This window comes from Avibacterium gallinarum, from assembly GCF_002921135.1.
Lineage (GTDB): Bacteria > Pseudomonadota > Gammaproteobacteria > Enterobacterales > Pasteurellaceae > Avibacterium > Avibacterium gallinarum.
On record NZ_PQVJ01000006.1, the window covers coordinates 57,672 to 115,342 of the forward strand.

51 protein-coding genes and 1 pseudogene (2 of these 52 cut by a window edge) are annotated in these 57,671 nt (G+C 41.4%); 25 read left to right on the forward strand and 27 right to left on the reverse strand.

What is annotated here, in order from left to right:
• The 5 genes from htpX to C3007_RS01930 form a co-directional block, all read left to right on the forward strand.
• On the forward strand, nt 1-9 hold the end of the coding sequence (gene htpX, locus C3007_RS01910) for a protease HtpX (RefSeq protein ID WP_103852826.1). 858 nt of this gene lie to the left of the window's left edge; only the last 9 of its 867 coding nucleotides appear in the window; the start codon falls outside the window, past its left edge; it ends in the stop codon at nt 7-9.
• Nucleotides 10-213: 204 nt separating this feature from the next.
• Complete coding sequence (locus C3007_RS01915; protein ID WP_103852827.1) at nt 214-750, forward strand: elongation factor P hydroxylase; 537 nt, start codon at nt 214-216, stop codon at nt 748-750.
• Nucleotides 751-841: 91 nt separating this feature from the next.
• Entirely contained in the window at nt 842-1,759 is a 918-nt protein-coding gene (locus C3007_RS01920; protein WP_103852828.1) for an ABC transporter ATP-binding protein, read from the forward strand.
• Nucleotides 1,759-2,526: an ABC transporter permease gene (locus tag C3007_RS01925; RefSeq protein ID WP_172459839.1), complete on the forward strand. Its 768-nt coding sequence runs from the start codon at nt 1,759-1,761 to the stop codon at nt 2,524-2,526. Before C3007_RS01920 ends, C3007_RS01925 begins: the two co-directional genes overlap by 1 nt.
• An 11-nt stretch (nt 2,527-2,537) precedes the next feature.
• Nucleotides 2,538-3,386 (forward strand): glycosyltransferase family 2 protein, encoded by an 849-nt coding sequence (locus tag C3007_RS01930; RefSeq protein ID WP_103852830.1) that lies wholly within the window; start codon nt 2,538-2,540, stop codon nt 3,384-3,386.
• Between the two features lie 20 nt (nt 3,387-3,406).
• Here the strand turns inward: C3007_RS01930 and ppnN are convergent, their stop codons facing one another.
• The 3 genes from ppnN to C3007_RS01945 are packed head-to-tail and all read right to left on the reverse strand — an operon-like array spanning nt 3,407 to nt 6,411.
• A complete protein-coding gene (gene ppnN, locus C3007_RS01935; RefSeq protein WP_103852831.1) occupies nt 3,407-4,777 on the reverse strand; it encodes a nucleotide 5'-monophosphate nucleosidase PpnN in 1,371 nt (456 codons plus the stop codon).
• Nucleotides 4,778-4,786: 9 nt separating this feature from the next.
• Nucleotides 4,787-5,626 (reverse strand): NADPH-dependent 7-cyano-7-deazaguanine reductase QueF, encoded by an 840-nt coding sequence (gene queF, locus C3007_RS01940; protein WP_103852832.1) that lies wholly within the window; start codon nt 5,624-5,626, stop codon nt 4,787-4,789.
• A gap of 8 nt (nt 5,627-5,634) precedes the next feature.
• On the reverse strand, nt 5,635-6,411 hold the full coding sequence (locus C3007_RS01945) for a Zn-ribbon-containing protein (RefSeq protein WP_103852833.1): 777 nt from the start codon (nt 6,409-6,411) through the stop codon (nt 5,635-5,637).
• 140 nt (nt 6,412-6,551) lie between these two features.
• Between C3007_RS01945 and C3007_RS01950 the strand changes: the two genes are divergently transcribed.
• The 8 genes from C3007_RS01950 to C3007_RS01985 all read left to right on the forward strand — a co-directional run bounded on the left by C3007_RS01950 (nt 6,552) and on the right by C3007_RS01985 (nt 11,435).
• The gene (locus C3007_RS01950; protein ID WP_103852834.1) at nt 6,552-6,884 is read left to right on the forward strand and encodes a YqcC family protein; all 333 of its coding nucleotides are present in this window, start codon (nt 6,552-6,554) and stop codon (nt 6,882-6,884) included.
• On the forward strand, nt 6,871-7,599 hold the full coding sequence (gene truC, locus C3007_RS01955) for a tRNA pseudouridine(65) synthase TruC (protein WP_103852835.1): 729 nt from the start codon (nt 6,871-6,873) through the stop codon (nt 7,597-7,599). Before C3007_RS01950 ends, truC begins: the two co-directional genes overlap by 14 nt.
• Before the next feature lie 269 nt (nt 7,600-7,868).
• Nucleotides 7,869-8,297, forward strand: coding sequence for a 50S ribosomal protein L13 (gene rplM, locus C3007_RS01960; RefSeq protein ID WP_017806616.1), 429 nt, complete (start codon nt 7,869-7,871; stop codon nt 8,295-8,297).
• A gap of 16 nt (nt 8,298-8,313) precedes the next feature.
• Complete coding sequence (rpsI, locus tag C3007_RS01965) at nt 8,314-8,706, forward strand: 30S ribosomal protein S9 (RefSeq protein ID WP_017806615.1); 393 nt, start codon at nt 8,314-8,316, stop codon at nt 8,704-8,706.
• A gap of 227 nt (nt 8,707-8,933) precedes the next feature.
• The gene (gene sspA, locus C3007_RS01970; protein ID WP_103852836.1) at nt 8,934-9,572 is read left to right on the forward strand and encodes a stringent starvation protein SspA; all 639 of its coding nucleotides are present in this window, start codon (nt 8,934-8,936) and stop codon (nt 9,570-9,572) included.
• A gap of 12 nt (nt 9,573-9,584) precedes the next feature.
• A complete protein-coding gene (locus C3007_RS01975; RefSeq protein ID WP_103852837.1) occupies nt 9,585-10,046 on the forward strand; it encodes a ClpXP protease specificity-enhancing factor in 462 nt (153 codons plus the stop codon).
• 694 nt (nt 10,047-10,740) lie between these two features.
• Nucleotides 10,741-11,013, forward strand: coding sequence for a hypothetical protein (locus C3007_RS01980; RefSeq protein WP_103852838.1), 273 nt, complete (start codon nt 10,741-10,743; stop codon nt 11,011-11,013).
• Entirely contained in the window at nt 11,010-11,435 is a 426-nt protein-coding gene (locus tag C3007_RS01985; RefSeq protein WP_103852839.1) for a DUF4760 domain-containing protein, read from the forward strand. Before C3007_RS01980 ends, C3007_RS01985 begins: the two co-directional genes overlap by 4 nt.
• Before the next feature lie 136 nt (nt 11,436-11,571).
• On the opposite strand, the gene sbcB is transcribed toward C3007_RS01985, so the two are convergent.
• The 5 genes and pseudogenes from sbcB to mukF form a co-directional block, all read right to left on the reverse strand.
• Nucleotides 11,572-12,993 (reverse strand): exodeoxyribonuclease I, encoded by a 1,422-nt coding sequence (sbcB, locus tag C3007_RS01990; RefSeq protein WP_103852840.1) that lies wholly within the window; start codon nt 12,991-12,993, stop codon nt 11,572-11,574.
• A 4-nt stretch (nt 12,994-12,997) separates the two neighbouring features.
• Nucleotides 12,998-13,870 carry a DMT family transporter gene (locus C3007_RS01995; RefSeq protein WP_103852841.1) on the reverse strand — a complete coding sequence of 291 codons (873 nt, stop codon included), beginning with the start codon at nt 13,868-13,870 and terminating at the stop codon, nt 12,998-13,000.
• Nucleotides 13,871-13,965: 95 nt separating this feature from the next.
• Nucleotides 13,966-18,375, reverse strand: a pseudogene (gene mukB, locus C3007_RS02000) (chromosome partition protein MukB); the annotation flags it as partial.
• Nucleotides 18,376-18,512: 137 nt separating this feature from the next.
• Complete coding sequence (gene mukE, locus C3007_RS02005; RefSeq protein WP_103852843.1) at nt 18,513-19,229, reverse strand: chromosome partition protein MukE; 717 nt, start codon at nt 19,227-19,229, stop codon at nt 18,513-18,515.
• 18 nt (nt 19,230-19,247) lie between these two features.
• The gene (gene mukF / locus C3007_RS02010) at nt 19,248-20,573 is read right to left on the reverse strand and encodes a chromosome partition protein MukF (protein WP_103852844.1); all 1,326 of its coding nucleotides are present in this window, start codon (nt 20,571-20,573) and stop codon (nt 19,248-19,250) included.
• A gap of 175 nt (nt 20,574-20,748) precedes the next feature.
• Between mukF and C3007_RS02015 the strand changes: the two genes are divergently transcribed.
• Nucleotides 20,749-21,066, forward strand: coding sequence for a BrnA antitoxin family protein (locus C3007_RS02015; RefSeq protein WP_103852944.1), 318 nt, complete (start codon nt 20,749-20,751; stop codon nt 21,064-21,066).
• Between the two features lie 153 nt (nt 21,067-21,219).
• On the forward strand, nt 21,220-22,170 hold the full coding sequence (gene ttcA / locus C3007_RS02020; protein ID WP_103852845.1) for a tRNA 2-thiocytidine(32) synthetase TtcA: 951 nt from the start codon (nt 21,220-21,222) through the stop codon (nt 22,168-22,170).
• A 99-nt stretch (nt 22,171-22,269) separates the two neighbouring features.
• Here ttcA and C3007_RS02025 read toward each other — a convergent pair whose 3' ends face one another.
• From C3007_RS02025 to C3007_RS02045, 5 genes are all read right to left on the reverse strand, one after another.
• Nucleotides 22,270-22,776, reverse strand: a complete 507-nt coding sequence (locus tag C3007_RS02025) for a C40 family peptidase (protein ID WP_103852846.1) — start codon at nt 22,774-22,776, stop codon at nt 22,270-22,272.
• A 76-nt stretch (nt 22,777-22,852) separates the two neighbouring features.
• On the reverse strand, nt 22,853-23,149 hold the full coding sequence (locus C3007_RS02030) for an integration host factor subunit alpha (RefSeq protein ID WP_103852847.1): 297 nt from the start codon (nt 23,147-23,149) through the stop codon (nt 22,853-22,855).
• Between the two features lie 4 nt (nt 23,150-23,153).
• On the reverse strand, nt 23,154-25,541 hold the full coding sequence (pheT, locus tag C3007_RS02035; RefSeq protein ID WP_103852848.1) for a phenylalanine--tRNA ligase subunit beta: 2,388 nt from the start codon (nt 25,539-25,541) through the stop codon (nt 23,154-23,156).
• 33 nt (nt 25,542-25,574) lie between these two features.
• Nucleotides 25,575-26,564: a phenylalanine--tRNA ligase subunit alpha gene (gene pheS / locus C3007_RS02040; RefSeq protein WP_103852849.1), complete on the reverse strand. Its 990-nt coding sequence runs from the start codon at nt 26,562-26,564 to the stop codon at nt 25,575-25,577.
• 75 nt (nt 26,565-26,639) lie between these two features.
• Nucleotides 26,640-27,338: a TIGR01621 family pseudouridine synthase gene (locus C3007_RS02045; protein WP_103852850.1), complete on the reverse strand. Its 699-nt coding sequence runs from the start codon at nt 27,336-27,338 to the stop codon at nt 26,640-26,642.
• A gap of 34 nt (nt 27,339-27,372) precedes the next feature.
• Between C3007_RS02045 and cls the strand changes: the two genes are divergently transcribed.
• Nucleotides 27,373-28,836 carry a cardiolipin synthase gene (gene cls, locus C3007_RS02050; RefSeq protein WP_103852851.1) on the forward strand — a complete coding sequence of 488 codons (1,464 nt, stop codon included), beginning with the start codon at nt 27,373-27,375 and terminating at the stop codon, nt 28,834-28,836.
• 52 nt (nt 28,837-28,888) lie between these two features.
• Nucleotides 28,889-29,530 (forward strand): histidine phosphatase family protein, encoded by a 642-nt coding sequence (locus C3007_RS02055; RefSeq protein WP_103852852.1) that lies wholly within the window; start codon nt 28,889-28,891, stop codon nt 29,528-29,530.
• A 135-nt stretch (nt 29,531-29,665) separates the two neighbouring features.
• Here the strand turns inward: C3007_RS02055 and bioD are convergent, their stop codons facing one another.
• Together bioD and C3007_RS02065 are read right to left on the reverse strand one after the other, a co-directional pair.
• Nucleotides 29,666-30,388, reverse strand: a complete 723-nt coding sequence (gene bioD, locus C3007_RS02060) for a dethiobiotin synthase (RefSeq protein ID WP_103852853.1) — start codon at nt 30,386-30,388, stop codon at nt 29,666-29,668.
• Nucleotides 30,389-30,453: 65 nt separating this feature from the next.
• Nucleotides 30,454-31,677 carry an ROK family protein gene (locus C3007_RS02065; protein ID WP_103852854.1) on the reverse strand — a complete coding sequence of 408 codons (1,224 nt, stop codon included), beginning with the start codon at nt 31,675-31,677 and terminating at the stop codon, nt 30,454-30,456.
• A 206-nt stretch (nt 31,678-31,883) separates the two neighbouring features.
• On the opposite strand from C3007_RS02065, the gene asnS reads away from it, so the two are divergent.
• Nucleotides 31,884-33,287 (forward strand): asparagine--tRNA ligase, encoded by a 1,404-nt coding sequence (asnS, locus tag C3007_RS02070; RefSeq protein WP_103852855.1) that lies wholly within the window; start codon nt 31,884-31,886, stop codon nt 33,285-33,287.
• A gap of 58 nt (nt 33,288-33,345) precedes the next feature.
• Here asnS and C3007_RS02075 read toward each other — a convergent pair whose 3' ends face one another.
• The 11 genes from C3007_RS02075 to malQ all read right to left on the reverse strand — a co-directional run bounded on the left by C3007_RS02075 (nt 33,346) and on the right by malQ (nt 52,344).
• Nucleotides 33,346-33,723, reverse strand: a complete 378-nt coding sequence (locus tag C3007_RS02075; protein ID WP_165779940.1) for a YbjN domain-containing protein — start codon at nt 33,721-33,723, stop codon at nt 33,346-33,348.
• On the reverse strand, nt 33,716-33,901 hold the full coding sequence (locus tag C3007_RS02080) for a hypothetical protein (protein WP_103852857.1): 186 nt from the start codon (nt 33,899-33,901) through the stop codon (nt 33,716-33,718). Before C3007_RS02080 ends, C3007_RS02075 begins: the two co-directional genes overlap by 8 nt.
• Nucleotides 33,902-34,180: 279 nt before the next feature.
• Nucleotides 34,181-36,229, reverse strand: a complete 2,049-nt coding sequence (recD, locus tag C3007_RS02085; RefSeq protein WP_103852858.1) for an exodeoxyribonuclease V subunit alpha — start codon at nt 36,227-36,229, stop codon at nt 34,181-34,183.
• Nucleotides 36,229-39,861 carry an exodeoxyribonuclease V subunit beta gene (recB, locus tag C3007_RS02090; protein WP_103852859.1) on the reverse strand — a complete coding sequence of 1,211 codons (3,633 nt, stop codon included), beginning with the start codon at nt 39,859-39,861 and terminating at the stop codon, nt 36,229-36,231. Before recB ends, recD begins: the two co-directional genes overlap by 1 nt.
• 6 nt (nt 39,862-39,867) lie before the next feature.
• Nucleotides 39,868-40,224 (reverse strand): DsrE/DsrF/TusD sulfur relay family protein, encoded by a 357-nt coding sequence (locus C3007_RS02095; RefSeq protein ID WP_103852860.1) that lies wholly within the window; start codon nt 40,222-40,224, stop codon nt 39,868-39,870.
• A 167-nt stretch (nt 40,225-40,391) separates the two neighbouring features.
• Complete coding sequence (locus C3007_RS02100) at nt 40,392-42,854, reverse strand: glycogen/starch/alpha-glucan phosphorylase (protein WP_103852861.1); 2,463 nt, start codon at nt 42,852-42,854, stop codon at nt 40,392-40,394.
• 133 nt (nt 42,855-42,987) lie between these two features.
• Nucleotides 42,988-44,421, reverse strand: coding sequence for a glycogen synthase GlgA (gene glgA / locus C3007_RS02105; protein WP_103852862.1), 1,434 nt, complete (start codon nt 44,419-44,421; stop codon nt 42,988-42,990).
• Between the two features lie 74 nt (nt 44,422-44,495).
• Complete coding sequence (glgC, locus tag C3007_RS02110) at nt 44,496-45,803, reverse strand: glucose-1-phosphate adenylyltransferase (RefSeq protein ID WP_103852863.1); 1,308 nt, start codon at nt 45,801-45,803, stop codon at nt 44,496-44,498.
• A 15-nt stretch (nt 45,804-45,818) separates the two neighbouring features.
• Nucleotides 45,819-47,840, reverse strand: coding sequence for a glycogen debranching protein GlgX (gene glgX, locus C3007_RS02115; RefSeq protein WP_103852864.1), 2,022 nt, complete (start codon nt 47,838-47,840; stop codon nt 45,819-45,821).
• A 25-nt stretch (nt 47,841-47,865) separates the two neighbouring features.
• A complete protein-coding gene (glgB, locus tag C3007_RS02120; RefSeq protein ID WP_103852865.1) occupies nt 47,866-50,229 on the reverse strand; it encodes a 1,4-alpha-glucan branching protein GlgB in 2,364 nt (787 codons plus the stop codon).
• 9 nt (nt 50,230-50,238) lie between these two features.
• Nucleotides 50,239-52,344, reverse strand: a complete 2,106-nt coding sequence (gene malQ, locus C3007_RS02125; protein WP_103852866.1) for a 4-alpha-glucanotransferase — start codon at nt 52,342-52,344, stop codon at nt 50,239-50,241.
• Between the two features lie 200 nt (nt 52,345-52,544).
• On the opposite strand from malQ, the gene C3007_RS02130 reads away from it, so the two are divergent.
• A complete protein-coding gene (locus C3007_RS02130; protein ID WP_103852867.1) occupies nt 52,545-52,931 on the forward strand; it encodes a DUF805 domain-containing protein in 387 nt (128 codons plus the stop codon).
• 51 nt (nt 52,932-52,982) lie between these two features.
• Here C3007_RS02130 and C3007_RS02135 read toward each other — a convergent pair whose 3' ends face one another.
• Nucleotides 52,983-53,423 (reverse strand): YcgN family cysteine cluster protein, encoded by a 441-nt coding sequence (locus C3007_RS02135; RefSeq protein WP_103852868.1) that lies wholly within the window; start codon nt 53,421-53,423, stop codon nt 52,983-52,985.
• A gap of 176 nt (nt 53,424-53,599) precedes the next feature.
• On the opposite strand from C3007_RS02135, the gene C3007_RS02140 reads away from it, so the two are divergent.
• The 6 genes from C3007_RS02140 to C3007_RS02165 form a co-directional block, all read left to right on the forward strand.
• Nucleotides 53,600-54,262: a Bax inhibitor-1/YccA family protein gene (locus C3007_RS02140; protein ID WP_103852869.1), complete on the forward strand. Its 663-nt coding sequence runs from the start codon at nt 53,600-53,602 to the stop codon at nt 54,260-54,262.
• Nucleotides 54,263-54,342: 80 nt separating this feature from the next.
• Nucleotides 54,343-54,672, forward strand: coding sequence for a TusE/DsrC/DsvC family sulfur relay protein (locus C3007_RS02145; protein ID WP_103852870.1), 330 nt, complete (start codon nt 54,343-54,345; stop codon nt 54,670-54,672).
• Nucleotides 54,673-54,749: 77 nt separating this feature from the next.
• Complete coding sequence (locus tag C3007_RS02150) at nt 54,750-55,637, forward strand: metal ABC transporter substrate-binding protein (RefSeq protein WP_103852871.1); 888 nt, start codon at nt 54,750-54,752, stop codon at nt 55,635-55,637.
• A complete protein-coding gene (locus tag C3007_RS02155) occupies nt 55,627-56,544 on the forward strand; it encodes an ATP-binding cassette domain-containing protein (RefSeq protein ID WP_103852872.1) in 918 nt (305 codons plus the stop codon). The genes C3007_RS02150 and C3007_RS02155 overlap by 11 nt, the downstream gene beginning before the upstream one ends.
• Nucleotides 56,541-57,404: a metal ABC transporter permease gene (locus C3007_RS02160; RefSeq protein ID WP_103852873.1), complete on the forward strand. Its 864-nt coding sequence runs from the start codon at nt 56,541-56,543 to the stop codon at nt 57,402-57,404. Before C3007_RS02155 ends, C3007_RS02160 begins: the two co-directional genes overlap by 4 nt.
• Nucleotides 57,391-57,671: the 5' end (the start) of a metal ABC transporter permease gene (locus C3007_RS02165; RefSeq protein ID WP_103852874.1), read on the forward strand. Its footprint extends 550 nt past the window's final position; the window shows 281 of its 831 coding nt (coding positions 1-281); the start codon lies at nt 57,391-57,393; its stop codon lies beyond the right edge, outside the window. Before C3007_RS02160 ends, C3007_RS02165 begins: the two co-directional genes overlap by 14 nt.

Genomic DNA, 57,671 nt, shown 5'->3' on the forward strand with positions numbered 1-57,671 from the left:
TTGAAATAAATGCTTTTTCGGGCAGACACATAGGTCTGTGCCTACGAAAATTTATTTAATTACAATCAGTTATCATTATATTCGAGTGTAGGGGCGGACCTGTGTGTCCGCCCTTTAAAATAATTAATGTAGCTCAGCGATCATCAATGTTAAAATAAAGCGTTTTCAAATTTTCAGGCACAGATTTTGTGCCTTATTATTTTTGGAGTCGTGATGGAACATCGTTTAGAAGATATTATCGCCATTTTTAATCAGTGCTTTGAACAAGAATACAATACCAAATTAGTAAAAGGCGGTGATGAACCGCTTTATGTACCAGCGAATGAAGATTGCCCTTATAATGCCATTTATTTTGCACGCGGGTTTTATAGCAGTGCCTTGCACGAGATTTCGCATTGGCTGATCGCTGGCAAAGAACGGCGTAAATTAGAAGATTTTGGTTATTGGTATGAGCCTGACGGGCGTTCTGAGCAACGTCAGCGAGAATTTGAGCAAGTGGAAATAAAGCCACAGGCATTAGAATGGATTTTAGCCACCGCCGCAGGGTTTCGTTATTTTGCCAGCAGTGATAATTTGAACGGTGAAACAGGGGATACTCAGCCCTTTAAGCAAGCGGTTTATCAGCAGGTGAAAGCCTATGCGGAGAACGGGTTGCCAAAGCGAGCGGAAACCTTGCGTAAAGCGTTAGCAAAATTTTATGACACGCCAGATCGTATCGATTTAGCTTTATTTGACGTGAGTAAAATTTAAGTCAAAAATCAGCGAAATTTGCACCGCACTTTGTTTATTTATGTTCTAAAAAGTGCGGTGTAAAATTTTAATAAATTTAACGGAACATTGAATGTTAGCATTAGAAATCAAAGGATTAACCAAAGAATATAAAAACGGGGTCAAAGCCTTGCACGGCATTGATCTGAGTGTTGAAGCAGGGGATTTTTATGCGCTGCTTGGACATAATGGCGCGGGAAAATCCACCACCATTGGGATTATTTGTTCTTTAGTGAATAAAACATCAGGCGATGTGAAAGTGTTTGGTGCGGATTTGGATAGCAATCCAAGCCAGCTAAAACAGTATATCGGTTTAGTGCCGCAAGAGTTTAACTTTAACCAATTTGAACGCGTGATTGATATTCTCACCAATCAAGCGGGTTATTATGGTATTCCACGCAAAGAGGCTTTAGTGCGCGCGGAAGTGTGGCTGAAAAAGCTGGATTTGTGGGATAAACGCCATCAGCAATCACGCCAACTTTCAGGGGGAATGAAACGCCGTTTAATGATTGCGCGCGCCTTAATGCATCACCCTAAATTGCTCATTCTCGATGAACCTACAGCGGGCGTGGACATTGAATTACGCCGTACGATGTGGGAATTTTTACGCGAACTCAATGAGCAAGGCACAACCATTATTCTCACCACCCATTATTTAGAAGAAGCGGAAATGCTTTGCCGTCATATCGGCATTATTCAGCAAGGGCGTTTGGTGGTAAATATGCCGATGAAAGCCTTATTGGCGAAGCTAGAAACAGAAACCTTTATTTTTGATTTAGCACCACAAGCGGTTAAGCCTGAAATAATGGGTTACAACGTCACTTGGCTAGATAACAATACGCTTGAAGTGGAAGTGAAAAGAGAGCAGGGTTTAAATCAGCTATTTTCACAACTGACGCAACAAGGCGTGCAAGTGTTGAGTATGCGTAATAAAGCCAACCGTTTAGAAGAATTATTTGTTTCAATGGCATTGAATAAAGGAGTGCAATAATGAGTTTAGCTTGGGTTGCCTTTCAAACTATTTTTGTGAAAGAAGTACGTCGTTTTACCCGAATTTGGGTGCAAACCCTTGTGCCGCCGGTGATCACGATGACCTTATATTTTGTGATTTTTGGCCAGCTGATTGGCAATCGTATTGGTGAAATGCACGGTTTTAGTTATATGCAATTTATCGTGCCGGGGCTGATTATGATGTCTGCCTTAACTCATTCTTTCGCCAATGTAGCGTCATCTTTTTACAGCACTAAATTCGCTCGCAATGTGGAAGAGTTGCTGATTTCCCCCACCTCACCGCATATTATAATTTTCGGCTATATGGCAGGCGGAATGGCGCGTGGCTTAAGTGTCGGGATTTTGGTTACCTTGGTTTCGCTATTTTTCGTGCCGTTGCACATTTATTCGTGGGGCGTATTGGTAGCGACCTTATTGCTCACTACCGCTAGCTTCGCCTTAGGAGGGTTAATCAACGGAGTCTTTGCACGCTCTTTTGACGACATCAGCATTATCCCCACGTTTGTATTGACCCCTTTAACTTATCTCGGCGGCGTGTTTTATTCCATTTCCTTGCTCCCGCCATTTTGGCAAGCGGTATCAAAATTTAACCCTATTGTGTATATGATCAGTGGCTTCCGCTATGGTTTTTTAGGCATTGAAGATGTCAGCCTTGTTTACACCTTCAGCGTTTTAGGCATTTTTATCACCGCACTTTATGGCATCGCCTATTATTTGATTAGCCGTGGGGTTGGGTTAAGGAGTTAAAGGTTTTTAATATGTACGGTGAAAATGATACAAAAACCATCAATCAAACTAGTTTAACATTAGATGTGATTATTCCTTGCTACAATGCACAAAAAACCTTAATTCGTGCAGTCAAAAGTGTTTTGCAACATCAATGTGTGCAATATGTCTGGTTGATTGATGATGGATCAATAGATAACACTTGGGATCAAATGCAACGCCTTGCACAATCTGATAAGCGTATTCGTATTGAAAAAATGCCGCATAACTGTGGTGTTGCTAAAGCAAGAAATTGGGGAGCTTTACAAAGTGAAGCGGATTTGATCGCCTTTCTTGATGCAGATGATGCCTATCAAGCTGGTGCATTGGAAAATGTCCCTTTTATCTTTTCTCAACTTGCTCAATTGGGGGGGATTTGCTTACCACTTTATCCCGTAGATTTTCCGCAACAATATTTAGATCACCCTGGATTTTCTGAGGCTTGGTATCGTTTATACTTGATTGTAGCAAGTAATAAAGTGTTCAGAAGACGATTGTTTTTAGCTTGCGGTGGTTATCCGCAAGATATGTTATTCCAAAAATTTGGCGGTGAAGACGCTGCATTGATGGCAATACTGGCAGATTGTTGTCAAATTGGGACATTGTTTGAGGACAATTTGCCCGGGGCGTTACATTATTATCATTCAGGTATGTACGCAGAACGTTTATTAATGAGCCAACTCGAAAGCAAATGTGATGAACAGATTGCCACATATTTACCACTTGCAGAACAACTTAATCAGAAAGTGCGGTTGGAATTACAGCAAATTTTTTCATTATTTACTCAACCAAAAAAGGGGATTTGCCCCCTTATTCTGACATTTCAAACTGAGAAAATATAGTGCAACCTTTTTCATTCTTGTTATGAATAGGAAATAATTTCATAACAAGGCTCGTAAGCCTCGCCGTCTGGTAGTTTCATTCGGTGTTGGGTGATGAAATCTTGCAGCACGTTGTCCACTTTTTCCATTAAATCTTTATCCCCTTTGAGCTGGAATTTGCCTAGCTCAGCGATGCGATCTTGTGTATCTGGTTTAATGTTACCCGCTACAATGCCAGAAAATACACAGCGAAGATTAGCGGCAAGGCTCACTTTGCTTTGGTTCATATGCAAATCTAAATTTGCCATATTTTCGTGGGTTGGGATAAATGGCTGTTGGAATTCAGGATCAATTTTCAACGACCAATTAAAGCCATAAGAATCATTATTTTCATAGCGTAAATGACGGATTTCTTCTATTGAAGATTTCATATGACGCGCTACTGCCACAGGATCATCGATGATGATTTTATACAAGGATTGCGCTTCTTTCCCTAAGGTTTCGCCAATAAAGCGATCAATCGTAGCAAAATAATCCGCACTTTCTTTTGGCCCAGTTAAAATGAGTGGGATAGCTTGCGCTTGATTTTCTGGGTTGAGCTTAATTCCAAGGATATACAGTAATTCCTCAAATGTCCCAGGACCACCAGGGAAGATAATAATCCCGTGCCCCATACGCACAAAGGCTTCAAGGCGTTTTTCAATGTCAGGCATAATGATCAGCTCATTAACAATTGGGTTAGGTGGCTCAGAAGCAATGATTGAAGGCTCGGTGATGCCTATAAAACGGCTGTTTTTATAGCGTTGGTTGGAATGGCCAATCGCCGCGCCTTTCATCGGCGCTTCCATCACCCCTGGCCCGCAGCCTGTGATGATATTTAATTCACGATGACCTAATTCTAACCCCACCGCACGACAATATTGGTATTCAATTTGATTGATGGAATGACCGCCCCAGCACACCACCAAATTCGGCAATTCGCCCACGATTAAGGCTTTGGCATTACGCAAAATGGAAAACACTTGGTTGGTGATATGCACGCTATCTTGAATATCGCAAGGATTAATCCGTTGGCTTAGCACATTGACGAATACAATATCACGCAAGACGGCAAAAAGGTGATATTGAATATTGCGGATAATATGTTGATCCACAAAGGCACTTTCTGGCGGATTGTGCAACTCGAGGGTGATACCACGTTCTGTCGCCACCAGTTCAATATCAAAATCTGGATATTGATTTAATAGCTTGCGGCTGTCATCGGTAACCGCACCAGAATTTAGCACCGCAAGCGAGCAGTTGCGATACAGCTGATATAGCTCGCTTTTGGCTTGCTTGGTGAGCAATTCCACTTCAAGATGCGAGAGCTGTTCCATACTCCCACGGGGATTCACATAATGAATATTTGCCATTGCGACCTCCTATTGTCTGGCTAAGCGTGCATTGTGCGGCACGGTTTCAAAGTTCGAGCGGAACGGATTAATATCCAACCCACCGCGGCGTGTGTAACGGGCGTAAACGGTGAGCTTTTCTGGCTGAGCAAAACGCATTAGATCACAATAAATTCGCTCAACGCATTGTTCGTGAAATTCGTTATGCTGACGGAAAGAAACCAAATAGCGCAATAATTTCTCGCGATCAATCCGTTTCCCCACATAATGAATTTGTAACGATCCCCAGTCTGGTTGCTGAGTGATTAAACAATTTGATTTAAGCAAATGGCTCACCAAATGTTCTTCCACCTGCTCTGCGTGCGTGCAATGTTCTAAATAATTGGGATTGAATTGATAATTTTGGATTTCAATGTCCTGATCATCAATACAATCTCCTTGCAAGCTGTCAATGAAAGTGCGGTGGTAATTTTGCAAAGAATTTAACCGCACTTTGACTTGCCCTTTAGCGCAATCTGCCAGATCTTGCTGCAAGATCTGTTGCACCTGCTCGAAACTGTCAAAATGGCTTTGATTAAAGCTGTTGAGATAAAGTTTAAAACTTTTAGATTCAATTAAATTTTCACTGCGGAAATCAATTTCCACGTCCGCAATCGCTACTTGCGGCACACCTTTGGGATTAAGCCAAGAGATTTCATAAGCCGTCCAAATATCTGCACCAAAAGTAAAAGGCTGATTTTCCACAACCCCAAGCTGCGTACGGTTTAATTGGCGCGGCACGGCTTGCAGTAAAGTGCGGTCGTAATGTTGTGCATATTTTGTTTCTTGCCCTAATTTTAAGGCGTGTAAACTTTCGTGGTTGTAATCCATATTTTTCCTTATTGCCAGTGCCAAGAAAGGTTGGATACCAATCGGCACTGATCACATTTAAAATCAAACAGATCAAAGAGCGGTGTTTTTAATGCCCAATTTTTATGACAGCTTGGGCAGCGGCGTTGTTGTTCTGCGGTCAAACTTTCGCCACCAATGCGGTATAAATAATAGTAGGTTGGAATGCCGGTGTGTTGCTCAATTTCTTGGCATAAGGCATAACCGTGTTTGGATAAATTGCTGTGCAGATCAGAAATTTCAGCAAGGGCTTGGCTTTCTAGAGCCGTGCCGTTCATTTGTAACTGATCGCAAGCCTGCCAATTTTCTTGCCATTTGATGAGGTCTAAACTCAAGTGCGGTGCATTTTTGAAAAATTTATACAGTGGAATAGGCAAGTTATCATCGCCACTGTGCAACGGTGAGCAAGATTGTAAATAGGTGGTGTAAAGCACCTGCCAGCTTGGACGCTCGCCTTGATAGGTGAAATCAGAATTTAAGTCATCGGCAATCACTTGAAAACTATCAAAATATATCCCCGCACTTTGTGCCTTATCTAAGGCATTTTGCACCGCTGAATTATTAAATTCAGGCAACAGGCTTTGCTGTTCAGGGCAAACCACACGCACGGCAATGCCTTGCTGGTGTTCTAATTCAGCGTGAAAAAGGGGAATTTCTCGCCCAAGAATTTGCCCGTTATAACGCCATTGTTCAATCACTTGATTAATCAATGGGTAAGCCGCATTGTTGGGTTCGGTAAGGGTAAAAAAAGCTTCAATTAAATACATTCTCTGCCTTAATTTATAGGAAAGCGAGTGCGTTTTTTCGTACTTAGCTTTGTGGTATCATAACGCCTTTATTTCTGCACTAAAGGTGAACGCCACATTTTAGGCAGAATAAGATGAGAAAGCAAATTAAGGAAATCACAATGCGTGAACAAACAAAATATCAGTTACAGCAGTTACAAAAAGCAATGGAAGAATTAGCCCTTTGGCAAGCCGTTGCGCCTGAAGCGGCGGCATTTGACAGCGTCGAGCCGTTTTGTATCGACACAATGAATGCGCACGAATGGTTGCAATGGGTGTTTATTCCGAGAATGTATGCCATTATTAAAAGCAACGAACCATTACCACATAAAATGGCGATTGTGCCTTATATTGAAGAAGCCTTAAAAGAAAAGGATATTGTGGAAGTGCAACGCTTAATTGAGCCGTTGAAAGCCATCGAAGAAATTTGCAACGCTCAAAATGACCGCGCTTAATATTCTTTACCAAGATGAATATTTGGTTGCGGTGAACAAGCCAGCGGGAATGTTGGTACATCGTAGCTGGCTTGATCGCCACGAAACCCAATTTGTGATGCAAACTTTGCGCGATCAAATTGGGCAGCACGTTTTTCCTATTCATCGTTTAGATCGCCCGACATCTGGCGTGTTGCTGTTTGCTTTGAATGGGGAAATTGCCAAATTGCTGTGTGAACAATTTGAACAAAAGCAGGTGGAAAAAAGCTATTTGGCGGTGGTGCGTGGTTATTTGAAAGATCAGGGTAGGATTGATTATCCGCTGAAAGTTCAATTAGATAAAATCGCCGATAAATTTGCTCAGCAAGATAAAGCACCGCAAGACGCAATCACAGATTATGAAGGCTTAAAAACAGTGGAAATGCCTTATGGGGTAGGGCGTTATCAAACTAGCCGCTATTCTTTGGTTAGGCTCACTCCACAAACGGGCAGAAAACATCAGTTACGTCGTCACTTAAAGCATATTTTTCACCCTATCTTAGGGGATACGCAATATGGCGATTTACATCAAAACCGAGCCTTAACTGAACATACTGGCGTGCAACGGTTAATGTTACACGCAGAAACGCTCGCGTTTAACCACCCCATAACAAAAAATCGGTTAAAAATCACCGCACCTTTAGATGAACAATGGCAACGCTTGTTCGATGCTTTTTCTTGGAATGAGATGGCGTAAACGTTCAAACGTAAACGTTCAAAAATAAAAAATGAAACATCAAATGCGCAAAAATACTAGAAATTTCCTAGGAATTTCAAAGTGCGGTGCTTTTTTCATTTGTTTTTTTGTTAAAGCTCTTGTATAATCGCCCGACCCTGTGAATGTGTCGGCTTTCCCACCGCACATTATTTTATCGAGATCACACTCGAAGGGGTGAAGATTGAGATTCATGGTTGTGTTCAAATTTGAACACTGGGTATTAATATTATTTTATTGGTAATTAATTAATGAAAACTTTTGTAGCAAAACCAGAAACGGTTAAACGCGACTGGTATGTAGTAGATGCGACAGGTAAAACTTTAGGTCGTTTAGCGACTGAATTAGCACGTCGCCTTCGTGGTAAACATAAAGCTGAATATACTCCACACGTTGATACAGGTGATTACATCATCGTTATCAATGCGGACAAAGTTGCCGTAACTGGTAAAAAAGAAAGCGATAAAATTTACTACTGGCACACTGGCTATGTAGGTGGTATCAAACAAGCGACATTTAAAGAAATGATTGCTCGCCGTCCAGAAGCTGTGATTGAAATTGCGGTTAAAGGTATGTTGCCAAAAGGCCCATTAGGTCGCGCAATGTATCGTAAATTGAAAGTGTACGCTGGTCCTAACCACGAACACGCAGCACAACAACCACAAGTTTTAGATATTTAATCACGAGGTGAGAAAAATGGCAGAGAATCAAAACTACGGCACAGGTCGCCGCAAAAGCTCTTCAGCTCGTGTATTTATCAAACCGGGCAGTGGTAAAATCACTATTAACCAACGCGAATTAGACGTTTATTTCGGTCGCGAAACTTCTCGTATGATCGTACGTCAGCCATTAGAGTTGGTTGAATTAACTGATAAATTAGACCTATACATCACAGTTAAAGGTGGTGGTATTTCTGGTCAAGCGGGTGCAATCCGTCACGGTATCACTCGTGCATTAATTGAATATGATGAAACATTACGTCCAGCATTACGTGCAGCAGGCTTTGTTACTCGTGATGCTCGTCGCGTTGAACGTAAAAAAGTGGGTTTACACAAAGCACGTCGTCGCCCACAATACTCAAAACGTTAATCGTTTCTTATTCAAATACAGTTCAAATGGCAAGTTTTTACTTGCCATTTTTCTTTTCTAATTTTCTAAATTTCTCAAATCAATTCTTTTGAAGCAAAATTCAATTTATAATCAACAATATAGCGCTCCATACGACAAATTTACTTAGCTATTTCCCTATAAATTATGGTAAAATATTCGCCTTTAATTTTAATTGATTGACAAGTAACAGGTTAGCGGAGGAATAAATGAGTAGTGCAGCAAATAAACGTTCAATAATGACCCTTTTTTCTAAAAAAGATGATATTTATTGCCATCAAGTCCGTATTGTTTTGGCGGAAAAAGGCGTGCCTTATGAAATGGAAGAAATTGAGCCAGGTTCTGTCTCAGAAGATTTAATGGAGTTAAACCCTTATGGCACATTGCCAACCTTGGTAGATCGTGATTTAGTGCTATTTAATTCTCGTATTATTATGGAATATCTTGATGAGCGATTTCCACACCCGCCATTAATGCCTGTTTATCCTGTATCGCGCGGTAAAAGCCGTTTATTAATGCTAAGAATTGAGCAGGATTGGTATTCTTTATTAAATCAAATTGAGCAAGGTGATGACGCTGAAAAAGAGCAGGCTGCCAAACAATTAAAAGAAGAATTATTAGCCATTGCGCCAATTTTCAACCAAACTCCTTATTTTATGAGCGAAGAGTTTAGCTTGGTAGATTGCTATATTGCGCCGTTATTATGGCGTATGCAGAAATTAGGGATTCAATTTACAGGTGCAGGAAGCAAAGCAATTAAAAATTATATGGAACGCGTGTATCAAAGAGATTCTTTCAAGCAATCCGTAGGCGAAGCTGCCCCTAAAAACCTAATGGATGATAAATAAAAGAGAGTAGTTATGGAACGTAAATTCTCACCGAAACGCCCTTATGTTTTAAGAGCTTATTATGATTGGCTAATAGACAATGATTGCACGCCGTACTTGGCTGTTGATGCCACTTATGCTGGCGTAAAAGTACCTGTTGAATATGTGAAAGATGGGCAGATTGTGCTGAATATTTCAATGAATGCAACAGGAAACTTGCAATTAACCAATGATTTCGTTCAATTTAATGCACGTTTTCAAGGTGTACCGCAAGAAATCTTTATCCCTATGGGCGCATTGATTGCACTTTATGCAAGAGAAAGCGGCGATGGCATTATGTTTGAACCAGAAGAGTTCGAAGATGATCTTGCCATTCAGCAAGATGAAATTAAAGATGAACAGCCGTTAAGCTTTGTTGAGGCCGTAGATAAACCTGAAACAACCGAAAAACCATCGAGTAAGAAATCTTCTCCAAAATTACGTTTTGTTGATTAATTCTTTGCTGTACTTAATTCCTTTTAAGCGCCAGTGCTAAACAAATAGTACAGGCGCTTTTTTATATATTCCTTTATTCAAACAAAATCCTTATTTTTCTCATCTTTATCAATTTTTGCGAGTTATTTTTGTAACGTTGTAACAAATTGGCAGACAGACTTTTCCTATATTTTTTAATACTCAAATCTTAAAGATTTCTTAAATCTCACTAATATTTATTTTGTATCCATTGTGAAAACCAATCTAAATGATCTCATCATCATAAATCCATTCAAAAGATATTCCACATAAACAATAACCAAAGAAAAGATTCCAAGGTGCAACATTAAAAAACGCTATAAAGATATGCTGTAGGATATGACAAAAAAGAGCGGTACAAAAGTTACTTTTATATCTTTCTTATTTAACATAATATAGATTATACGAAATCAGTTATCAGGTTAGCAAAAACTACGGATCAACAAAATCACAGACTTACACACAGATCACTTTTACTAGTTAAACAAGGTAAGATTAAGGACGTTTGCAGCACTGTAACGCCTGGATTTTGGAAGTTACGCACTGTTAATGATGAAATGTAAAGAAAAGTTAAAGATGAACGGGCTTTATTTATGCCTTGACACACTATAATTTTTTTAGTTAAATCCTATCTATACTTAGCAAACTATTTAACGTAAAAGGGTAAAGGTTAACTATGAGTTTTATACAAAAATTTAGAAGTCAAAATTATTATTATGAAATAATAGAGAAGGCTCAAAACGAAAGAGAAACTGATGAGGCGATAGAAAAAATAGATTCTCTACTATCATCAAAAACAGAGGAAGAACAAAAACAAATATGGGAACATTTATATAACCAATATAAACAGATTTCATGCTTTGAAAGTTTAGATAATCAACATTTCTATAAGTTAATGTCTTATAAAAAACAACAACTAGTAAATAAATTGCAAGGTAAAAAGCAATGATTGTTTCTATTTGCAATTCCTTTATTTCTATAATTGCAGTAATTGTTTCTATTTGCAGTTACAAGAAATCAACAGAGCATCAAAAAAAATCTAATGATCTTAGTGCTCTAAATGTAGTAACTCAGCTACAAATTGAGATATCAAAGAAGCAGTTATCTTTAATTGATCAAGAAATAAGGACTAAAGAAGATAAACTAAAACTTAAAGCTAAGATAGAAGACTTACTTAACTTATTTGAATTATTATCAATTTATATCCTAAAGTCAGATCTTGATAAAAATTTGATGAAAGTTATATATAAAGACGTAATAACTCAAACAGTCGAAGAAAATAAAGAGTATTTTGGAACAACAACAAAATATCGTAACTTAGAAAAATTATATAAAGAATGGACTAAAGAACGAGAAATTACTCTACCTTGAATATTAGCATAATTCAAAAAATATTATTCAATAATAACTTTACGCAAAAAATAAAAAAATCGAGCAATCAGATTACTCGATTTTTTATTCTACGCAATTTAGCAAAATTTGATCAGATTGTTACAGCATCACAAATCTAACCCAATAATTTCACCCCATATTCATAAACCTGCTGCAATAAGGCTAATTTTTCAGGATTGTTTTGATGTTCTTCCGCCAAGGTTTGTAATTCTTGCTCAAATTGCACTGCACTTTGTTCTAGTTTTCTGCGGCGGTATTTATCCCAACGTAACTGCTCTGCTCGGGTTAAAGTCTTGTAGAAATGGCGCGCGCGATAATGGAATAACAACGCATCAACACGTTTATCTTGGAAGGTTAAATTATGTTCGGCCAATTTTTCAGGAGCTAAATCGCGTAAAATGGCCATATTATTTTTATCATTTGGACTGAAAAATCCACTATACAATTCAGTTTCCACATTATCGCTTGGCTCAAAGACGCGTTCATCAGTGAAAATCTGTAATACTTTTTCACGAATGTTGAGATCGGCACGCAATTTAGCAAGGTTTGCTAAGCAACGCTGGCGGTCAATGCCTAGGCGTTGTGCATTTTCTGGTAACAAGGTTTTGGCGGGGGCTAAGATTGGACATTTGTTGATATGCACTAATTTTAATGGAACAGGCAAAATGCCTTGTTCTTCCAATTCCGCTTTTTTGGTATATAAATTTTGGCGTAATTCTTCCGCACTTTTATTGAGTAGATCATCAATATTGCTATCTAAATCACACACAATAACAGCATTTTTATTGGTTGGGTGCCAGGCTAAAGGGGCAATCCAAGTAGTGTTACCGCGATAATTCCCCAACATTCCTGAAACGTGCACCAATGGCGTCATTTCTGCGGTGTTAATCATTGCTTCAAGGGATTTTTTATCGCGATGCTCAAAGAAAAACTGGAATAATCTTGGTTGTTTTTCCTTGATTAATTTCGCCATTTCAATGGTTGCATACACATCAGCCATTGCATCGTGGGCATTGCTATGCTCTATTCCATTGGCTTTGGTTAAATTTTCTAAGCGGAAAGATGGCATTCCGTCATCATCATAAACCCAGTTTATGCCATCAGGCCGCAAAGCATAACAGGCACGCACTAAATCCAGTAAATCCCAGCGAGAATTGCCATTTTTCCAGCTATATTCGTAAGGATCGATAAAATTCCGATAAAAGGTATAACGGGTCATTTCATCATCATAACGGATATTATTAAAGCCCATTACACAAGTGTTTGGTTGAGAGAACTCTTGCAAAATCCGCGCAGCAAATTCAGGTTCAGGCAAACCTTGTTCATTGCATTGCTGTGGCGTGATGCCAGTTACCATCACTGCCGTTGGCGAGGGCAAGTAATCATTGGTTTGTTTGCAATAGAACATCACAGGCTCACCAATAATATTAAAATCCTTGTCTGTACGAATCCCGGCGAATTGCGCAGGACGATCGGTGGCAGGATTTACCCCAAAACTTTCGTAATCGTAAACAAAAAAACTGAAATTATCTTGCATTATCTTACCTTGTCAAAAAAGGTTCTAAATAAAATAGGCTAAGAATAGCAGAAATACCAAGCACCACGCCTACCCCATTAATTTTGCTTATTTTTTCTTTGAATACTATTGCACCCACAAGTGTGCCGAGACAAATTACGCCAATATTCATTCCCGCAAAAACAAGGGTTGGATTTTGGCTGAAACTTTGATGAGCGCGAATATAAAATAGAATATTCATAAAATTTAGCCCACCGAGTACAATGCCAGCTAACAAACTCGCCCCATTCCACTGGGTTCGTTTAATCAATAAATACATAAACATCACGCACATTGCTAAGGCAAAGGCAATAAACAAGGTGGTTGGAAAGGCGCTGCCCATTTTGGCGGTCTGCTTGAATAAAATATCAATCACGCCATAACCAAACCATACAGCGAGCAAACTCAATCCACCTTTAACTGAAAGCCCTTGCTCGCGCGGTTTATTAATTAAACAAAATAGCGCTGAAAACGCCAAGATTAAGCTGATAATACGCGATTGACTGAGCTGTTCGCCAAATAATACAAACGCCGCCAAAATAGGCAAAAATAACGATAAACGCTGCGCTGCATCAGAACGCACTATACCTGCAAATTCAACGGCTTTTGACATAATGATAAACACGCTAGGCAACAATAAGCCTAAACTCAGGAAAATCGCGCTATTTTCATTTTGTACGATAAAATCGGTAAAGCCCTGCCCTTGAAAGTTCGGCTGTAATAAAAAATAGCTGAGTAAAAGTGCGATAAGATAATTGAAGGCGATTGCTTGCTCGATCACGACGTTGAATCGGCGTGCGACTTTTAGCAGCACAGATACCGCAACGCTGCAAGCAATGGCGAGAAATAAATAGTGCATTTTATTTCCTTGCGAGATTTAAAGTGAAAAGATAACGAGTAAAGTGCGGTGAAAAATTTTGTATTTTTGCACCGCACTTTTGTTTATTGCCTATTCTATTCCGTTGCGCCAAAACCGCGTAAGGCAGAAACTTGAACCATTTCTTGGTTACCGAAAATCTTACGCACCAGTTTATAGGTTGTCCCTTTCTCTGGGCTAATGTTTTCAGGCGCGGCAATTAATAATTGCATATCCAAGCGAGAGCAAAGTTCAAACAAGGTTGAAATGGATTTCGCATCTAAACGCGCGGCTTCATCAAGGAATAATAAGCGACAAGGCACAATGTCTTTACCACGAATACGGCGGCTTTCTTCTTCCCAGCTTTGTACCACCATTAACAAGATTGACATACCAGTACCAATGGCTTCACCTGTGGATAATGCACCACTTTCCGCACGCAACCAGCCGTCTGCGCCACGATAGACTTCCACTTCCAAATCAAGGTAATTGCGGTAATCCAACAATTCTTCACCAATGGTTTGTGCCGTACGCTGCCCCATATCAATATGCGGATTTAAGCGCTGATACAATTTCGCAATGGCTTCGGAGAAGGTAATGCGGTTATCAGAGAATAAATCTTGATAATCATCTTGACGATCGGAAAGCGCGTCCAGCAACATTGCGTGAGTATCACGAATATTCACCACTAAGCGCACCGATTTCACCTGACCAAAGGCAATGTTTTGTAGCCCTTGGTTCAGCATACGAATACGATTTTGCTCACGCTGAATAGTCTTACGCATAATGTTCGCCACACTTTCGGAGCTAATCGCCAATTTTTTCTCGCGATTGGTTAGTTCTGCAGTAAGGCGAGATAATTCGATTTCCATTTGTTCAATCGCATCAATTGGATCGTCCGTTTTGATAATGTCTTGACGGATACGCTCACGCAAATGCTGATAAACAGCAATAAAGAACCGCACTTTGTTTTCTGGTTTACGATTATCTTCTGATGAACGCAGGGCATCGCGCAGGTATTCATTGTCAGCCACGGCAGTACGCAACGCACCAAGGGCTTTATCTGACATTGAACGCAATTCATCGGCAGAAAGATAAGCCAGTTCGCGGCGATTTAAGCGTTTTTCTACATCACTATTGCGTGATAAACGCAACACCACACACCAGCTAGCTTTCATCGCGACCACCAATTCACGCTGGGTTTTGTAATCACGCTCCGCTTTGCGAATACGGCGGTTCAGATTTTCACTTTCACTTTCGATGAGCGTTAATTGTTTTTCTAAATAGCGGCGGCGGTTACGCACGGTTGAAAGCTGTTGCGAAAGCTCATCACGACGAGCTTGGGCGCGTTGCTCTGCCCCGTCATCTGCGCGTACACCAAGCTGACTGATTTCTTCAAGTAGCTCGTTTAGCACTTTATTTTTTTCTTCATAAGAACTGCGCAGTTCAATATAGACCTGATTATATTGGGCAAAACGCACTTGTTTTTGGCGCACTTGTTCACGCTGTTGCTCACGCTGTTGTTGCACTTGCTCTAAACGGTTGCGCAGTTGCTCATTTAATTCGGAGGTTTCCGATTGAACGCTTTCTTTGTAATCAAAATGTGCTTTACGCTGCGCTACGTCTGCCAAAGCAAACACACGCAACTGTACTTGTTTTTGCTGATTGACCGCTTGTTCGTATTCCGCTTTTAGGCGTTCGTAATTTTCAGGATCGCTTTGTAGAGTGTTGGCAATCGGTTCAAGCTGTGACAATGTCACGCCATATTGACGGATAAAATGCTCATCTTGCTCGGCTAAATCAAGCTGTTCGCGACATTCTTCAATTCGATCTAATAAACTTTCATCATCAATCACAGAAAGCTGCGGAATTAGTTTATTTAATAACTGTAATTTTTCCTTAGCACTGTCTAATTTAAGACGAATTTGTTGTTCTGTGGTGCTAAACTGCCCTAATTCACGCTCAATGTCCCCTTGTTCACGGCGAATTTCTGCCATCAATTCTTCAGGGTTTGGCTGGAATGCAAGGGCCAAGTGTAAACCAACAAATTGGCTGAAATGTTCGTGTAAACGTTGGCATTTTTGCACATCAAAGGCACATTCTGCATATTGTTCCGACACCTCATCACGTTCAATTTGCAAGGCTTCTAAATGTTTTTCCCGCGCGGCACGACCAAATAATGGGATTTCAGGGAATTTTGAATAACGTAATTCACGGTTCGACACCTGAACCACAACCCCTAGCTCAAGCTCTTGGGCTGACAATACGCTGTCATCAAAAGAACTTGGATCACCTTCGATAAGGTATAAATCATCAGGGCAATCTTCAAGCTGGGCTAATTGTGCTTTCACCGCCTCTAAATCGCGCACCACAATGGCGTGGCGAGCTGGGCCATATAGCGCAGAGAAATAAGGCGCATCTTCAATCGGCACGTCATCATAAAGTTCAGAAAGCAACACGCCCCCAAAGCGTTCTGCTAACACATTTAGACGCGGATCTTCAGAACCATCTGGCTGACTTAAACGGGAAATTTGCTCATCAAGTTGCTGACGTTTTTGCTCTAACTGATCGCGTTTAATGGTTAATTCACGTTCTTTTACCAACAGTGATTGCATAAAATTCATCACATCTTGGCTGTCGCTAAACTGGCTATGGCTTTGTTCTTGCAAGCGCTCAAGTGCAGACTGGGCAGTGAGCCACGCTGGGGCTTTATTGGCATTTTCATTGTAACGCGCGTTCAACTGTTCACGTTTTTGACGCAAGGTTGAGCGCTGTTCCACCTGCTCTGCCAATTCGTCATTTAGCTCATCAACAAGGCTTTCTTGCTCGGCGTAATATTCTTCAATTTCATCGGCGGTTTCGAGTCCTAATTCTGCACGCTGATTAAATTCTTTCAATAAACGCACCGCACTTTGTTGTTGCTGATAACGCTGTTCTAATTCGTGTAATTTGGCGCGAAGTTGTGGCGTTTGTTGCGCTTGCACTTTTTGGCTTGGATATTCACTCAACAAGGCTTTTGCACTTTCCCACGCGGCCGAACGCGGCATTTCCCCTGCAATTTGGCAAACGAGCTGATAGGCTTTATCAAACTGCGATTTCGCCATTTCGGAAATCGACATTTTTTGCTCTAAATCCAGCACTTTATTGGTGAGATCTTCGGCTTGCGCGGCAAATTCAGCGTGATAATCTTCTACATTTTTGGTGGACAGATCAGCCAATCCACAAAGGGTTTTGGCTTTTTCAAGCGCTTGAATAGCTTGTTGATATTGCAACGCACGAGTTTGTTGCGCATCAAGGGCTTGTTGATAATCGGCTAATTGACCACGCAGTTGATCCACTTCTTGCTCATACTGTTCTAATTGTGCTTGGCTTTCTTCGTGCTGTTCAGAGGCTTCTTCTACGGCAAACTTTTGCTCTTCTAACTTTTCCCGTAAACCTTCTACATCATCTTGATAACGTGAGATTTTTTCTTGATGGCGTAAGGCATTCAGCACTAAATTCAGATGATCAACGGCACTTTGATGATCCACTTCAAGGGTTTGTTCGCTTTCGTTGAGTTCCGCCAATTCACGGCTAAAATCCACCAAACGATGTTGCGATAAATCGCGTTCCGATTTGGCTAAATACCATTCTTTACGGTGCGCTAAAGCATTTTCCACATTGCCACGGCGTTCGTTGGCATTACGCATATAATCTGATGCCACATAATTGGTGGTTTCGGTAATTAAATGCTTGAATAAATCACGATCTGATTGCGTTACCTTAATCGCCTCAAGGGTCATACGGTTTTCGCGCAAGGCACTTTCCATATCCTGGAAAGCCTTACGCACCCCTAAATTTTCTGGTAATAAATAATCTCGCAAAGATCGGGTAATAGCACTGGAAATCCCACCGTAAAGTGAGGCTTCGATTAATTTATAAAACTTGCTGCGATCAGAAGACGAACGCAGACGCTTAGGAATAATACCTAAATCAAACATCATTCCGTGATAATCGGTGATTGAGTGATATTGCTTAAATTGCGCGCCAAGTGTTTCGATTTTCTCTTTTAATTCGTTTAAGGTCAGCACACGGGCTTGACGCTCACTTACCACTTCAGTTAGGACACTAATTGGCGCTAAAGATAAAGGAAGGCCTTGAATAGAAAAGGTTTTTATATCCACTTTTTTATCACGCCCTGCCACTTGTTGCAGACGTGCCCCCACTAAAACACGTTGATGACGAGAATTCACCGCATCTAACACGGCATAACAAACACCCGGTTTGAGTTTACCGTGCAAACCTTTATCTCGTGAACCTGTGGTCGCCCCTGCTTCTGTGGTGTTACGGAAATGCAATAGGGTTAAATCAGGAATTAACGCGGTAACAAAGCCGGCCATTGTGGTGGATTTCCCTGCCCCATTTCCCCCTGATAAGGTGGTGACTAATTCATCTAAATCAAAAGTGCGGGCAAAAAAACCGTTCCAGTTGATCAGTGTGAGCGAGCGGAATTTTCCACGTTCTACATTTTGCCCAACAGGCGCGGCCGTATCTTGCGATTGCACTGATACGGTTTCCATAATATCTAATTCTTCAGTTTGATGATTTTCCATTGCTTCGCTTTCAAGGGTTAAATTATCGCTTTCTAATTCAAATTCTTTGGTCATTATTCTTCCCCTTCTTCATCAAATTCTTCAATTTCTTCGCCATTTTGCACCGCACTTTTCTCATCTTGTAAGGATTGTGGTGTTGCGGCTTCCCCATCACGGATCAAGCGTAATTGCGCTTCCATTGGATCATCACCAGCACGCACTTCTGCACCAAAACGGAATACCGCTTCTGAAATCACAAATTTTCCACTATGCTGATCGCCAACGGTTGAAATCATTCCTAAACGGCGTAAGCGATTTAACGCAGCGCGGACTTTTTCTGCTAGTTTTTGTTTATCTAAATCTGACCCTGAAGAACGCTGATTCACCACTTTTAACAGCTTGCTTTCATCGGCCAAATTGAGCAATTCATCATACACTTCTTGTGTGCTGAAAATGCCTTGTTGAGCAAGGCGCTCTGGGCTTAAATACAAATAACACAGCACTTTACCAACCAACATTTCTAATTCAGAAAGCACCGAACGCGCAATCAGCGTGGTAGCTTTGGGACGCAAATAGAAAAAGCCTTCTGGCGCACGAATTAATTCCACATTATAACGGCGATAAAATTGGTCTAGTTCGTTTTGAAAATCCATCAAAAAGGCGTGATTATCCAATTGCTCTAAACTAATGTGTCGCCCTGCACGCAATTGGCTATCCACCGCAGGAAAAAGGGGATTTGCAATGGCCTGCGCTTGTTTTACGGAAAGTATCTCTTGTAGCTGCTCTGTCATAGTTTGGTTCTCTAAAAATTAGTTATATTCATCAATGATATTGGCTTGTACTTCAGCGCCCTGTTCGTTAATTTTTTGCCATTGCGGATAAGCACCGGTTAAATCACCACTTGCCATACCTAAGCGCATTGCCTGATCGACAATAATTCGTGCCACATCAAAATGACGTGAAACTGGGTAATTTTCCAACTGCTCTTTCAGCACTAAACTTAAATCAATCGGACGGTTATGCTCACGGTAGGCAATTAACAAGCTTTGCATATGTTCTACAATTTGATCGTGTAAATCCGCCAAACTTTCGTATTGTAATTCTTCTGGCAGTTCCCCGAGCGCATCTTCTTCACGCAGCACCAGTTCTTCATCACGCAAATCCACTAAACGCTCAGCCTGCGCTGTCCATAAATACCAAGGATTTTCAAAATATTGTTGAATAGACTGACGTAAACGCTGTGAAAAGACGCGATTTTTGTCCATATCAATCGCGGTACGAATAAATTTATGCACGTGGCGGTCATAGCCAATCCATAAGTCAATAGACTGTTGTCCCCAGCTGATAATGCGGTCTAATTTTGCTTGCAAATCAATGATAAGCTGATCGATAAAATAAAGATTTTCCTGACCGATCACACAATCTTGAATACGCAATAATTGCGCTTGCAGTTTATCCCCCGCGGAATTGAGCGTATCTTGCAATTCACGCAGATTGCTTGAGGTTTCATCTAACAAACGCTCACAGCTTGAAATAGCGGCTTGCCAATCTTTGGTTAATAGCTCTGCGATTTCATCTTTAATGCTTTGCTGATTTTCGTCCATCACACGTTGGGAAAAATCAATGCTATCGAAAATCTCCGCCACAGAATATTTTAATGGCGCAAACACATTACGCCGCCAATGATGCTCATCGCCCCCTTCTTCCGCCGCTTCAGAAGCGCGTTGAATTTCATCTGCCACAATTGAAAGCTGAACAGAAAGGCGTAAGGCAGAAAATTCACGTTGGCGAATGTAATAATCCGACACCCCAACGCCCAACGGCGTTAAACGATAAATCGCCAAGCCCTCGGTAAATTCACTACTAAAACGATTGAGAAAGCGCTGTTTTACCAATTCATTAATCGCATTATTGGCGCGGGTGGCAATATTATCGGGAGATTGCTCAAAGGCAGATGCCGTATGGCGGAAAATATCCACTAAATCGGTTTCCAGCATTTCACCGTCTAAGCGCTCATTATTATAAATGGCAATGGCCAATAAAAATGCCAAACGATCGGTCGGCAAATTCAGCGAAAACTCTCGCTCTCTCGCCCAAGAAACCAATTCAGGGATTGTTTGTGATGTTTCAAGCATTGTGTATTCTCACAAGCAAATAAAAATTAGACAAAAATTGTAGTTGATTATACAGGAATTTTTACGGATCTTGTAGATCGTTTTTTTACCAAAAATGTTTACAAAAACTTGTTATTTAGCAAAGTGTATTTACAATAAACCACCCAAAAGAAAAATTTTCGAAATATTGAAAAATATGAAAACAGAGAAAAACACACCGCTGATTAGTGCTGAAGGCGAAGCCCGAGAATTACAGCAAAGCGATTTTACACAAATGAAATCATTACAAGAAACAATGCCTGATGATTTTGTCAATATGGTGCTTGCACATCAAGCGGAAATGGAAAAGCAAGGACATATAAAACCGAAAGTAAGGGGCAAACAAAAAACGCCAACCAAACAAATTATCACTATTCGCTTATCACCTGAAGTGATTGAGGCCTTTAAAGCCACAGGGAAAGGTTGGCAATCGCGTATTAATGAAGTGCTTCTCCAGCATATTCATTCCGTATAATCAGCAATGACCGCATAATAAAGTGCGGTCAAAAATTTTCATCTTTTTAGCTACCTAAAAAGACCTAATCCTGCACATTCCTATTGGAAAAAATTCCATTACCCCTTACTATACGCAAGTTTTTTAAATTGATATAACCGAATAATAAACCCAATGAGCGAAAATTTAACTTCTCAAAACGAAAAAACAAAGAAACAAATCTATAATTTCAATAAGTTACAAAAACGCCTACGCCGTAATGTGGGCGCAGCTATTGCCGATTTTAATATGATTGAAGATGGTGATAAGGTGATGGTGTGTTTATCTGGCGGTAAAGACAGCTACACGTTGTTGGATATTTTGCTTAATTTACGCCTTAATGCCCCGATTCATTTTGATATTGTGGCGGTAAATTTAGATCAAAAACAACCGGGGTTTCCCGAACACGTCTTACCTGAATATTTAGAGAGCATTGGCGTGGATTACAAAATCGTGGAAGAAAATACCTACGGCATTGTGAAAGAAAAAATTCCTGAGGGCAAAACCACCTGTTCCCTTTGTTCTCGTTTAAGACGTGGGATTTTATACCGCACAGCCACAGAACTTGGCGCAACCAAAATCGCCCTTGGTCATCATCGTGATGATATGTTGGAAACCTTATTTTTAAATATGTTCTACGGTGGCAAGCTGAAATCAATGCCACCAAAACTGATCAGTGATGACGGCAAGCAAATTGTGATTCGTCCGTTGGCTTATTGCAAAGAAAAGGACATTGAAAAATATTCCATCGCCAAACAATTCCCGATTATTCCTTGTAATCTATGCGGTTCGCAACCTAACTTGCAACGCCAAGTAGTAAAAGAAATGTTGCAAACTTGGGATCGCCAATATCCGGGGCGCATCGAAACAATGTTCAGCGCAATGCAAAATATTGTGCCTTCGCACCTATGCGATAAAAATTTGTTTAATTTCAAAGATATTCAACGTGGACAAAACCTAGACGGCGTGGAAGGGGATATTGCTTTTGATAAACAAGATCTGCCTACTACCCCATTATTCCAAGATGAAGATGAGCAAACGGATTTCAGCCAAAATGAAATGATTACGTTCAAGGAAGTGAGTTAAACAAAGGCCGAATAAAAGAAGAGCAAAAATAAAGTGCGGTGAAAAAATCAAAAATTTTCCACCGCACTTTTTATTTCTGTATTTTCTATCAATTAGGTTTTACATTCTACGCGCTTGCCAATAGGTACGCGTCCAGTAAGGGCTGTTGAGTGAAGAATAAATCACGCCGCCTTTGGTTGAAGCGTGTAGGAATTGGCCGTCTTTCACATAAATCCCAACGTGGTAGCCATTTGGCCCGCGTCCTGTTTTGAAGAAAACTAAATCCCCTGTCTGAATATCTTCTTTGGCTACTCTTTTCCCATATTTCACTTGTTCTTTTGTAGTTCGTGGTAAGTGAATATTGAAACGATCACGGAAGGTAGTTTGTACAAAAGCAGAACAATCAATACCGCGGCGACTTTGCCCGCCTAAACGATAGGGGGTGCCAGCCCATTCGCGCTGATGTTCTGACAACATTGCAATTGCCATAATAGGGTCATTTAACTGGCTCTGATAATTATTGTGTTTGAAGGACTTATATTTAACGGAAGATATCTCCCTCGAGCTCGAACACGCAACACTCAGTAATACGGCACTCCCAATAAGCAAGGTTTTAACTAAATTCATTGTAAACTCTAAAAATAAAAAGAATAAAAAACTATCCGCACATTTTTAATGTGCAGATAGTTTTAATGGAAAATATTTAAGCTTTTGGCTTAGATTTTTCTACACGAGAACGCAATTTCTGACCGGGTTTGAACACCACAACACGGCGCGCAGAAACGGGAACACTTTCCCCTGTTTTGGGGTTGCGTCCAGGGCGAGAAGCCTTATCACGCAATTCAAAATTACCAAATCCTGATAATTTTACCTCCTGCCCGTTTTCGAGTGCGACACGAATTTCTTCAAAAAAACTTTCCACCAAGACTTTGGCATCACGTTTATTTAGATTATGCTTTTCAATTAAGCTATCGGCTAATTCAACTTTGGTCAATGTCATAATATTAATCTCTCAAATAAGCATCAAATCGTTGTTTTAATGCGTCTAATACCGCTGAAATTACCGCATTAATCTCTTTCTCTTCAAGGGTTTTATCCGTGTCTTGAATGGTTAAGCTAATGGCTAAACTTTTCTTACCTTCTGGTAAATTCGCCCCTTGGTAAACATCAAATAAACTTACGTTTACAAGCTGTTTTCCGCCCGCTTGACGACATACTTCTAACACATCGCCCGCTGGTGTTGCGCTATCCACTACAACCGCCAAATCACGTTTATTTGCAGGGAAACGAGAAATTTCTTTGGCATTTGGAACAGGTCTTTCTGCAATGGCAGCCCATTCAATTTCAAATACGATAGGTTTACCAGATAAACCAAGCTGTTGCACCACTTTTGGATGCACCGTGCCAATATAACCGATTTCTTTATCGTCTAACATAATGGCAGCAGATTGCCCTGGGTGTAACGCTGGATATGATTTTGCTACAAAACGCAAACGATTTCCAGCCTTTGTTAGTGATAAAATGCGTTCTAAATCCCCTTTTAGATCAAAGAAATCCACATTTTCGCCTTTTTGTTCCCAATGAACAGGGCGTTTATCTCCCACAATGGCTGCACCCAGTACATATTCTTGACGAACGCCGCTTTCTGCTTGGCTATCAGGAATAAAGCGTAAGCCGCCTTCAAAAATACGCACACGGCTTTGTTGGCGATTTTGGTTGTAAGCAATGGTTGTAAGCAAGCCCGGTAATAAAGACACGCGCATTGCCGACATTTCACGCGAAATTGGGTTTGGCAGAATTAATGCTTCTTGCTCTGGGTATAATAATTGCTGAACTTCTGGATCAACAAAGCTATAAGACACAATTTCTTGATAATCGCTATCGACAAATGCGGTACGCACACGCACCAATTCTAATAAACTTTCAGGCATTGGTTTCATTTGTAAATGCGCTAATGGGGCATTGTTCGGAATATTGTTATAACCGTAAATGCGCGCCACTTCTTCGATTAAGTCTTCTTCAATCTCAATATCAAAACGCCAGCTTGGTGAAATGGCTGTCCATAAACCGTCTTGGTAGCTCACTTGCAAGCCTAAGCGTTGCAAAATGTCTGTAACGGTTTCTGTTGGAATATGATGTCCTAATAAGTGATCTAATTTTTCACGGCGTAATTGCACCTGTTTTACTTTTGGTAAATTGGCTTCGCTCACCACTTCGCAAATTTCACCCGCTTCGCCACCACAAATCTCTAACAATAAGGCGGTTGCACGCTCCATTGCTTTGTGTTGAAGATTGAAATCCACACCACGTTCAAAACGGTGTGAAGAATCGGTATGCAAGCCATATTGTCTAGCGCGTCCTGTAATGGCTAATGGCGCAAAGAATGCAGCTTCAAGAATCACATCTTTGGTTTCGGCATTCACACCACTGGCTTCGCCACCAAAAATACCCGCCATCGCTAATGGGCCATTTTGATCGGCAATTACTAAAGTATTTGATTGAAGTTTGGCGGTTGTGCCATCTAACAGCACCAATTCTTCGCCTTCTTTTGCCATACGCACTTGCACTGGCTGTGCCACTTTTGCCGCATCAAAGGCGTGCATTGGTTGGCCAAGCTCAAGTAAGATGTAATTGGTAATATCCACTACGGGATCGATAGAACGAATACCGCAACGGCGTAATTTTTCTTGCATCCAAATTGGCGTTGGGGCTTTCACATTCACATTTTTCACCACACGCAATAAATAACGTGGGCAAGCTTCAGGTGCTAACACCTCAATTTGTGCTTTATCTGCAATGGTTGCTGCAACAGGCTTGATTTCAGGGGCATTAACAGCTTGCTGATTAACCACGCCCACTTCACGGGCAATTCCTGCAATGCTTAAACAGTCCGCACGGTTTGGCGTTAAGCTAATTTCTACACTGTTATCGTTTAATTGCAAATACTCACGTAAATCTGTACCAATTGGCGCATCTGCGGGCAATTCGATGATGCCATTGTGATCGTCTGAAATGCCTAATTCGCTGAATGAGCATAACATTCCTTCAGAAGGCTGACCGCGTAATTTGGTTTTCTTAATTTTAAAATCACCCGGTAGCACTGCCCCTTCTACCGCACAAGCCACTTTTAAGCCTTGACGGCAATTTGGTGCACCGCAGACGATGTCTAACAAACGATCACCGCCTACATTCACTTTGGTTACGCGTAATTTATCCGCATCAGGGTGTTGCGCACATTCCACCACTTCCCCTACGACAACGCCACTAAATTCGCCGGCAACAGGTTCAACGCCATCGACTTCTAGCCCAAGCATTGTAATTTGATCACATAATTGTTCCGTGCTAACGGCAGGATTCACCCATTCACGCACCCATAATTCACTAAATTTCATATTCTTTCTCTACATTAATATTTCGGTTTTCTATTACTTAAATTGTTTTAAGAAACGGAGATCATTTTCAAAGAATGAACGTAAATCTGTTACATTGTAACGTAGCATTGTTAAGCGCTCTACGCCCATACCCACCGCAAAGCCAGAATATTCTTCAGGATCAATCCCCACATTGCGTAACACATTAGGGTGAACCATTCCACAACCTAACACTTCAAGCCATTTGCCATTTTTCCCCATTACATCAACCTCAGCAGAAGGCTCGGTAAATGGGAAATAAGATGGGCGGAAACGCACTTTTAAATCTTCTTCAAAGAATGCACGCAAGAAATCGTGTAACAGACCTTTTAATTCGGTGAAATTGGCGTGCTTATCCACATAAAGTAATTCAATTTGGTGGAACATCGGGGTGTGGGTTTGGTCGTAATCATTACGATAAACACGCCCAGGGGCGATAATACGGATAGGTGGTTTGGCTTTTTCCATTGTACGAATTTGCACCCCAGAGGTTTGGGTACGCAATAAACGCTGTGCATCAAACCAGAAAGTATCGTGATCGGCTCGTGCGGGGTGATGAGCGGGGATATTTAACGCATCAAAATTGTAATAATCCGTTTCAATTTCAGGCCCCACTTCCACCGTGAAACCTAAATTAGAGAAAAAGCTCACCACACGCCCAATGGTTACAGAAACAGGGTGCAAGCCACCAAGTTCCGTTTTACGCCCTGGCAAGCTCACGTCAATACTTTCTTTGGCAAGCTGAGCATCTAAGGCTTCTTGCTCCCATTCCGCTTTTTTGCTGTTTAATAAGTCTAAAACTTTCTGTTTTGCCTCATTAATTTTCGCCCCCATTGCAGGACGCTCTTCGGCGGCAATATCACGCAACCCTTGCATTAATTGGGTAAAATGCCCTTTTTTACCAAAATATTCTACGCGAATCGCATCTAGGGTTTCGAGGCTTTTATCGTGCAATTTCTCAATCGCGTCTTTTGCCTGTTCTGTAATGTCTTTAAGGTGTTGCATACCTATCCTCTAATAACAATCTAACATTTGAAAAATTTCCTAATGATAATACTAACGCCTTAAAAAATCACGTTTTTATTGTGGCTTTTCACAATTATTCTCCCTTTCCCATTGCTGAATTTTTTCTTGCACGGAAAGTGCGGTGAAAAATTTGCCTGTTTTTGGCAGAGTTTTCACATTGATCCACTGGTCTTTGTAAGTAAATTTCAGCTGATAACAATGCAAATAAGTGCGGTCGGATTTTTGTTTATTTCCGCCATAAAGTTCATCACCTAAAATCGGGCTACCTAGGCTTTTCATCGCCACGCGTAACTGGTGCGTTTTGCCTGTTTGCGGAAACAAAATAAAAAGGCGTAAATTTGGCTCGCAGCTTAGGGAAGAAAAACGCGTGATGGCAGGGTTTTCCTTGCTTTGGCATAATTTCCAAGTACCATTGCGAGATTTTTGCATATCTCCCACAATTCGCCCTTGCTTTTTCTTTGGCTTTTCGGTGGATAACGCCAGATAGGTTTTCTCGATGCGATGATCGGCAAATAGCCCTGACAAGGTTGCCGCCGCCTGTTTATTCAACGCCAAGATTAACAACCCAGAAGTCACCTTATCTAACCGATGCACTAGCCACACTTGGGGCAAATTTAATTGCTGAGCCACTAAGGTGGTTAGACCAAGCGCCTGATCATCTTTATGCACGGAAATGCCACAAGGCTTGTGAATAATGATAAAATCGGCGTGCTGAAAAACAATGTCGAACATTGGCGTTGTGATCTCTGGCATAATTAGATGTTTATAAAAGTGCGGTTAAAAATAAATGAATTTTACTTTTCAACAGATTATAGCATATCTCGTCCCTGTCCTGATTTGGATTTTGACCATTTCTATCACAATGCGATTAGTGATAAAAAAACAATCGGTTTCAGCCACCCTTTCTTGGTTGATGATTATTTATCTCGTGCCAGTGGTGGGCATTATCGCTTATTTAGTGTTTGGTGAAGTGAAATTAGGCACAAAACGGGCAAAAGCATTTCGTTTGCTTGCCCCCAAATTTAACCAGTGGTTTGGCGATTTTTCGCAATGTCCGCAATTAATTAATCATCACAACACCCTGCTTTATCGCCCCATTTTTGACTTAGCCAAAAGTCGCTTAAATATCCCTTGTGTGCTGGGTAATGAGCTACATATTTTAGACACGCCAGAAAGCATTATTAAAAGCATTATTCAAGATATTCACCAAGCCCAACACAGCATTAATATGGTGTTTTATATTTGGTGGAATGGCGGCTTAGTGGAAGAGGTGCAGAACGCGCTAATTAGCGCACAACAGCGTGGTGTTACGGTGCGGATATTGGTGGATAGCGTAGGCAGCCGTCAATTTCTAAAAAGCAAAAATTACCGCAAAATGAAAGAAAGTGGCATTGAGATCACCGAAGCGCTACACGTTAATTTACTGCGTATGTTTTTTAGTCGTATTGATTTACGCCAGCACCGCAAAATTATTGTGATCGATAATCAAATTGCTTACACCGGCAGTATGAATATGGTTGATCCAAAATATTTCAAACAAAATAGCCACGTTGGCGAATGGGTTGATATTATGGTGCGTATTAACGGCCCTGTTTCTGCCGTGCTAAATGGGCTATATGCGTGGGATTGGCAAATTGAAAGCGATAAAGAAATTCCCTTGCAGTTGCCAGATTGCCCTTTGCTACCTATTGATCAAAATAACTCGCACGCCGTGCAAATTCTTGCCACAGGCCCGGGCTTTCCTGATGATTTAATGGCGCAATCCCTTTCTATTGCGATTTTTTCCGCACGCCAAAGCATCACCATTACTTCACCTTATTTTGTGCCAAGCCATAGCATTGCTGAAGCCTTACGCATTGCGGCGTTACGTGGTATTGACGTTACGCTGATTCTTCCAAAGAAAAACGATTCTTTAATGGTAAGCTGGGCGAGCCGTACCTTTTTTGAAGATCTGCTTGCCGCAGGGGTGAAAATTTATCAATTTGAGCAAGGCTTATTACATACTAAAAGCGTGTTGATTGATAACCGCCTTGCCCTTGTTGGCACGGTAAATATGGATATGCGCAGTTTTATGCTGAATTTTGAAGTCACAATGGTGGTGGAAGATCAAAGTTTTGCCAATGAAGTAACCCAATTGCAACAGCACTACCGCCAAAGTTCTTCTTTATTAACCTATGAAAACTGGGTAAAACGCCCTGTTTATCAGCAGGTTATCGAACGCTTATTTTTCTTATTTAGCCCGCTTTTATAAGGCATAAGTGCGGTGTAAATTTTCCAACTTTTTAAGCATTTTAAGGATTGCAATGAAAAAACAGCTCACTTTTTATTTAGTTCGCCACGGACGCACCGTTTGGAATGAACAAGGTTTATTACAAGGACAAGGCGATTCTCCACTAATCGCCGAAGGGATTGAGGGGGCAATGAAAACAGGCGAACACTTAGCCAACGTGCCTTTTGTCGCCGCCTATTCAAGCGTGTTAAAACGCGCGATGGATACCACGCAATACATTATTGGCGAGCGCAATATTCCTTTCTTTCAGCATAAAGGCTTAAACGAACATTTCTTTGGCAGCTGGGAGGGCGTGTTGGTGGATAGCATTCGTCAAAGCGAAGAATTTCAACAAATGACCAAAGATCCTGCGAATTATCAAGCCAAAAGCAACGGCGGCGAAACCTTTACTGAACTGGCTGAGCGAGCAATGCAGGCGGTTTATGACATTATCAATGTGCATAACAAAGGCAATATTTTATTGGTTTCCCACGGACATACATTGCGTTTATTGCTTGCCCTATTTGACGGCTCAACCTGGCAAAACCACCGTGAAAATCCACGAGTAATCCGTTTGGATAACACGTCCATTAGCATTGTTCACTATGAGCAAGCGGAAAACGAAAATGTAGGGCGTTTTGTGTTGGAAACGGTGAATAGCACAGCGCATTTGTAGTATTTTTTGTAAGGCGTTAGGCCGAAGCCATATTTAATGGCGAAAAAAAGTGCGGTAGAAAAATTCTGATTTTTTGCACCGCACTTTAATAATCATTTAGATTGAAACGAATGAATTTCGCTTACTTCATCTACTCTACTTCACCCATTCCGTTTGCAGATAAGTTAAGCGTTCAATATTAGTAATGTAATGCCCCAATTCTTGTTCTTCAGGGCGATGCACATAGGGAATTTGCCCGAGCAACGGTGCGTCAATTTTTTCACTCAGCATTTCAATAATTTCCGCATAATGGGCTAAGCCTGGGTTAATGCGATTGGCGATCCAACCCACTAAGGGCAAGCCCGATTGTTGAATGGATTGTGCGGTCAGCAATGCGTGATTAATGCAACCCTCTTTAATGCCAACCACCAGCACTACAGGCATTTTGTGCGAAATAGCCCAGCTGGCAAAGCTGTATTCCTTATTCATCGGCGTTAGCCAACCAAATGCTCCCTCCACTAACACAGATTGATAACGCTGCGTCAGCGCGCTGAGATCGGCATTAATTTTTTTTATATCAATACGTTGCCCGTCTTCACTTAACATAGGCAAACTGTGCGAAAAGCTATAACTATTCACATTTTGGTAGGTTACATTTTCTTTTGTGGCATCGATTAAGGTTAGCACATCAGAATTATTTTCTAGCCCATAATCACTATCTACTGTGCTTTCGCAATAAGACCAATCTTCTTGACAACAGGCTATGGGCTTATAGCCGACAATCTGAATACCTTGATTTTGCAACGCTTGGATAATGGCACGGCTGGATACGGTTTTCCCTACATTCGTATCTGTGCCGGTAACAAAAAAGCAGCTCATCATTTTTTTCCTTATGATCCAATTTGTGTTGAATTCTAAAGGAATTTCATCAGGAGAACATTGAGCTAACACAATTTTTCTTTATTTTTCAGTAGATCACCTAACAAACTGCCGTCATAAATCCCTTGTTTAATGGCGGCGGTTAATACTTCTGGGCTATTCCATTTATAACGGCTCGTTACCACTTCCACATCGCAATGATAAAGGGATAAGCGTTGATTTAAGCGGGCTAAGAAAATCTCTTTTGCTGCCAATAAACAGGTGTTTAACATCACTTTTTTAGAAGAAAACATATTCACTAAACACATTAAATGGTAAGCCGTTAAATCAGCAATATGATGAATAATATCAACGGCTTTCCCATCATTTTTTTGTGCCTGTTCACATAAAAAGTGGATTTTTTCAATATTATCAATTTGTTGATTGTTGGGATACGCCAAATCAATCAATTTATAAATGGCTTTATGTGTTAGCTGATTGATGATTTGATTGCGTTCAATTTCAGGTAACTGATTATTAAGTTTATCCTGAATTGGGTTTAATCTTGGGGTGATGAGTTTATCAATATTCATTTTCGGCTGTTTGTTACATCGTAACACATCACCTTGCGATAGCACGCTTAAATTTATCCGCTCATCAAGTTGTAAAAATAAAACGTGATCACAACCAATCACGCTGCCCACAGAGCTTTCAGCAAACAGCCAAGTTTGGAAATAATCCGTAACCATTACTGGCATTTTGAAATAAGGGTGAAATAAGGCTTTCAAATCTAAGGTGAGCTGACGATTGCCAAGCTGATAAACATAGCGTTCTTCACTGTCTAACTCCCCTGTTACCGCAATGGAAAAAGTGATCACCTTATAAGGTTCAAGTTTTGTTTTTTCTAAAAACGCTTGCACATAGCTAACTAAAACCCGATCTAATTGGGCAAATTCTTCACGGCGTAAAGGAAAGGAATGTTCTGCCAGCGGTGTGCCATCTAATTCACAAAGAAAAATATCAAAGCGATCTTCGCTCAACACCGCACATAAAGACTGCCAGAAAAAAGGCGATACACATAAACCAATAGCTGGACGACCACGGTTTTCTGTATTTCGCACGGCTTTTTCAATAATTAACCGTTCGTTAATAAGCTGACGGGTTAAAGAAGTAATTGTCGCAGGGGCTAAGCGTGAGAGTTTTGAAAGGTCAATCCGCGAAATTTCTTCAAATTGCTCAATGAGTCGATACACTTTCCCTAGTTGCTGTAATTTTAAGACATACTTGTCTTGTTTTCTTTCCTTGATCATAACGCCTCATCGTTGATTAATTAGTCGATTAAATTTTTGAAATGAAATAATTGTTTTTTATATCAGGTTGCGATCTAAAAACAAGTTATTTACTTCAATTTTGTGGGCGACTTCACAAAAACAATCGCACAATTCATTTTGGCAAATTTTCTGACTTGCGGTAAACTAGGCACGTTTTTACGCTAATTTTTTTGATTGAGGTTTATATGACACAAATTGCCCCTATCGTAGATGTATTACAAGGCAAAATTCAAATCGGTGATCAAGTTACCGTGCGTGGCTGGGTGCGTACTCGCCGCGATTCTAAAGCAGGGCTTTCTTTCCTTGCGGTGTATGACGGCTCTTGCTTCGATCCTATCCAAGTGATCGTCAATAGCGACATTGCCAATTATCAAAATGAAATCCTACGCCTCACCACAGGCTGTTCGGTGATTGTAACAGGAACAGTGGTGGAATCCCCAGCACAAGGGCAAGCGGTGGAATTACAGGCGGAAAACGTGGAAGTAACAGGCTGGGTGGAAGATCCCGACACTTACCCAATGGCAGCTAAACGCCATAGCATCGAATATTTGCGTGAAGTGGCACATTTACGCCCGCGTACCAACATTATCGGTGCAGTAGCACGTGTACGCCATTGCTTAGCCCAAGCGATTCACCGTTTCTTCCACGAACAAGGCTTCTACTGGGTAGCTACCCCACTTATCACCGCTTCTGACACAGAGGGTGCTGGCGAAATGTTCCGTGTTTCCACCCTTGACTTAGAAAACCTGCCACGCACAGAACAAGGTGCGGTAGATTTTTCGCAAGATTTCTTCGGAAAAGAAGCGTTTTTAACCGTATCTGGTCAGCTAAACGGCGAAACTTACGCTTGTGCATTAAGTAAAATCTATACCTTTGGCCCAACATTCCGTGCAGAAAATTCAAACACCACTCGCCACTTGGCAGAATTCTGGATGGTTGAGCCTGAAATCGCCTTTGCGGATCTAAACGATAACGCAAAACTTGCGGAAGATATGCTTAAATATGTGTTCCGTGCGGTATTAGATGAACGTAAAGATGACTTAAAATTCTTTGAAAAACACGTTGATAAAGACGTTATCAGCCGTTTAGAAAACTTCATTAATTCTGATTTTGCACAAATTGATTACACAGATGCCATTGAAATCCTATTAAAATCAGGCAAAAAATTTGAATACCCAGTATCTTGGGGGATTGATTTGTCCTCAGAACACGAACGCTATTTAGCGGAAGAATATTTCAAATCCCCAGTGGTGGTGAAAAACTATCCAAAAGACATCAAAGCGTTCTATATGCGCTTAAATGATGACGGCAAAACCGTGGCGGCAATGGACGTATTAGCCCCAGGAATTGGTGAAATCATTGGTGGTTCGCAACGTGAAGAACGCCTAGATGTGCTAGATAAACGTATGCTTGAAATGGGTCTAAACCCAGAAGATTACTGGTGGTATCGCGATCTACGCCGCTACGGCACTGTGCCACATTCAGGCTTCGGTTTAGGTTTTGAACGTTTAATCGTTTATGTAACCGGCGTGCAAAATATCCGCGACGTGATCCCATTCCCACGCGCACCAAGAAACGCGAATTTCTAAAATTAAATGAAAAAAATGCGGTGATACAAAAAGTTCACCGCATTTTTTATTCTTTCATCTAGTCTTCTACAAACTCAAAAATATCAATTGTTCTAACAGCATTTAACATACTAGATACGCCTTTTACGATTCTCGCTTTGGATAATCTCTCACCAAGTGCAGGCAAAGTGATAGAGAATGAAAGTTTATTTGCCTCGTCAACATATAAACACCCTAATCTATGGTTTGCATTCCAATCATTCACTTTTTCTAAAGATAACATAGGCATAGCTACTACATAAACCAGTTGAATATCGCCATTTTCATACAACGCAATAAGATAGTTATTTCCATTAACCTTTAATACTGCGATATCTTCTTTCACTATAGTGACTGAACGATATCCTTCATCTAACAGAATTTCTTTTATTTCCTCTGCGGTATATTGATTACTCATAAATTCCTCCTCCATTTGAATTGCGAGTTGGGGTTACAGACATTTTGTCACGCATTTGGGCGGATAAATCAGTATCATAGCTTAATTTATCGGCAGGTTTAGTCAGATCATATTGGTATTTATTACCAAAACTATCTTTATAAAGAGTAGTTCCATTCTCTAAAATTGGAATAAGCATTTTAGCTCCTATAAATTTAGTATTTAAATTATTTTAAACGCACAAATATTTTTATTTGCAGGAGTGTTTGTTATCTCTGTAAAGAGATAACAACAGGGAGTATACTCCCGCTAAAAACGTTCAAGAAAACAAGCTAAAAAATACTGGTAGTATCGCGATATGGGTATTATGCTACACTAAAGACGTGAATTTTTAGGTTGAAATAAAGGTAAAGTACGGTAAAAAATTTTTGATTTTTTCACCGCTCTTTTATTCTTGTTAGATAACCTTATTCTTAATTTATTTAACTATTTCTTGCAACAACAAGGCTAACCCGCTTTGCCGTTTGGTTGGTTTTCTTACCGCACTTTTCCAGCTTTGTTCCGTACTAAACACAGTGGCTTGGCTTTTGGCACGAGTAATGCCAGTGTAAACTAATTCGCGGGATAAAATCGGGTTGGGTTCAGTGGGTAACACCATAAAAGCGTGATCAAATTCAGAACCTTGCGATTTATGCACGGTCATCACAAAAGCGGGGTCGTGGCTTGGAATTCGGCTGGCTAATTCCCGTGTGCCATTTTCAAAATAAAAATGTCCGCGTGCCTTTCCTTGTTCATCAAAATTCAATAAATACAACCCAACATCACCATTATATAAGCCCACATTGCTGTCGTTTTGCGTAATCATAATAGGTTTACCGAGATAATGTTCACGCGCTTGATTAAATTGCACTAAGCCTTTTGCACGCAACCCCTCTGCAATGCCTTGATTGAGTTTTTCACTGCCCAACTCCCCTACGCGTAATGCGGTAAGATAACGCACTTTGTTAAATGCGGTGAAAATTTGCTGAATTTTTTCTGAATCTAACGGCTGATTTTGCGCCGTAATTTGCTGAATTAAGGTTAAAAAATCGGCGTAATTTTGCACCGCACTTTGCACAATCAGATTGGCACAATATTGCTGATACGCCACCGTATTCACGTCCATCGCTTGGGCAAATTGCATAAAATCCACTAAGGTTAAGGGTGAATTTGTTACAACATCACTTTTCGCCAAATCCCCTGCTTGCAACAGCTGCCAGCTTTCTTCGGCTTTGCCTTGATTAATCAGTTTCGCGAGCTGACCAATGGCGGAATGTTCATCAAAACGATGGCTTTGGGTTAAATGGCAAAGGTGATCGCGAATGGGATTTCCTTTATCCACCGCTGGCAAATGTTGCCCTGTGGTTTGTTGTAAATAAGCCACAAAATCAGGGCTATATCCTTGCGCAAGAAATTTGCCTAACTCCGCCAAAATCGCCCCTGCCTCCACGGAAGCAAGCTGATCTTTATCGCCTAACAAAATCAATTTGGTTTGCGGTTTTAGCGCCTGTAACAATTTCGCCATTAGGGATAAATCAATCATTGAAGATTCGTCCACCATCAGCACATCAATGAGCAAAGGGTTTTGTTTATTATGGCGTGGCGTTTCTTCATAAAAACGAACACCAAGCAAGCGGTGCAAGGTTTCAGGTTGGGTAGGAATGGCTGCAATTAAGGTTTCAGGCAAGGCTAGCTCTGCTTGTAAGCGAGCCAAGGAATTGTCCATACTCTCTTTTAACCGCGCGGTGGCTTTGCCGGTCGGCGCAACCAGTTTGATACGTAAACCTTGCTGATACAAATCCTGCAAAGCAAGCAACAAGCGCGTTACGGTGGTGGTTTTGCCCGTTCCCGGCCCACCACTGATTAAGGTGAAAGGCTGTTTCAACGCCATTGCCACCGCAATTTCTTGCCAATTAATTTGCGTTGGTTGTGGTGAAGCTGGAAAATATTTTTGCAAAATGGTCGCAATGGCTTGCGGATCGAAAGTGCGGTCAAAAATTGCGGGATTTTGCACCGCACTTTGTTTTTTACGTTGATTTTCTGAATGGTGTTCAGTGCGTTTAATGGCATTAGCAAAATATTCCGCCACACGATATTCATCTTGCCAAATGCGATAAAAATACAAGGCGTTAAACTGAAATACCAAAGGGGCAACCTTGCTTTTCGGCTCAGTGGTAAACGCAATATGATCCTGCAATTCTGCAATCCATTGAGTAACGGGCAGAAAGCCTATTTGTTCATTAATGCGGTTTGCGTATTCTCGTTCGCTGTAAGGCAACAAATTCTGTAGCAGATTTTCTTCAAGCAACAAACAGCTATGCCCCTGCAAATAAGAATAGTTGCACAACGCCGCCAATAAAATCGCTAAATTTTGTTGGTGTAAGGAATAGGATTTACCTTGTTGTTTTTCGGAGATCAGCCGTGCAAAATGGTAATCGCCCTCGCTAAACACGCCTTTTTCTTTCAGTTCTTTAATTAGCCCAAGCATTAAAATAATTCCTCCAAGGCTTGAATTAGCCGCCAATCTGGCTTATCAAAATAAATGCCGTTTTGATCTTGCCCGTTCATTCCACGCAAGAATGTGTAAATCACGCCCCCAAAATCTCGCTCATATTGATAATCTGGATCACGGCTTTGTAAATAACGGTGCAACGCCAAGGTGTAAAGCAAATATTGCCAGTCATAAAAACCGTTTTTCATCACTTCAGGCAACTGCGTCGGCTGATAATTTTCCAGTTGATGACCAAGCAAATTTGATTTGTAATCCAACACATAATATTTGCCCTGATGACGAAACACGAGATCGATAAAGCCGCGCAACATTCCTTGCAAACGCTCAAAAATCAGATTTTGCGAAGAATGTGGGTGATAATTTTGCAAGGCTCGGTTAAACGCCGTGGCGTCAAAGGCTTTATTGAGTTTCAAATAAAATTGCATTTCTTTTAAGCAATCTTGTTGTTGAATTTGGGCAAGGGTTAAGCTTTCCCCTAGCAATAATGGGCTGTGATAAATGGCGTTAAACCATTGTTGCAAGGTGGAAATCCATTGCTCATCAAGCTGTAACAGTTGGCATAATTTAGCTAAATTTTGCTCATCAAGGGCGGATTGTGCGGTATTTTTTTCTAAATATCGGTGCAAAATCGTCCCCACGCGCACGCCACTTGGTAAATCAAAAGGGCTATAACCTTGCGGATAAGCATTTTCATTTTCTTGTGGTGGTGCATTGTCTTCGCTTAAGTTTGCTGTTGGCGGCAGGTTGAAATCGTAATCCTTACCTTGATCAAAAACTGACGAAATTTGCCCCGCACTTTCATTTTCTGCCTGTAATTTCAATTTATTACGCTGATGCTTATGCACTATATCAGTGAAACTGGTTACCCCCCAATGATATTCAATGTTGCCGTTAAATATAGCTGGACTAAAGATTTGATTGTGAGAAGCGGAAACTAAAGGCGCGCTTGCTTCAAGATCTTCGATACTTCGAATGGCAACATTCTGCTCGCCCACTTTTTGCTGTAGGGCTTGCAATAATGAGCGGGTGTCATAGGCTTCGGATAATGTTATCTTTTCGCCAATTGTCCCTTCACTTAGGGCATAAAGCAAGCCATTCCATTTTTTCTCAAAGGATTTCGGCAGACAACACGCCACTTGGTATTTAGCGCGGGTGAGCGCCACATAAAGCAAACGCATTTCTTCTGCCAAATTTTCTTTCAAAACCAGCGCCGACTGCTGATTTTCCATATCCCACAACACTTGATCTTTTGCGTAATAGGTGGTGATGGTATCTTTGACACCTTTCGCAGGGGAGGCAATAAAGGGCAGCCATACCAAATCATAAGCCAAGCCTTTTGATTTATGAATCGTCACGATTTTCACTAAATCTCGTTCGCTTTCTAAACGAATACTTTCTTGCATTCGATCTGTGCCTTGAATTTGCTTTTCAAACCAACGCAATAAGGCGGCTTCGCTTTCGTTTAAGCGGCTAGCTTGCTGTAAAAGCTCTGCCAAGTGCAAGAAATCGGTTAAAATACGCTCCCCTTGGCTACGCACAAGCAAGCGTTGGGTGAGTGGATTTTCTTCATTCAACAATAATTGGTGCAGCATCACCAAAATGCCTTTTTGTTGCCAGGTTTTTTGATAGGCAAAAAAGGCTTCCACCCATTGTTCCCACAGATTTTCATCTTGCTTGATTTGATAAATTTCCGCACTGGTTAAGCCAAATAATCGGGTGGCAATGGCGTTGAGAATGTGGCGCTCATTCAATGGGTTTAAACAAGCCTGCAAAATTAACGCCAATTCCTGCGCGGTTTCGCTGTCAAACACATTGCTTTTATCCGACAAATACACCGAAGCAATGCCTAAATTTCGCAAGGCAGTTTTAACGCTCAGCGCTTCTTTCCAACTGCGTACTAGCACGGCGATATTTTTGGCTTGCAATGGCTCATCGCCAAATTTTGCTTGATTTTGCACCGCACTTTTTAACCATTGTTGAATGGAAATGGCGCAGGTTTCGGCAAATTGCTCTTGATTATAGGCATCGCCTAAATAGCAACTTAAAGCTGGCTCATCTTGTCCGTTAAGGTTAAAGTGCGGTAGATTTTTCCCTGCTTTTACGGGCTCAAACTGAATTTCATCAAATAAAAATGGCGCTGGCTGTGCAAAATCAAAAATCCCATTAACACATTGAATTAATGCGGCGGTGGAACGCCAGTTTTCTTTCAGTGTAAAACGCTGGTTGGCTTGTTGCGAAGCCTTAAAATAAGTAAAAATATCTGCGCCACGGAATTGATAAATAGACTGTTTCGGATCGCCAATCATAATAAAGCCTGAAGCTGTAGGCTGCGATTGTTGCGGCGGATTTTCGATATAAATTTTAGAAAAAATTTGATACTGCTGGGCGTCTGTATCCTGAAATTCGTCAATCATTGCAAAGGGATATTGATTGCGAATCAGCGCGGCTAATTCTTGCCCATTCTCACCACACAAACCTTCGCGCACCAAACGCAGCAAATCATTAAAGCCTTTTTGCGTGTGATGTTTTTTGTAATCAAACAATTTTTGTCGAATAGTGCGAATAGAATGGTAAAGCACAATGGGCAACGTGAGGGAAATGCCTTCCGACTGTTCAATCAGTTTTTCCGCTTGGCTTAATAAAGAATGTTGCAAAGGCTCAAAATCTGCTTTGGTTTTGGCAGCAATATCTTTTTCCGTAAAATAAATGAGAATATCAGGTAAGCTATAATTATCGAGATCTTCCGCCCACGCACGCATTTTCTCAAAGCGTCCCCGCATATGATCTGCTCGGTAATTTTTAATTTGTGCTTTATTCTTTTCTAGAAATTCTGCGAGTTTTTGTTCATTCGCCAACCATTCTTGCTTAAACTCATCAATCGCCTGATAGCGAGCCAATAAATGTTGTTGGAGAAATTCATCAAGAGAAAGGTCAAGCAGGCTTGGATCAGAAAGTGCCACATCAAAGGTTTCTTTATCTAGATAATCCTTAATTTTTTTCAGTAATTCCTGTGGCGATTTTAAGTTTTCATAAACCCATTTCGCCACGATGACAGGCTGATGATAAAATGCTTCGCGCCAAAATTCATTGGTGAGGCGTTCGAGCAATTCGCTTTCATCTCTCACCAATTCCAAATTAAAATGCACGCCCGAATTAAAGGCATATTGCATTAGCATACGGCGACAAAAACTGTGGATCGTGTAAATCGCGGCGGTATCCATACTCTGCTCCGCCCAATTAAGGCGTTGAATCGCCAAAGGAATATCCGGCAAACTTTGTACAAGCTCGCCAAGCAAAGGATCGCCACCTTGGCTAAACACGTCTAAATCCTGTGTAGCTTGATATTGCAAAAGCAGCTGTTTGCTATGGTAAATCCTTGCGCGAATACGCTCGCGCAGCTCTTGCGTTGCCATTTCGGTAAAGGTTACCACGAGAATTTTATCCACCGATAATGGCTGGCTAAAACAGTTCTCCCCTGCTTGTAACAGCAAGCGAATATACAAGGACGCCATTGTATAGGTTTTGCCCGTTCCCGCAGACGCTTCGATCAGGCTAACGCCCTGCAACGGCATTGTGGCTGGATTGAGTGTTTGCGTTTTTGTCGTCATCATAAATTAAAAATTCAGTACCTTATCTGCTTCCATTGTCCAATCTGCAAGCTCAATTAATGTGCCAATTTCCACCCCATCAGCAAGCGGTGCATTGTGAATACCGCGTGCATTGGCACAGGTTTTGCATAATTTAATAGTCGCTCCTTGTGCGGTGAGAATTTCGATCATTTGTTGTAAATGATAGCCCTCCGCTGGCTGCTGCTGAGCTAAACCGCCCACCACGGCATCAGACATAAAAAATAAGCGTAATTGCACCGCACTTTTATATTGCTCTTGTAACTGCAAGGCAAGGCGTAAAGCGCTGAAAAAATGTTCATCGCCATAAGGGGAAGAATGCACAATAAATAAGATGTTTTGCATAAGAATGTCCTTTTGAGATCGGTTTGAGAGCAGATAGTCGCTTGATTAAGCTGCATTAATCATACTGCCTATAATGCGTTATGCTCGCTTATTTTACACTGATAAGGATAATAAAAAAGTGGGCATTTGCGATTTGCCCACTTTTGTTAAGATGTTTGCTCAAAAACTTAGTTTAATTTGAGCGGTTGGATTTTCCAGATTTTTTGCGCATATTCTTCAATGGTTCTGTCTGATGAGAAAAAGCTCATATTGACAATATTTTGCAATGCGCTGTTCGTCCACGCTTTTTGATCACGGTATTTTTCATCAACCCGTTTTTGTGCTTCCACATAGCTTTGGAAATCAGCAAAGGATTGATAATAATCGTGATAACACAAGCCATTGAGTAAATCTTGATAACGGTGCGGGTCATTCGGGGAGAAGAAGCCTGATGTGATTTGGTCAATCACACGGCGTAACTGTTCATTGCTTTGGTAAATATCGTATGGGCGGTATCCATTACGACGTAACGCCTCCACTTCCTCAACGGTATGACCAAAAATGAAAATGTTATCTTCGCCCACGTTTTCCAAGATTTCTACGTTTGCCCCGTCTAATGTGCCAAGGGTTAATGCGCCATTAAGAGCGAACTTCATATTACTTGTGCCTGATGCTTCCGTTCCTGCGAGAGAAATTTGCTCGGAAATATCCGCAGCAGGAATGATGATCTGAGCAAGGCTGACGCTGTAGTTTGGAATAAACACCACTTTCAGGCGACCTTGCAAGCGTTCATCGTTATTGATGATTTTCGCCACATCATTGATTAAATTAATGGTTTGTTTCGCCGCATAATAGGCTGATGCCGCTTTCCCTGCAAGAATGAATACGCGTGGTGTCCAGTCTTTTTCTGGATTCTCTAGCATTTCGTTATAACGTGCAACGATATGCAAGACGTTGAGAATTTGACGTTTGTATTCGTGGATACGCTTCACTTGCACATCAAATAAGGCATCAGGGTTTAATTCAATCCCCAATTCTTTTTTCACATAGTCGGCTAAACGCTGTTTGTTCGCACGTTTAATCGCGGGAATGGCTTGTTGCACTTCTGCGTCATTGATATGGGCTTTGAGTTCCGTCAATAAGCTCAAATCACGTCGCCATTCTGTGCCGATATAACGGTCAAATAAGGCGGAAAGATCTGGGTTTGCCACTGCAATCCAACGGCGTGGCGTAATCCCATTGGTTACATTGGTGAAGCGTTCTGGGTAAATATGAGCAAAATCCGCAAAGGTTGAAGTAACCATTAAATCTGAATGGATTGCCGCTACCCCATTGACTTTGTGCGATCCCACAACGGATAACCAGCCCATACGCACTTTGCGTACATCGCCTTCTTCAATTAAAGATACGCGGCGAATGAAATCATCGTCTGTGGTTACATAAGTGCGGACATATTCTAAGAAATAATCATTGATTTCAAAGATAATTTGTAAATGGCGCGGTAAGATTTTCGCCATCATTTCCACTGGCCAAGTTTCTAATGCTTCCGACATCAAGGTGTGGCAAGTGTAAGAGAAAATGCGGCGGCACATATCCCACGCGGTTTTCCAATCATAACCTTCTTTATCCACTAAAATATACATTAATTCCGGAATGGCTAAGGCTGGGTGGGTATCATTTAAGTGGATTGCTACTTTATCGGCAAGATTTTTCACGCTGCCGTGAGTGCGTTTGTGACGTTTGATAATATCTTGTAACGATGCGGAAACTAAGAAATACTCTTGGCGTAAACGCAATTCGCGTCCTGCCCAAGTGGAATCATCAGGGTATAACACGCGAGAAACGTTTTCACTCGTGGCACGTTGTTCTACCGCACGGAAATAATCGCCACGATTAAATTCTGCCAAGTTGAAAGAATCCCCTGCGTGCGCGCTCCATAAACGTAAGGTTGCCGCACTGTCATTGGCATAGCCTGGGATCATTTGGTCATAAGCCAATGCGACAATTTCTTCCTTGCTATCCCACACACATTTTTTGCCTTCAAAATGAATATGTCCACCGAATTGGATATTGAAACGTTTAGATGGACGAATAAATTCCCAAGGCGCGCCTTTTTCTAACCAAGCATCAGGTTTTTCTACCTGTTTGCCGTCTTCAATGGCTTGTTGGAACATTCCGTATTCATAACGAATACCATAACCCATACCGGGGATTGCAAGGGTGGCAATCGAATCCATAAAGCACGCAGCTAAGCGCCCTAAACCACCGTTACCTAAACCAGGATCAACTTCTTTTTCGATGATTTCTTCTAAATCCACATCAAGCTCTGCTAACGCGTCTTTAGCAAGGGTGTAAACGCCCTCTGCAATCAACGCATTAGATAGCGTGCGTCCCATTAAATATTCCATTGATAAATAATAAACACGGCGTGTTTTTTCATCACGAGATTGGCGTGCGGTAGAAATCCAGCCTTCCGTTACAAGATCGCGCACCGCATAAAGGGTGGCGTTTAGCCAATCACGTTGGCTTGCTTCTTGTGGGGAACGTCCAATTAAGAAAATCAGTTTATACACAATCGCTTTTTTCAGTGATTCTGTCGTCTGCTTAGGTTGGTTATAAGAGAATGGAAAATCAGTGTTATCCATTGTCATAAGTGGCTCTCCTAATCTATTTCAAATTAAAATCGGCGTATTTTTATCCTTTTCGCATAAAAATACAACAAAAATTAGCCTAAAATCGCAGATTTTTCCACCGCACTTAGATTTTAGGCAAAATATAATGAGGCTATAAAATACGTTGATATAACTCTTGATAATGTCTTGCGGCAATTTGCCAGCTGAAATCTTGCTCCATTGCCACCACGCGCACGCTTTGCCATAGGCGTTGTTTTTGCCAAAGAGCAAAGGCGTTGTTAATCGCCCAACTTAACCCTTGTGCATCAGCATCATTAAATACAAATCCTGTGGCTTTGCGTGCTTTGATGTTTTCAGAATAGCTATCCACCACTGTATCCGCCAAGCCGCCTGTGGCGCGCACTAATGGTAACGTGCCGTATTTCAAGCCATAAAGTTGGGTTAAGCCACAAGGCTCAAAACGGCTTGGTACTAAAATCACATCACCACCCGCAATAATTAGGTGTGATAAGGCTTCATCGTAACCAATTTTTACTGCGATATTTTCAGGATAACGTTCTGCAAGGTGGCGTAATCCTTCTTCTAAATGCGGTGCGCCTGAGCCAAGTAAAGCAAGCTGACCGCCTTGTTGTACAATGGTTTCGGCACTTTGAATAAGTAGATCCACGCCTTTTTGTTCCGTTAAACGGGTAACCATAACAAATAACAAGGCATCAGGCTGTTGAGGAAGATTGAAATAGGCTTGCAGTTTTTCTTTATTTTTGCGTTTGCCTGTCATTGCTTTTAATTTGTAATGATCTTCAATGTAGTGATCCACATTCGGGTTCCAAATTTGCTCATCAACCCCATTCAGAATGCCGACTAATCGTCCTTGATGCGCTAAGGTTTGTAGTAAACCTTGCAAACCGTAGCCAAATTCTGGCGTGGTGATTTCTTTGGCATAGGTTGGGCTAACAGCGGTAACCACATCGGAATAATAAAGCCCTGATTTCAAATAAGAAATTTGTCCGTGCAACTCTAAACCATCAATATGGAACATTTCCAACGGCAGACCTAGTTCAAACAAATGGTGATAAGAAAACACGCCTTGATAAGCGAGATTATGAATGGTAAATACCGATTTTGCAGGACGGCCTTTAAGCACTAAATAAGCACTGGTTAATCCAGCGTGCCAATCGTGCGCATGCACCACTTCCGCTTGCCACCACGCATCTAAGCCCACCGCAAGCTCTGCCCCAACCCAACCGAGCAAAGCAAAGCGTTTATAGTTGTCAGCGTAATCGTTATACCATTGATCGTGGTAAGGATTACCCTCTCTAGCATACAAATGCGGCGCATCAATTAAATAAACGCCTAGCCCGTTATATTCACCATAACGTAGCACAATATGCCCAGCAAAATTATCAAATTCCGCCACCACAACGGTGTTAGGAATACCTGCGGCAATGGCAGGATAAGCAGGCAGTAAAATTCGGGTGTCCATTCCAATTTGCTGTTGCGCAAAAGGCAATGCGCCCATCACATCAGCTAATCCGCCAGTTTTGAGTAACGGATAAAGTTCTGAACAAACGTGTAAAACTCTCATTCTTTTTATTCCTTAAAACAGAGAAATACGGTGAAAATTCATAAAAATTCCACCGCACTTCTCTTGGCTTTGTATTAATCTAAATGGGCTTCAAAGGCGATTTTTTCACCATTGAGCTTCTTTAACATTGAAGCGGTAACTAGCACGACACCGCCGCTACTCACTCTAAAACGTTTGCTATCCAGTTCTAAATCCACACCAATTTGCATTCCATCTGGAATCACACTATGGCGATCGATGATACAGCGTTTGAGCGTACAATTTTTACCAATAGTTACTTGCGGTAGCACCACACTGTGATCCACCAATGAACCCTCTTGCACGGTAACGCGATCAAATAGAACAGAATAGCTAATGGACGCATCGGTAATCACGCAACCACCTGAAATCAAACAGTTATCTACTGGTTTAATGTCTGATTTGCTATAAAAGAATTTTGACGGGTAAGTTTGCGTTGGGTTACCACGAATTGGCCAGCGCTGATCATAAATATCCAACTGTGGATTTTCAGAAACCAAGTCAATGTTGGATTGCCAGAAACTGTCCAATGTTCCCACATCACGCCAGTAAATTTCGCCATCGGTGTTGCGTCCCATACAAGAACGGCTAAATGGGTGGGCATAAAGCGTGCCTTCTTCTAAACATTTTGGCAACACATCTTTACCGAAATCGTGGGAAGTGTAAGGAGTGTTCACTTCACGCTCTAAAATATCGTAAAGGTAATCGGCGTTAAACACATAAATCCCCATCGAAGCTAAGGATACGTTAGGTTTGCCTGCCATTGCTGGGGGATCTTTCGGTTTTTCCACAAAGGCTTTTACTTTAAGATTTTCGTCCACTGCCATTACACCAAATTCGCAGGCTTTTTCTCGCTCTACTTCAATACAGCCCACCGTACATTTTGCATTGCTAGAAACGTGATCGAGCAACATTTGGCTGTAATCTTGTTTGTAGATGTGATCGCCTGCCAAAATCAGAATGTATTTCGGGCAGTAATGATCGCGAATAATCGCCATATTTTGATACACCGCATCTGCCGTGCCACGATACCAAGTGGAATCATCAATTTGCTGACGCGCTGGGAGCATATCAATGAACTCACCCCGCTCTTGCGGTAAAAATGACCAACCTTTTTGCAAATGGCGTAATAAAGAATGTGCCGCATATTGGGTAACCACACCAATATGGTTTAGCCCTGAGTTAATACAGTTGGATAAGGCAAAATCAATAATTCGTCTGTTGCCGCCAAAATAAAGTGCCGGTTTTGCGCGTTTATCTGTTAGCTCATAAAGTCTTGAGCCACGTCCCCCTGCTAAAATTAACACCAAGGTATCTTTCACAAGATCATATTTATTTGGTGATTTTGATATACTGTTGCTCATTGCATTTTCCTCGCATTAATTTATTGATTGCTCAATAGTCATTTCCTTTTTTCTCGTGCAACATACGAATGCGAGATCATTTACAGCCCATCGATTTCCTTGCATTTGTACCGATGCACCGCTATACACAACTTCCCATTTCCCATCTGGCAACAAGAATGTTTGTAATTCTGCTTTTGCATTGATTAAAAGTAACCAATCTTCATCTAATTGAATTTGTATTGCTTTGCTATGGGGATTGTGCCAATCTTCCACACGCATTAATTCCCCTTGTGGATTGCGCCATTGCACATTGTCATCTGTCCACCATTGATCCCGTTGTAGGCTTGGGATCGTTTTACGCAATGCAATAAATTGTTTTACCGCTTCAAATAAGTGCGGTTGAAATTCCTGCCAATTTAACCAAGTGATTTCGTTATCTTGGCAATAGGCGTTATTGTTGCCTTGTTGGCTATGCCCAAATTCATCACCAGCTAGCAGCATTGGCGTGCCATTGGCTAACAATAAACAGCCTAGCAAGCCACAAGCGCTTAGAAAGCGTTGATATTTCACGTCATCAGGGATATTTTCCACGCCCTCTATGCCGTGGTTATAACTATAATTTTCATTACGCCCATCACGGTTTTGCTCGCCATTGGCAAGATTATGTTTTTCGTTATAACTGGTGAGATCGCACAGGGTAAAGCCATCGTGCGCCGTGATAAAATTCACCGAATTATGCGGCTTGCGATCGCCATTTTGATAAATGTCGCTTGAACCTGCGAAACGTTGCGCAAAACCGCCTAATTCACCACTTTTCCACAGCCAAAAACGGCACATATCATCACGGAAACGATCGTTCCATTCGGCAAAATAGCTCGGGAAATTGCCTACTTGATAGCCCCCCTCGCCAATGTCCCAAGGTTCTGCAATAAATTTACAGTGCTGTAAACGTGGCTCTTGCGCGATTTCTGCAAACAACTGTGCCTGTGGGTTAAAGTCTGGGGTTTCTCTGCCTAACACTGTGGCAAGATCAAAACGAAAACCATCAATATGGCATTCTTCTACCCAATAAATTAAGCAATCCAACACCCAACGGCGAGTAATATCATTGGCTAAATTTAAGGTATTGCCGCAGCCTGTGGCGTTTAGATATTCCCCTTGTGGGTTTTGCCAATAGTAAGTCCGATCATCAATTCCACGCTGGCTAAAGGTTGGAAAATGTTTTTCTGATTCCATACTGTGGTTGAATACCACATCTAAAATCACTTCAATGCCCGCTTGGTGAAGTGCGCGAACCATTGTTTTAAATTCGCTTAATGGCGTTGTGCCTGTCTGCCCTGACCAATATTCCGATTCCACCGCAAACATTGCTAAAGGGCTGTATCCCCAATAATTGGCTAAGCCTTTTTCCTGTAAATGGGGTTCATCAAGGTGATAATTTATGGGCAAAATTTCCACCGCACTTATGCCAAGTTCTTTTAAATAGGCGATCATTGTGGGGTGCGCTAAACCCGCATAAGTGCCACGAATGGCTTCAGGCAAATCTTCTCTCAGTTGCGTGAAACCTTTAACGTGCAATTCATAAATAATGGTTTCTGCCCAAGGTGTGGCTAAGGGTTTATCACCTTGCCAATCAAACGCTTCGCTTTCCAATACGGCTTTTGGGGCAAGATGCGCGTTATCTCTCAGATCACTAAGCAAAAACCATTGCCGTTTTTCATCGCTACTTAAATCTGGCTTGCCGATGACAGCTTTGGCATAAGGATCAAGCATTAATTTTTGTGGGTTGCACAATGCGCCGTCTTTTCCTGTAATACGAAAGCCATATTGCGTGCCATAAGGCAAATCGCCCACCCACAAATGCCAAACATCATCGCTTTGGTACATTTCCAGTGGCAATTCTTGTCCATCAAAAAATAAACATAATTTGACGTTTTCTGCGCAGGAAGAAAATAAGGCAAAATTCCACCCCACTTTTTTCTCACCTGAATCATATTGCAAAATTTCAACGCTACTTCCTAAGGGATAAGGCTTTCCTACCGCCGTGCTGATCATTGTGCTATCCATTTATCCGTTTTACTTATGCTTTTTTCTTCGTGGCTTTTTTGCTTTTAGCTGTATTGGCTTTCGTTACGCTTGCCGCTTTTTCAGTTTTCGCTGTTTTCGCCTTTTGCCCTTTTTCTGCTGCGTCCGTTTTTTCAGCTTTTTTCACTTTTTCTGCTTTTGTACTTTGCGCTTTTTTTGTACTTTTTGCAGGCTTTTTCCATTTTAAATAAATGGTTGCCAATGGCGGAATGGTTACGGAAATAGAATGATCTTTATCGTGGCTTGGAATTTCTTCACTCACCACTTCCCCTTGGTTGCCCACGTTAGAACCTTGGTAGAAATAAGAATCCGTATTAAGAATTTCTTCATACACGCCTGCTTCATTCACGCCAAAGCGATAATCATAACGTGGCACTGGCGTGAAGTTACTGATCACAATAATGCGCTCATCATCGCGGCTGCAACGCTCAAACACGAACACAGAATTTTGATAATCGTCCACCACAAGCCAATTAAAGCCTTTTGGATCGCAATCTAATTGGTATAGCGCAGGGTGATTTTGATAAGTGCGGTTTAAATCTCGCACTAAATTTAATACGCCTTTATGCCAGCCACCGCCAATACTTTCATCAAGCAAGAACCAATCTAGGCTTTCTTGATAATTCCATTCACGTCCTTGCGCAAATTCGTTGCCCATAAAGAGCAATTTTTTACCTGGATAGCCCCACATATAGCCATAATAAGCACGCAAATTAGCAAATTGTTGCCACGCATCACCCGGCATTTTTCCGATCAGTGAGCCTTTGCCGTGTACGACTTCATCGTGAGAAAGTGGCAACACAAAGTTTTCGCTATATTGATACATCATTCCAAAGGTCATTTGATCGTGATGATGTTGGCGATAAATCGGATCTCTTTTCATATAGGCAAGGGTGTCGTTCATCCAGCCCATATTCCATTTGAAGTGGAAACCTAAACCGCCGTCTTGCGGTGGGTGGGTAACGCCAGCAAAGGACGTGGATTCTTCCGCAATGGTAATTGCCCCCGCATTTTCCGTACCAAGGACATAATTGGTATGTTTTAAAAACTCAATGGCTTCTAAATTTTCACGGCCGCCATATTGATTTGGAATCCACTCGCCGTCTGAGCGGCTGTAATCGCGGTAAATCATTGATGCCACTGCATCGACACGCAAGCCATCTAAACCAAAGCGTTCAAGCCAATATAACGCATTGCCTGATAAGAAGTTTTTTACTTCGTGGCGGCCGTAGTTATAAATTAAGGTATTCCAATCTTGATGATAGCCCTCTCTTGGATCGGCGTGTTCATACAACGCCGTACCGTCAAAGGCTACCAAACCGTGAGTATCACTTGGGAAATGCCCTGGCACCCAATCTAAAATCACATTAATGCCAGCTTCGTGGGCTTTATCGACTAAGCGTTTAAAGCCTTCTGGTGTGCCAAAACGGCTGGTTGGCGAATAAAGTCCAATAGGCTGATAGCCCCAAGATCCGTCAAATGGAAATTCCGATAAAGGCAGAAATTCAATATGGGTAAAGCCCATTTCTTTCACATAAGGAATAAGCTCGTCTGCAATTTGGTCATAATCTAGCCAGAAATTATTTTCCAGATTACGCCGCCAAGAACCTAAATGCACTTCATAAATAGAAATTGGCTGATCGAACTGGTTCGCTTTGCGGCGTTGTTCGGTCATTTCCACCACATCTGGCAATGGGCTAATTTGTGAAGCCGTATCAGGGCGAAGCTGTGAGCTAAAGGCATAAGGATCGGCTTTTAAGCGTAGCTGATCGTTGCAATCTAACACTTCAAACTTATACAGTTGTCCAAGCGCTGCTTTTGGCACAAATAATTCCCAAATCCCACTGGACGCGTGAAAACGCATTGGGTGGCGGCGACCGTCCCAATAGTTGAAATCGCCCACCACAGAAACTCGTTTCGCATTCGGCGCCCATAAACGGAAATTCACGCCCGACACGCCTTCACATTCCATAAAATGCGCACCGAGAATTTCATAAGGACGTAAATGAGAACCTTCTGCCAACAACCAATTATCTAGCTCTTGAATCATTGGGTGGAAGCGATAAGGATCTTCAATAATTTGTGGTTCATTGCCCCAATAAACTTCAAGCTGATACGCAAAAAAACTGCGTGTATCAGGCACTACACCGGCGAAAAAACCACGTTCATCAAGACAATCTAATTCGCACACCTTTTGCTGATTTTCTTTATTAACAATCACGACTCTATCCGCATCAGGCAATAACACGCGGATTTCAATGCCTTTTTCTGTTTCGTGCATACCTAACACGGAAAACGGATCGGAATGTGTGCCGTTGAAAAACGCATTAATGGTTTCTTGTGGAAGGAATTTATTCATATAAACCTCTTATCGCAGACGCGCTTGGTTAATTTCGGTTAAAAGTGCGGTGATTTTTTCGTCAGAAAAGATTTCTTCAATGGAACGATATAATCTCATTCGCCAATTTGGATATTCCAATGACGTCCCTGGTAAATTGAAGGAAATTTCTTGCTCCAATAAATTTTCTAACTGTACGCCAATGAGCTTGGTTTGGCTTTCTGCCAAATAAAGATGAATCACCCGCATTAAGTTTTGGTGCATTGCCATACTGAGCGCATCGCCCCAGTAATCATCAGGTAAATATTGATCGCGGTGCAGACTATTGAGTAAGGCCTGTTTGTCAATGACACGCTGATCATATTTCTGTTTCAACACGTCTCCTTGTAACACGCCAAGTTGGGCGAAAAGTTCCAAATCGCGGCAATGCCAAAAGCTACTTAAAGACGGAACATCGTGCGTGCCAATAGTGGCAAAGGCGTTAATTGGGAAAGCGTGCTTATCAGGATATTGCAAATTACGTTGTTCAAAATACAGCACAAAATAGGAAAAAATCTGAAATTCATTTAATTTCCACCGCACTTCATCAGGCACAGTGCCTAAATCCTCGCCCACTACAAGACATTGATTACGCTGGCTCTCAATGGCTAAAATTGCCATTAATTCAGCAAAAGGATAATGCACGTAAAGCCCATCTGCGGCAGTTTTTTCAGGGGGAATAAGCCATAAGCGGAACAGTCCCATAATGTGATCAATGCGCAGCACACCAAAATGCTGCATATTGGCACGCAATAATTCAATAAAAGGCTGAAAACCGCGAGCTTTTAACTCAGTCGGATTATAAGGCGGAATATTCCAATTTTGCCCCACTGGGCCAAGTGGATCAGGCGGAGCGCCCACAGAAGCATCAACGCAATAAAGCGCAGGATCAGCCCATACATCCGCACTGCCCCTTGAGCTGCTTACGGCTAAATCGCCATAGATACCTAAGCGCATTCCTTTCGCTTGGCATAAGGTTTGCAGATGATTGAGCTGTTCTTGCGCCAGCCATTGTAGCCAGCAATAAAACATCACTTGGTCTTTGTGCTGACGGATTAATTTATCCCGTTGTTTATCATTAAGTTGTTGATATTGTTGCCAACCCAGCCAACCAATTTGATTTTCTTGCTCAATGGCTTGATGGTAACTTTGGCGATCCAACCATTCAAATAAGCCTTGATATAACAAGCCTCTGCCCTGTTGTTTAACAAAATCCGCAAAGGCTTTTTGTCGTTGCTGCATTTTTGCCGCACGGCTACGTTGGAAATAAGCATAAAGTTTCTCAAGTACGGTGAATTTTAGCTGCGTAATTTCCGTATAATTCACTTGCTCTGCTTGGCGTAACACCGCAAGTTGCTGTTGAATATTCTCTTGATTCAGCCAATTTTGCACGGATTTACACAATTTATATTCTGGCAGCTGGTCAATGGCAAGGTAAAGCCAATTCAAATAGCGTCTTGATGCTGAACTATAAGGACTTGCCCATTCAGGCACGGCGGAATACATTGCGTGTAAGGGGTTAATCCCGATAAATTCTGCCCCATATATCACGCCCTGTTCCACCAAATAAGCCAAATCAGCAAAATCCCCAATCCCCCAATTTCGTGCTGAACGTAAACTATAAAGCTGAACATTCAAGCCCCACGCTTTTTGCTGTTGAAAAATCGCAGGTTGATAGGCGGTTTTCGGGCTAACGAAAAGGCGAACGTGGTAATTTCTTTCGCGGCTGGAAAGCTGTAAAAGATAATAGCCAAAAGGCTGCGCAGGAAAAGAAAGTTGATGATTAGAAAAGGAAAGTGGTGTTACAGACTGATGTTGTTCATTAAATAAGGTAACTTGAAGAATATGGCTGTCGAGATTTAACCGTGCAATATCATAAACAATGGTTTCTCCCTCCCGCGCCACAAAAACATCATCAAATTGCACCGCACTTTTATTCTCTATGTCCTCTGGATTTTCTCGCTGTAAGGAAAGCAGCTCAATAAAATACGCCAAACTCTCTGGATTGGCATAAATCAAATTGCCGTTAATATCATAATGAGAAATGGCAATGCCTAATTTCTCAGCCTTTGCTTGAAGTGTTGCGCTAATATCCATATGCTTTTCCAACAACCATAAATACTGGAGAATTAACTTCATTCTACAAATCAATGAGTTAAAAGCAAACGGTTTCCTTTAAATTCGTGATCTTCGTCAAATAAAGATTTTTTCTTTTAAAGACAAAAATTTGCTAATTGACAGAGATATTGCCAATTTCTAGAATAATTAAATTTTTCAAGGAAAATTAAAGGATAAAAATGAACTGGTATTTGTATGTACTAAAAAATTATGCGCAATTTAATGGGCGCGCAAGACGTAAAGAATTTTGGTGGTTTACTGCGGTTGATTTTTTATTGTATGTAATTTTAGGTTTACTCGATGTTGTTTTGCTTAATAACGATTTTGGATTTAGTGGCGTTTATGGACTTGCGACCTTAATCCCCTCTTTAGCGGTGAGAGTAAGACGATTACACGATACCGATCGCTCTGGCTGGTGGTTATTAATTGGCTTTATCCCTGTAATCGGTTTTATTGTGCTATTCGTCTTTGCTTGTTTAGACGGAACACAGGGGAGAAATCGTTTTGGCGAAGATCCTAAAAATCCAATGAATGAGCAACTCACTCACGCTAAATTCACTATCTAGAAAATATATAGAAAAAGTGCGGTAAAAATTACCGCACTTTTTTATTTATCTTTACTCATCATCAATCACAAACTCAAACCAATCAATCACATCTTTTTCGTGAATGCCGTTTTCAATAGGAATATGCGCGAGCTTTACGCTATTGGGATCGCCAGAAATTAACGGATGCCAATCAAACAGCGGTTTATTTTCATATAATAACCGATAGGCACAGGTGGCTGGCAGCCAATGGAAATCTGGCAAATTCTTTTTGGTGAGTTTGGTGCAATCTGGTTCAAGTTGAAAACGTTGCGCGTAATTACCGCACTTCGCGGTGTCTAAATTAAGCAAATTGCAGGCAATGCGAGTGAAATACAGCTTTTTGCGTCGCCCACGCCCCTCAATAAATTTACGATAACAGCATTTGCCGCAACCATCGCACAGAGCTTCCCATTCTGCTTCATTCATTTCTAACAGCGATTTATGCTGCCAAAAGTTTTTTTCTAATTGCATTGTTATTTGTTTTGTTGCTGATTTCTTCAAAATTGTGTTGAATTATAACAATCCTCACGTTTTTTTCCTATGCAAGCCAATGTTAAACTGATAAAAATCCATCGACATTCATTGACTTTTCCCCCACTAGCCTATACTTTATAGCCTTGATTTTTATATTAATAACAGGAGCATTTATGCAATCTCGTTTAATCGTTGAAGACAGCCGTCAAGAATCGGTGTTGGCCACCAACAAGGTGTTACGCAACACTTATTTCTTATTGGCGTTAACCTTAACTTTTTCTGCGGTTGTTGCTTATGTGGCAATGACATTAAATGTTGCCCCATTACATTTTGGTGTGTTATTGGTGGGCTTTTATGGCTTATTATTTTTAAATAGCGCCTTAGAAAACAGTGCGTGGGGGATTCTTTCCACTTTCGCTTTAACTGGTTTTATTGGTTATTCTTTAGGACCAGTATTAAATATGTATATTGGCGCAGGTTTAGGTGATTTAATCGCTCTTGCCCTTGGCGGCACGGCAGCAGTGTTCTTTGCCTGTTCTTTCTATGTCCTCAGCACGAAAAAAGATATGTCATTCCTTTCTGGTATGATGTTTACCTTGTTTATCGTGCTTGTGGTAGGAATGATCGCCAGCTTCTTCTTTAAAATGCCAGCATTCTATGTGGCGTTAAGCTCATTATTTATCGTGTTCTCTAGTATGGGCATTTTATATCAAACCAGCAGCATCATTCACGGCGGCGAAACTAACTATATTCGCGCAACAGTAAGCCTTTATGTGTCTATTTATAATATCTTTGTGAGTTTATTAAACTTGCTTGGTATTTTACGCAATGATTAATTATTGCTTTAATTGGTAAATTCAGCGCCCCTTTTTAGGGGCGTTTTTGTATAATTAAACAGATGAATAAGGAAACAAAAATGCTCAATATTAACGATACGATTATTGAAACCGATAACGAAGGCTATTTGTTGGATTTAACGCAATGGACGCCTGAAGTCGCACTGGCTATTGCAGAAAAGGAAGGGCTGAGCTTAACCGAAGCTCATTGGGAAGTGATTCATTTTGTGCGTGATTTTTATCAGGAATACAACACTTCACCAGCGATCAGAATGTTGGTGAAAGCAATGGCACAAAAATTAGGTGAAGATAAGGGCAACAGCCGTTATTTACAACGTTTATTCCCAGAAGGGCCAGCCAAGCAAGCCACAAAACTGGCAGGGTTACCAAAACCAGCAAAATGTCTATAACTTGAGAATTATTCGCATTTACTTAATAAACTTTGTGCTTTATAATAGCGGTAAACGATTCATTAAAAGGAGAATTTATGTTGAAACAGTTCGCTACCATCGCGCTTTCTGCCGCAATGTTGTTTAGCGGTGCAAGCTATGCCAAATTCAAAGTGGTTACCACCTTTACCATTATTCAAGATATGGCGCAAAATATTGCTGGTGATGCCGCCAGCGTGGAATCCATCACCAAAGCAGGCGCGGAAATTCACGGCTATGAACCAACGCCAAAAGATATTGTTAAATCGCAGTCAGCAGATCTTGTGCTATGGAACGGGTTAAACTTAGAACGTTGGTTTGAGCGTTTTTTCCAGAATGTAAAAGATAAACCGGCGGTCGTGCTTACCGAAGGCATTCAGCCTATTTTTATTGCAGAAAATGGTGAGAAAAAAATTCCTAATCCCCACGCGTGGATGTCGCCAAGCAACGCATTAATTTATGTAGAAAATATCAAAAATGCGCTGATCAAATATGATCCGCAAAATGCCGAAACTTACCGCCAAAATGCAGAAAATTACGCCAAAAAGATCCGCACTTTAGATAGCACACTTCGCCCTAAATTGGACAAAATTCCCCAAGCACAACGCTGGCTTGCCACTTCTGAAGGGGCATTTAGTTATTTAGCACAAGATTATGGGTTTAATGAAGTTTATCTTTGGGCGGTGAATGCAGAACAGCAAGGCACGCCACAGCAAGTGCGTAAAATGATTGATTTAATTCGCCAACATCAGATTCCGGTGATTTTCAGCGAAAGCACCATTTCGCCAAAGCCTGCGCAACAAGTGGCGAAAGAAAGCCAAATTCATTATGGCGGCGTACTTTATGTGGATTCCCTTTCCAACGCCAAAGGGCCAGTTCCCACCTATTTAGATTTGCTTAACACCACCATTACCACCATTATTGAAGGATTTGAAAATGCCCAATAATCAGCCCACCATTGAAGTACAGGACGTAACTGTTCGTTATAACAACGGACACACCGCCATTCATAATGTGTCTTTTCAGCTACAAGGCGGCACGACCTGTGCTTTAGTGGGGGTGAATGGCAGTGGAAAATCCACTTTATTCAAAAGTTTAATGGGCTTGGTAAAACCGCAACAAGGGCAAGTGTTGCTGTGCGATCAGCCGATTAAGAAAGCGTTAAAGCAAAATTTAATCGCCTATGTACCACAAAGTGAAGAAGTGGATTGGCAATTTCCTGTATCCGTTTACGATGTGGTGATGATGGGGCGGTATGGTTATATGAATTTTCTCAGAATTCCCACCGCACTTGATAAACAAGAAGTTCAGCTTGCAATGGCGCGGTTAAATATCGCACACCTTGCGCAGCGTCAAATTGGCGAGCTTTCAGGCGGACAGAAAAAACGCGTGTTTCTGGCTCGAGCGCTGGCACAAAAAAGTAAAATTATTCTGCTTGATGAACCTTTCACCGGCGTTGATGTGCAAACGGAAGCAGCGATTATGGACTTGCTTGCCAACTTGCGTGAAGAAGGTTATTTAATTTTAGTTTCTACCCATAATTTAGGCGCAGTGCCAGATTATTGTGATCAAGTGATTATGATTAACCGCACCGTGCTTGCACAAGGTAGCACCGCCACCACCTTTACTCAGCAAAATTTAGAGCAAGTTTTCGGTGGCGTGCTGCGTAACGTGAAGCTGAGTGGGCGTGATTTGCACGATGATGAAGATGAGCGTACCGTAACGGTGCTTACCGATGATGAACTGCCCGCCGTATTTTACGGACAAACGAAAAATGATCCGCCTGCGCCAATCGTACGTGATTGTAATCTGGAAGATTGCCCCTGTCGTACTGACAAAGAGAACAGCCAATGATCGCCTTATTATTAGAACCTTTCCAGTATGATTATATGATTAACGCCTTTGTGTTAAGCGCAATGGTGGGCGGTATTTGTGCTTTTTTATCTGCTTATTTAATGCTGAAAGGCTGGTCATTGATTGGCGATGCGCTTTCTCATTCGGTTGTTCCCGGCGTTGCCATCGCCTATGCCTTTTCTTTTCCTTATGTGATCGGTGCATTTTTTTCAGGAATTTTAGCCGCACTTTCTATTCTCTGGGTGAAATCCTTGTCCAATTTACGCCAAGATGCGGTGATCGGTTTTATTTTTACCACCTTTTTTGCTCTCGGATTATTTATCATTTCCCTTAATCCCACCGCCATTAATGTGCAAGATATTGTATTAGGCAATTTGTTAGGCATTTCAACGGAAGATATTTGGCAAGTGGCCATTATTATCAGCATTTGTTTTGTGCTATTGCTGATTTTTTGGAAAGATCTGTTATTAGTCTTTTTTGATGAAATGCAAGCCTCCGCCGTGGGACTGTCGCCGCTTCATTACAAAATATTATTTTTCACCTTATTAAGCGCTTGTGTGGTGGCGGCGTTGCAAACCGTTGGTGCAATTTTAGTGATCGCAATGGTTATCACGCCGGGGGCAACGGCATATTTGCTCACAGATCGCTTTAAAACCTTAGTGATGATTGCGGTAAGCCTTGGCATAAGCAGTAGTGTACTTGGTGTGTACATCAGCTATTATTTAGACGGCGCAACAGGCGGATTAATTGTCTGTTTTCAGACCGCACTTTTCTTGAGCGCGTTTTTCCTTTCCCCCAAATACGGTATTTTACGCCATAAGCGCGCCGCCAATAAGGAGCAACATAATGAGCTGGGCTGATACGAATTGGTGGCTTGAGCCGCTCAGTTACCCCTTTATGCAAAATGCCTTGTTTATGGCGTTAATCATTGCGGTGATTTGTGCCGTGCTTTCTTGTTTTTTGATTTTAAAAGGCTGGTCGCTAATGGGCGATGCCATTTCCCATTCGGTTTTACCGGGCATCGTGTTAGCTTATGTGGCCAGCATTCCTTTAGCCATCGGCGCGCTAGTTTCAGGCTTGCTGTGTGCCTTTGGTATTGGCTATTTAAAATCTCACAGCCGAATTAA

Bases quoted from the DNA above. Each gene is read 5' to 3' on its own strand.
- C3007_RS01915 (WP_103852827.1), top strand. From the start codon at position 214: ATGGAACATCGTTTAGAAGATATTATCGCCATTTTTAATCAGTGCTTT.
- C3007_RS01920 (WP_103852828.1), top strand. From the start codon at position 842: ATGTTAGCATTAGAAATCAAAGGATTAACCAAAGAATATAAAAACGGG.
- C3007_RS01925 (WP_172459839.1), top strand. From the start codon at position 1,759: ATGAGTTTAGCTTGGGTTGCCTTTCAAACTATTTTTGTGAAAGAAGTA.
- C3007_RS01930 (WP_103852830.1), top strand. From the start codon at position 2,538: ATGTACGGTGAAAATGATACAAAAACCATCAATCAAACTAGTTTAACA.
- ppnN (WP_103852831.1), bottom strand. From the start codon at position 4,777: ATGGCAAATATTCATTATGTGAATCCCCGTGGGAGTATGGAACAGCTC.
- queF (WP_103852832.1), bottom strand. From the start codon at position 5,626: ATGGATTACAACCACGAAAGTTTACACGCCTTAAAATTAGGGCAAGAA.
- C3007_RS01945 (WP_103852833.1), bottom strand. From the start codon at position 6,411: ATGTATTTAATTGAAGCTTTTTTTACCCTTACCGAACCCAACAATGCG.
- C3007_RS01950 (WP_103852834.1), top strand. From the start codon at position 6,552: ATGCGTGAACAAACAAAATATCAGTTACAGCAGTTACAAAAAGCAATG.
- truC (WP_103852835.1), top strand. From the start codon at position 6,871: ATGACCGCGCTTAATATTCTTTACCAAGATGAATATTTGGTTGCGGTG.
- rplM (WP_017806616.1), top strand. From the start codon at position 7,869: ATGAAAACTTTTGTAGCAAAACCAGAAACGGTTAAACGCGACTGGTAT.
- rpsI (WP_017806615.1), top strand. From the start codon at position 8,314: ATGGCAGAGAATCAAAACTACGGCACAGGTCGCCGCAAAAGCTCTTCA.
- sspA (WP_103852836.1), top strand. From the start codon at position 8,934: ATGAGTAGTGCAGCAAATAAACGTTCAATAATGACCCTTTTTTCTAAA.
- C3007_RS01975 (WP_103852837.1), top strand. From the start codon at position 9,585: ATGGAACGTAAATTCTCACCGAAACGCCCTTATGTTTTAAGAGCTTAT.
- C3007_RS01980 (WP_103852838.1), top strand. From the start codon at position 10,741: ATGAGTTTTATACAAAAATTTAGAAGTCAAAATTATTATTATGAAATA.
- C3007_RS01985 (WP_103852839.1), top strand. From the start codon at position 11,010: ATGATTGTTTCTATTTGCAATTCCTTTATTTCTATAATTGCAGTAATT.
- sbcB (WP_103852840.1), bottom strand. From the start codon at position 12,993: ATGCAAGATAATTTCAGTTTTTTTGTTTACGATTACGAAAGTTTTGGG.
- C3007_RS01995 (WP_103852841.1), bottom strand. From the start codon at position 13,870: ATGCACTATTTATTTCTCGCCATTGCTTGCAGCGTTGCGGTATCTGTG.
- mukE (WP_103852843.1), bottom strand. From the start codon at position 19,229: ATGACAGAGCAGCTACAAGAGATACTTTCCGTAAAACAAGCGCAGGCC.
- mukF (WP_103852844.1), bottom strand. From the start codon at position 20,573: ATGCTTGAAACATCACAAACAATCCCTGAATTGGTTTCTTGGGCGAGA.
- C3007_RS02015 (WP_103852944.1), top strand. From the start codon at position 20,749: ATGAAAACAGAGAAAAACACACCGCTGATTAGTGCTGAAGGCGAAGCC.
- ttcA (WP_103852845.1), top strand. From the start codon at position 21,220: ATGAGCGAAAATTTAACTTCTCAAAACGAAAAAACAAAGAAACAAATC.
- C3007_RS02025 (WP_103852846.1), bottom strand. From the start codon at position 22,776: ATGAATTTAGTTAAAACCTTGCTTATTGGGAGTGCCGTATTACTGAGT.
- C3007_RS02030 (WP_103852847.1), bottom strand. From the start codon at position 23,149: ATGACATTGACCAAAGTTGAATTAGCCGATAGCTTAATTGAAAAGCAT.
- pheT (WP_103852848.1), bottom strand. From the start codon at position 25,541: ATGAAATTTAGTGAATTATGGGTGCGTGAATGGGTGAATCCTGCCGTT.
- pheS (WP_103852849.1), bottom strand. From the start codon at position 26,564: ATGCAACACCTTAAAGACATTACAGAACAGGCAAAAGACGCGATTGAG.
- C3007_RS02045 (WP_103852850.1), bottom strand. From the start codon at position 27,338: ATGCCAGAGATCACAACGCCAATGTTCGACATTGTTTTTCAGCACGCC.
- cls (WP_103852851.1), top strand. From the start codon at position 27,373: ATGAATTTTACTTTTCAACAGATTATAGCATATCTCGTCCCTGTCCTG.
- C3007_RS02055 (WP_103852852.1), top strand. From the start codon at position 28,889: ATGAAAAAACAGCTCACTTTTTATTTAGTTCGCCACGGACGCACCGTT.
- bioD (WP_103852853.1), bottom strand. From the start codon at position 30,388: ATGAGCTGCTTTTTTGTTACCGGCACAGATACGAATGTAGGGAAAACC.
- C3007_RS02065 (WP_103852854.1), bottom strand. From the start codon at position 31,677: ATGATCAAGGAAAGAAAACAAGACAAGTATGTCTTAAAATTACAGCAA.
- asnS (WP_103852855.1), top strand. From the start codon at position 31,884: ATGACACAAATTGCCCCTATCGTAGATGTATTACAAGGCAAAATTCAA.
- C3007_RS02075 (WP_165779940.1), bottom strand. From the start codon at position 33,723: ATGAGTAATCAATATACCGCAGAGGAAATAAAAGAAATTCTGTTAGAT.
- C3007_RS02080 (WP_103852857.1), bottom strand. From the start codon at position 33,901: ATGCTTATTCCAATTTTAGAGAATGGAACTACTCTTTATAAAGATAGT.
- recD (WP_103852858.1), bottom strand. From the start codon at position 36,229: ATGCTTGGGCTAATTAAAGAACTGAAAGAAAAAGGCGTGTTTAGCGAG.
- recB (WP_103852859.1), bottom strand. From the start codon at position 39,861: ATGACGACAAAAACGCAAACACTCAATCCAGCCACAATGCCGTTGCAG.
- C3007_RS02095 (WP_103852860.1), bottom strand. From the start codon at position 40,224: ATGCAAAACATCTTATTTATTGTGCATTCTTCCCCTTATGGCGATGAA.
- C3007_RS02100 (WP_103852861.1), bottom strand. From the start codon at position 42,854: ATGACAATGGATAACACTGATTTTCCATTCTCTTATAACCAACCTAAG.
- glgA (WP_103852862.1), bottom strand. From the start codon at position 44,421: ATGAGAGTTTTACACGTTTGTTCAGAACTTTATCCGTTACTCAAAACT.
- glgC (WP_103852863.1), bottom strand. From the start codon at position 45,803: ATGAGCAACAGTATATCAAAATCACCAAATAAATATGATCTTGTGAAA.
- glgX (WP_103852864.1), bottom strand. From the start codon at position 47,840: ATGATCAGCACGGCGGTAGGAAAGCCTTATCCCTTAGGAAGTAGCGTT.
- glgB (WP_103852865.1), bottom strand. From the start codon at position 50,229: ATGAATAAATTCCTTCCACAAGAAACCATTAATGCGTTTTTCAACGGC.
- malQ (WP_103852866.1), bottom strand. From the start codon at position 52,344: ATGGATATTAGCGCAACACTTCAAGCAAAGGCTGAGAAATTAGGCATT.
- C3007_RS02130 (WP_103852867.1), top strand. From the start codon at position 52,545: ATGAACTGGTATTTGTATGTACTAAAAAATTATGCGCAATTTAATGGG.
- C3007_RS02135 (WP_103852868.1), bottom strand. From the start codon at position 53,423: ATGCAATTAGAAAAAAACTTTTGGCAGCATAAATCGCTGTTAGAAATG.
- C3007_RS02140 (WP_103852869.1), top strand. From the start codon at position 53,600: ATGCAATCTCGTTTAATCGTTGAAGACAGCCGTCAAGAATCGGTGTTG.
- C3007_RS02145 (WP_103852870.1), top strand. From the start codon at position 54,343: ATGCTCAATATTAACGATACGATTATTGAAACCGATAACGAAGGCTAT.
- C3007_RS02150 (WP_103852871.1), top strand. From the start codon at position 54,750: ATGTTGAAACAGTTCGCTACCATCGCGCTTTCTGCCGCAATGTTGTTT.
- C3007_RS02155 (WP_103852872.1), top strand. From the start codon at position 55,627: ATGCCCAATAATCAGCCCACCATTGAAGTACAGGACGTAACTGTTCGT.
- C3007_RS02160 (WP_103852873.1), top strand. From the start codon at position 56,541: ATGATCGCCTTATTATTAGAACCTTTCCAGTATGATTATATGATTAAC.